This window comes from Frankia gtarii (genome assembly GCF_025403375.1).
Classification (GTDB): Bacteria; Actinomycetota; Actinomycetes; order Frankiales; family Frankiaceae; genus Frankia; species Frankia gtarii.
In genome coordinates, this window is record NZ_JAMPTM010000010.1 from 1 (window position 1) to 57,671 (window position 57,671).

Annotated in this window: 38 protein-coding genes and 3 pseudogenes (1 of these 41 running past the window's edge); 21 read left to right on the forward strand and 20 right to left on the reverse strand. The window is 71.2% G+C overall.

The features are described from left to right. The first annotated feature begins 580 nt into the window (after positions 1-580). Both NBZ83_RS03295 and NBZ83_RS03300 read left to right on the forward strand, forming a co-directional pair. Complete coding sequence (locus NBZ83_RS03295; protein WP_261570908.1) at positions 581-1,435, forward strand: LysR family transcriptional regulator; 855 nt, start codon at positions 581-583, stop codon at positions 1,433-1,435. 144 nt (positions 1,436-1,579) lie between these two features. After that, the gene (locus NBZ83_RS03300) at positions 1,580-2,917 is read left to right on the forward strand and encodes a sensor domain-containing phosphodiesterase (protein WP_261570903.1); all 1,338 of its coding nucleotides are present in this window, start codon (positions 1,580-1,582) and stop codon (positions 2,915-2,917) included. Between the two features lie 590 nt (positions 2,918-3,507). On the opposite strand, the gene NBZ83_RS03305 is transcribed toward NBZ83_RS03300, so the two are convergent. After that, complete coding sequence (locus NBZ83_RS03305) at positions 3,508-4,344, reverse strand: metallophosphoesterase family protein (protein ID WP_261574291.1); 837 nt, start codon at positions 4,342-4,344, stop codon at positions 3,508-3,510. Between the two features lie 533 nt (positions 4,345-4,877). Beyond that, positions 4,878-5,261 (reverse strand): annotated as a pseudogene (locus tag NBZ83_RS03310) (Tn3 family transposase); the annotation flags it as partial. On the opposite strand from NBZ83_RS03310, the gene NBZ83_RS03315 reads away from it, so the two are divergent. Next, positions 5,146-6,018: an ArsB/NhaD family transporter gene (locus NBZ83_RS03315; RefSeq protein WP_261574292.1), complete on the forward strand. Its 873-nt coding sequence runs from the start codon at positions 5,146-5,148 to the stop codon at positions 6,016-6,018. The pseudogene NBZ83_RS03310 and the gene NBZ83_RS03315 sit on opposite strands and share 116 nt — an antisense overlap. A gap of 45 nt (positions 6,019-6,063) precedes the next feature. After that, complete coding sequence (locus NBZ83_RS03320; RefSeq protein WP_261574293.1) at positions 6,064-6,990, forward strand: hypothetical protein; 927 nt, start codon at positions 6,064-6,066, stop codon at positions 6,988-6,990. Here the strand turns inward: NBZ83_RS03320 and NBZ83_RS03325 are convergent. After that, positions 6,959-7,450 (reverse strand): cupredoxin domain-containing protein, encoded by a 492-nt coding sequence (locus tag NBZ83_RS03325; protein WP_261570907.1) that lies wholly within the window; start codon positions 7,448-7,450, stop codon positions 6,959-6,961. The genes NBZ83_RS03320 and NBZ83_RS03325 overlap by 32 nt on opposite strands. Before the next feature lie 449 nt (positions 7,451-7,899). Here NBZ83_RS03325 and NBZ83_RS03330 point away from each other — a divergent pair. Beyond that, a pseudogene (locus NBZ83_RS03330) lies at positions 7,900-9,108 on the forward strand (RNA-guided endonuclease InsQ/TnpB family protein). A gap of 36 nt (positions 9,109-9,144) precedes the next feature. On the opposite strand, the gene NBZ83_RS03335 reads toward NBZ83_RS03330, so the two are convergent. Next, complete coding sequence (locus tag NBZ83_RS03335) at positions 9,145-9,978, reverse strand: Rieske (2Fe-2S) protein (RefSeq protein ID WP_261574294.1); 834 nt, start codon at positions 9,976-9,978, stop codon at positions 9,145-9,147. Beyond that, positions 9,975-10,640, reverse strand: a complete 666-nt coding sequence (locus NBZ83_RS03340) for an RNA polymerase sigma factor (RefSeq protein WP_261574295.1) — start codon at positions 10,638-10,640, stop codon at positions 9,975-9,977. Before NBZ83_RS03340 ends, NBZ83_RS03335 begins: the two co-directional genes overlap by 4 nt. A 242-nt stretch (positions 10,641-10,882) precedes the next feature. Here NBZ83_RS03340 and pglW point away from each other — a divergent pair, with 242 nt between their 5' ends. From pglW to NBZ83_RS03355, 3 genes are all read left to right on the forward strand, one after another. Continuing rightward, positions 10,883-15,694: a BREX system serine/threonine kinase PglW gene (gene pglW / locus NBZ83_RS03345; protein WP_261574296.1), complete on the forward strand. Its 4,812-nt coding sequence runs from the start codon at positions 10,883-10,885 to the stop codon at positions 15,692-15,694. A gap of 129 nt (positions 15,695-15,823) precedes the next feature. Then, the gene (locus NBZ83_RS03350) at positions 15,824-16,018 is read left to right on the forward strand and encodes a type II toxin-antitoxin system HicB family antitoxin (RefSeq protein ID WP_261568354.1); all 195 of its coding nucleotides are present in this window, start codon (positions 15,824-15,826) and stop codon (positions 16,016-16,018) included. Between the two features lie 7 nt (positions 16,019-16,025). Continuing rightward, complete coding sequence (locus NBZ83_RS03355) at positions 16,026-16,256, forward strand: type II toxin-antitoxin system HicA family toxin (protein WP_261574297.1); 231 nt, start codon at positions 16,026-16,028, stop codon at positions 16,254-16,256. 70 nt (positions 16,257-16,326) lie between these two features. Here NBZ83_RS03355 and NBZ83_RS03360 read toward each other — a convergent pair whose 3' ends face one another. After that, complete coding sequence (locus NBZ83_RS03360; RefSeq protein WP_261574298.1) at positions 16,327-16,725, reverse strand: DoxX family protein; 399 nt, start codon at positions 16,723-16,725, stop codon at positions 16,327-16,329. 224 nt (positions 16,726-16,949) lie between these two features. Then, positions 16,950-17,126: a hypothetical protein gene (locus NBZ83_RS03365; protein WP_261574299.1), complete on the reverse strand. Its 177-nt coding sequence runs from the start codon at positions 17,124-17,126 to the stop codon at positions 16,950-16,952. A 294-nt stretch (positions 17,127-17,420) separates the two neighbouring features. On the opposite strand from NBZ83_RS03365, the gene NBZ83_RS03370 reads away from it, so the two are divergent. Beyond that, positions 17,421-17,915, forward strand: a complete 495-nt coding sequence (locus NBZ83_RS03370) for a hypothetical protein (protein WP_261574300.1) — start codon at positions 17,421-17,423, stop codon at positions 17,913-17,915. Between the two features lie 37 nt (positions 17,916-17,952). Here NBZ83_RS03370 and fxsT (NBZ83_RS03375) read toward each other — a convergent pair whose 3' ends face one another. Beyond that, the gene (gene fxsT, locus NBZ83_RS03375) at positions 17,953-21,138 is read right to left on the reverse strand and encodes an FxSxx-COOH system tetratricopeptide repeat protein (RefSeq protein WP_261574301.1); all 3,186 of its coding nucleotides are present in this window, start codon (positions 21,136-21,138) and stop codon (positions 17,953-17,955) included. A gap of 592 nt (positions 21,139-21,730) precedes the next feature. On the opposite strand from fxsT (NBZ83_RS03375), the gene pglX reads away from it, so the two are divergent. From pglX to pglZ, 3 genes are all read left to right on the forward strand, one after another. Then, complete coding sequence (gene pglX, locus NBZ83_RS03380; protein WP_261574302.1) at positions 21,731-25,312, forward strand: BREX-2 system adenine-specific DNA-methyltransferase PglX; 3,582 nt, start codon at positions 21,731-21,733, stop codon at positions 25,310-25,312. Between the two features lie 61 nt (positions 25,313-25,373). Continuing rightward, positions 25,374-29,453: a DUF6079 family protein gene (locus NBZ83_RS03385; RefSeq protein ID WP_261574303.1), complete on the forward strand. Its 4,080-nt coding sequence runs from the start codon at positions 25,374-25,376 to the stop codon at positions 29,451-29,453. After that, the gene (gene pglZ / locus NBZ83_RS03390) at positions 29,450-32,608 is read left to right on the forward strand and encodes a BREX-2 system phosphatase PglZ (RefSeq protein ID WP_261574304.1); all 3,159 of its coding nucleotides are present in this window, start codon (positions 29,450-29,452) and stop codon (positions 32,606-32,608) included. Before NBZ83_RS03385 ends, pglZ begins: the two co-directional genes overlap by 4 nt. A 20-nt stretch (positions 32,609-32,628) precedes the next feature. Here pglZ and NBZ83_RS03395 read toward each other — a convergent pair whose 3' ends face one another. Both NBZ83_RS03395 and NBZ83_RS03400 read right to left on the reverse strand, forming a co-directional pair. Further along, complete coding sequence (locus NBZ83_RS03395; protein WP_261574305.1) at positions 32,629-32,916, reverse strand: hypothetical protein; 288 nt, start codon at positions 32,914-32,916, stop codon at positions 32,629-32,631. Positions 32,917-32,985: 69 nt separating this feature from the next. Further along, positions 32,986-33,171 carry a hypothetical protein gene (locus NBZ83_RS03400; protein WP_261574306.1) on the reverse strand — a complete coding sequence of 62 codons (186 nt, stop codon included), beginning with the start codon at positions 33,169-33,171 and terminating at the stop codon, positions 32,986-32,988. A gap of 361 nt (positions 33,172-33,532) precedes the next feature. Between NBZ83_RS03400 and brxD the strand changes: the two genes are divergently transcribed. From brxD to NBZ83_RS33615, 4 genes and pseudogenes are all read left to right on the forward strand, one after another. Beyond that, entirely contained in the window at positions 33,533-34,903 is a 1,371-nt protein-coding gene (brxD, locus tag NBZ83_RS03405) for a BREX system ATP-binding protein BrxD (protein WP_261574307.1), read from the forward strand. Next, complete coding sequence (locus tag NBZ83_RS03410; protein ID WP_261574308.1) at positions 34,900-37,182, forward strand: DEAD/DEAH box helicase; 2,283 nt, start codon at positions 34,900-34,902, stop codon at positions 37,180-37,182. Before brxD ends, NBZ83_RS03410 begins: the two co-directional genes overlap by 4 nt. Positions 37,183-37,859: 677 nt before the next feature. Then, positions 37,860-40,547 carry an FxSxx-COOH system tetratricopeptide repeat protein gene (gene fxsT, locus NBZ83_RS03415; protein ID WP_261574322.1) on the forward strand — a complete coding sequence of 896 codons (2,688 nt, stop codon included), beginning with the start codon at positions 37,860-37,862 and terminating at the stop codon, positions 40,545-40,547. Between the two features lie 491 nt (positions 40,548-41,038). Then, positions 41,039-41,635: pseudogene (locus NBZ83_RS33615) on the forward strand (aminotransferase class I/II-fold pyridoxal phosphate-dependent enzyme); the annotation flags it as partial. A 64-nt stretch (positions 41,636-41,699) separates the two neighbouring features. Here the strand turns inward: NBZ83_RS33615 and NBZ83_RS03425 are convergent. Genes NBZ83_RS03425 through NBZ83_RS03455 form a run of 7 tightly spaced genes read right to left on the reverse strand, consistent with a single transcriptional unit; the run spans position 41,700 to position 49,352 of the window. Further along, the gene (locus tag NBZ83_RS03425; protein WP_261574310.1) at positions 41,700-41,852 is read right to left on the reverse strand and encodes a hypothetical protein; all 153 of its coding nucleotides are present in this window, start codon (positions 41,850-41,852) and stop codon (positions 41,700-41,702) included. A gap of 14 nt (positions 41,853-41,866) precedes the next feature. Next, positions 41,867-42,847 (reverse strand): hypothetical protein, encoded by a 981-nt coding sequence (locus NBZ83_RS03430; protein WP_261574311.1) that lies wholly within the window; start codon positions 42,845-42,847, stop codon positions 41,867-41,869. A gap of 45 nt (positions 42,848-42,892) precedes the next feature. Further along, positions 42,893-44,194 (reverse strand): ABC transporter substrate-binding protein, encoded by a 1,302-nt coding sequence (locus NBZ83_RS03435; RefSeq protein WP_261574312.1) that lies wholly within the window; start codon positions 44,192-44,194, stop codon positions 42,893-42,895. 51 nt (positions 44,195-44,245) lie between these two features. Further along, the gene (locus tag NBZ83_RS03440; RefSeq protein ID WP_261574313.1) at positions 44,246-45,718 is read right to left on the reverse strand and encodes an aldehyde dehydrogenase family protein; all 1,473 of its coding nucleotides are present in this window, start codon (positions 45,716-45,718) and stop codon (positions 44,246-44,248) included. A 3-nt stretch (positions 45,719-45,721) separates the two neighbouring features. Next, positions 45,722-46,930 carry a cytochrome P450 gene (locus NBZ83_RS03445; RefSeq protein ID WP_261568343.1) on the reverse strand — a complete coding sequence of 403 codons (1,209 nt, stop codon included), beginning with the start codon at positions 46,928-46,930 and terminating at the stop codon, positions 45,722-45,724. Positions 46,931-46,962: 32 nt separating this feature from the next. Further along, positions 46,963-48,369, reverse strand: coding sequence for a phosphotransferase family protein (locus tag NBZ83_RS03450; RefSeq protein ID WP_261574314.1), 1,407 nt, complete (start codon positions 48,367-48,369; stop codon positions 46,963-46,965). Further along, positions 48,366-49,352, reverse strand: coding sequence for a DUF7064 domain-containing protein (locus tag NBZ83_RS03455; RefSeq protein ID WP_261568341.1), 987 nt, complete (start codon positions 49,350-49,352; stop codon positions 48,366-48,368). The genes NBZ83_RS03450 and NBZ83_RS03455 overlap by 4 nt, the downstream gene beginning before the upstream one ends. A gap of 105 nt (positions 49,353-49,457) precedes the next feature. Here NBZ83_RS03455 and NBZ83_RS33240 point away from each other — a divergent pair, with 105 nt between their 5' ends. Continuing rightward, entirely contained in the window at positions 49,458-50,342 is an 885-nt protein-coding gene (locus NBZ83_RS33240) for a LysR family transcriptional regulator (RefSeq protein ID WP_261568340.1), read from the forward strand. Between the two features lie 32 nt (positions 50,343-50,374). On the opposite strand, the gene NBZ83_RS03465 is transcribed toward NBZ83_RS33240, so the two are convergent. Together NBZ83_RS03465 and NBZ83_RS03470 are read right to left on the reverse strand one after the other, a co-directional pair. Continuing rightward, positions 50,375-51,214 carry a mycofactocin-coupled SDR family oxidoreductase gene (locus NBZ83_RS03465; RefSeq protein ID WP_261574315.1) on the reverse strand — a complete coding sequence of 280 codons (840 nt, stop codon included), beginning with the start codon at positions 51,212-51,214 and terminating at the stop codon, positions 50,375-50,377. Then, positions 51,215-52,393 carry a CaiB/BaiF CoA transferase family protein gene (locus tag NBZ83_RS03470; protein ID WP_261568338.1) on the reverse strand — a complete coding sequence of 393 codons (1,179 nt, stop codon included), beginning with the start codon at positions 52,391-52,393 and terminating at the stop codon, positions 51,215-51,217. A gap of 226 nt (positions 52,394-52,619) precedes the next feature. On the opposite strand from NBZ83_RS03470, the gene NBZ83_RS03475 reads away from it, so the two are divergent. The 3 genes from NBZ83_RS03475 to NBZ83_RS03485 are packed head-to-tail and all read left to right on the forward strand — an operon-like array spanning position 52,620 to position 55,740. After that, on the forward strand, positions 52,620-54,074 hold the full coding sequence (locus NBZ83_RS03475) for an aldehyde dehydrogenase family protein (protein WP_308203758.1): 1,455 nt from the start codon (positions 52,620-52,622) through the stop codon (positions 54,072-54,074). After that, positions 54,075-54,698 (forward strand): TetR/AcrR family transcriptional regulator, encoded by a 624-nt coding sequence (locus NBZ83_RS03480; RefSeq protein WP_261574316.1) that lies wholly within the window; start codon positions 54,075-54,077, stop codon positions 54,696-54,698. It abuts the gene before it with no gap. Positions 54,699-54,726: 28 nt separating this feature from the next. Continuing rightward, the gene (locus tag NBZ83_RS03485) at positions 54,727-55,740 is read left to right on the forward strand and encodes an LLM class flavin-dependent oxidoreductase (protein WP_261574317.1); all 1,014 of its coding nucleotides are present in this window, start codon (positions 54,727-54,729) and stop codon (positions 55,738-55,740) included. A 31-nt stretch (positions 55,741-55,771) separates the two neighbouring features. Here NBZ83_RS03485 and NBZ83_RS03490 read toward each other — a convergent pair whose 3' ends face one another. Beyond that, positions 55,772-57,196: a TetR/AcrR family transcriptional regulator gene (locus NBZ83_RS03490; RefSeq protein WP_261574318.1), complete on the reverse strand. Its 1,425-nt coding sequence runs from the start codon at positions 57,194-57,196 to the stop codon at positions 55,772-55,774. A gap of 275 nt (positions 57,197-57,471) precedes the next feature. On the opposite strand from NBZ83_RS03490, the gene NBZ83_RS03495 reads away from it, so the two are divergent. Beyond that, positions 57,472-57,671, forward strand: the beginning of a protein-coding gene (locus NBZ83_RS03495; protein ID WP_261574319.1) for an NAD(P)-dependent oxidoreductase. 718 nt of this gene lie beyond the right edge of the window; the window shows 200 of its 918 coding nt (coding positions 1-200); it begins with the start codon at positions 57,472-57,474; its stop codon lies beyond the right edge, outside the window.

Genomic DNA, 57,671 nt, shown 5'->3' on the forward strand with positions numbered 1-57,671 from the left:
CGGCACGGACGGAAGGCGGGCGGCGGCTGGCGGCTGGCGGCTGGGCGGGAAACGCCTGGGCCTGAAGCGGGTTGGGCTGCGGACCGAGGTGCACCGCACCCCACCAGGGCGGCGCCGCCTGACCCAAGCCCACCACGCTGTCGCGACGTGCGGGGCTCGACCTGCGTCTAGGACGGCGGCGCCGCACGTCGCGGCAGGCCGGGACGACCGGCACGCGGCGGTTGCAGCAGGAGGGGAGGACGCCCGGGCGGCCGCGGCGTTTTCAGGCCGACGCCGTCAGGCGAGGTCGGGGCAGCGCCCGGATCCGGCTGGGGCCGGCGGTGCAAGCCGCGTCAGCGGCAGCGACAACAGGACGACGCGAGGATGCCGAAATCGACGACCCGTCGACGAGTCAACATCCGCCGTGGCAGCGGGACGGCGACGGCACAGCCGGCACGAGGGGCGTTGACCTGCCCGTACCGGATTGCGCGCGACTCGCCGACCATGTCTATGAGAATCGTGGGTTTTCCATCGGTTGTCCAACGCGGATCCGCGATCGCACCGATCAGGATTTGCGATCGGTTGGTGTATCGTGCGCCCTGTGTCCTCCGTGCTCGACATAAACGCTTTGCGCAGCCTCATCACGATCGCCGACAGCGGCGGCTTCCGGCGGGCCGCGGAGACCCTGTGCGTCTCGCAGTCCGCGGTGAGCCAGCACGTCCGGCGGCTGGAGAAGACGGTCGGGCGCCCGCTGGTCGAGCCGGATGGTCGGGCCACCCGCTTCACCCCCGACGGTGAGCTCCTGCTCGCCGCGGCACGACGGATCCTCGCCCTGCACGACGGCACGCTCCAGCAGCTCGGCGTCAACGGCCCGGCCCGACCGTCCACGATCACCGTCGGCGCCACCGAGCACGCCGCGGATCATCTGCTGCCGCTGTGGATGGCGGCGCTGACCACCGGGTTCCCGGATGCGCGGGTGCAGTTCCGGCTCGACCGGGGGGCTCGCCTCACCGAGGCACTCGACCAGGGCGCGGTCGACGTCGCCGTGCTGATCGGCGCGGCCCGCGCCACCATGTCCCGGCCCGCCGGCGCCCTGCCGCTGGCCTGGTACGCCGCGGCCGGCTGGACGCCGCCGCCACCGGACCGCCCGCTGCCCCTGGTGGCCATCAACGATCCGTGCACGATCCGCAGCCAGGCGCTGAGCACGCTGGCGCGCGTCGGGCGCACCGCCTGGGTGGTCGGTGAGGCCGGTCATCTCGCCGGGGTGCTGCAGGCCGCCCGGGCGGGAGTCGGGGTGGCCCTGCTCGCCGATGTCGGCCCGGTCCCGCCCGGCCTGGTCCGGCGCGACGACCTGCCTGCGGTCGCCCCCGAGCCGTTGCACATCCGGACCCGCCGTGGTGCGCCACCCCAGCTCGCCGAACTCATCGGCGACACCGTCATCGCCGCGCTGGCCTGACACCACAGCCCGGATCCCGGATCCCGGCTCCGCCCGCCTGCCCACCCGTCGCCGCCTGCCCACCCGTCGCCGCCTGGCACCCGTCGGGGCCGTCCGGCATGACCGCAGGTCACGGCGGGCATACTCGCCGCGGAGGTGGTCCGGATGGTGCCCGCGTTGGCGATGGCCGCCGCTGGGACGGAACTGTCCCAACCGGACATGGTGATCGCGGATCTCCTGGAGATCCTGCGCCGCCAGCTACGCATGGATCTCGCCGCGCTGGCCAGGGTCGAGGACGAACGCCTGGTCCTGCAGGTGTTGAGCGGGGATGTCGCCGAATTCGGGCTGCACGCGGGCGCGACGGTCGGCCGCCGGGACTCCCTGCTCGGGCTGGCGCTGGCCGGCGAGCTGCCCGAGATCGTCGCGGACACCCGGGCCGATCCGCGCCTCGCCGGCCACCGCGACGTCAGGGAGCGGGGCATCGGCTCCTACGTCTCGGCGCCGATCATCGACGGCGAGGGCAGGGTGTACGGCATCCTCTGCTGCATCGGGCACCAGGCCCGACGGGCCAGGCCCGACCGCGACGGGCGCTTCCTGCGGCTGCTCGCGGCGTTCCTCAGCGACACCGTCCTCGACCTGCATGAGATGTGGGCGCGGCGGCGCCAGATCTGGCAGGAGGTCAGCGACCTCATCGACAGCGGCGGCCCCCAGATCATCTACCAGCCGATCTTCCGGCTCGCCGACCAGCGCATCATCGGAGTGGAGGCGCTGTCCCGGTTCCCGGGCACGCGTGGCGGGGCGCAACGCTGGTATGCCGACGCGGCCACCGTCGGGCTGAGCACCGAGCTGGAACGACTCGCGATCCGCCGGGCGCTCGCCGTCCTGCCCGTGCTTCCCCGCGATCTCACCCTGGCCGTCAACGCCTCCCCCACCACCATCTCCGCCGGCCTGCTGGACCTGCTTCCCGACACGGTGGCCGGCCGGCTCGTCGTCGAGATCACCGAGCACGAGCACATCGGAACCGACAGGCATCTGCTGAGAGCCGTCGAGATGCTGCGCAGCCGGGGTGCGCGGATCGCCATCGACGACATCGGCACCGGCTATGCGGGCCTGGAGCAGCTCCTCCACCTGCGCCCGGACATCATCAAGCTGGACTGCGTCATCACCCGGGGCATCGACGCCGACGCCGCCCGCCGCGCCATCGCGGCCGGCCTGGTCGAGGTCGCCGGCGAGATCGGGGGCAGCGTCGTCGCGGAGGGCATCGAGACTCCGGCGGAGCTGGCCACCACCATGGCCGCGGGCATCCTCTACGGTCAGGGCTACCTGCTGGGCCACCCTGGCCCGCCCGCCGGGGCGGCCTGGCTGCAACCCGACGCGCAGCGCGCGACTGTCCCCGGCGGCGTGCAGACACCGGCGCCGGCCGACGAGGCCGCCCACCGCGACCCGCCGCCGCGCCGGCCGGACCGCCACGGCCCGCTGTCGCCGGCCGATGCCCATCGATGATCCCGACCCCCGGCGTACCCAGCGGCAGCGCCGCGCCAGCAGCCGCGAACTCATCCTCAGCACCACGGATCACCCCACGGGCGTGGAGAGGGCTGTCGGCCTCGGAGCCGAGACGGGGCCCGTGACAAACTGCAGCCGACGGCCACTGACCGCCCGCGCCGCCACCCGAGCACTCTCAACCAGCCCTCAAAAAAATGATCACCAAGCTCGCCGGTCCTCATCCGGTCGCCTCGACTCGCCCTCAAATCACAACAGACCCCGGAAGCCCCAGAAAAGACCCGGTCAGAAAGGTGCTCCCCACGCTCGTGGGGGTGATCCGTCGGCATCATCGTCGTCTTCCAACCGACTGCGGCCTGTCAGGTTCAGAGCACGGTGGAGGACCGCCAGCTTCTCTTGGTCGACCAGACCTTGGAGGGTGACTGACAAGACCATCTGCATGCCGACTCTCCACTCCGACGAACTACGAGACCACTGAAACTCTGCTCACCAGCGCACGGGGTCGAATGCGAGGCGCTCAACTCAACCTGGGTCGAGGGGTCTGCGTCCACGGTCGTCTGTCGGCTCTGCTCGAGCGCACTGGTCGTCGTGCGTCACCTGATACGGACCACTTCCGGAAGCTGGTATACGGCGAACGGGGCGCCGATGACCGGCCCGGCCACGTTACGGACCGCCGTGCCGGCGGGCGTTACGCCGACTTCGGTCCCGTAATGCGCGTGGCCGTGCAGGGCCAGTCTCACCTGGCGCCGCTTGCCTGGGACCAGGTTGTGTGGTTGGCCGCCGTCCATCTCGTCGTCCGGCGTTCCGGTCGTATGGAGGTCTTCTGCCTTGCGCTCTGCGGAGGACACGGGTTCGCCGTCGATCGCCGCGCCGAGCAGGTGGCTGCCCAGGAACGGGTACAGCTCCAACGGCTCACCCACAAGGGTGTCCCGGGTGGGAGCGTAATGCGTGAGGGCCACCTGCAGGCCAACGTCAAGCTGCCCCAGCGCGTCCCGCAACGCCTGCGCGGTCGTCGCGGCATGCCGACCGAACGCCTTCATCTCCTTCTCGCCATGCTCGGCGACCGTGCAGCCAGCGAAACCGCCGCCGAATCCCTTGACGCCGGCAATCCCGACCTGTCCCCCAGCAGTGTCGACGACCGTTGCGGCCCCCTCCAGCACGGTCACGCCCGCATCTGTCAACATCTCGGCCAATACCGCTTCTTCGCCGCGATCGTAGTCGTGATTACCGAGAACGGCGATCACCGGCAAATCCAGGCCCCCGAACAGATCGCACACCTCCGCGGCGGAATCGGTCCCGCCGTCCTGGGTGAGGTCGCCGGCAAGAAGGAGGAGGTCGGCCACCTCGACCGCACGCCGATACACCGGCCGAAGTCGGGCCGCAGCCCCAGGCCTTGCATGCAGATCTCCGACAGCCGCGATTCGAACCATAGCCCGATCATCCTTGAAACTCGCCCACGGAACGCTGGATCGGGGCAGACGTGATGCGGCCGGCGACGCGCCGACGAGCCAGACCCCCGGACCGTCCCGTCGACCGCTTCGCCGAGACGTTCCCGAGCGACGGCACCGATTTCCAGTCCGCGTTGGACGCTGCCGCCCGGCTGCTGGAAGCCGAGTACAACGCCACCGGCCGCACCCGCGCTGACATCGTGATCAGCGCCGATGGTGAGGCCGAGCTGGACGACGCCTGGGTCACGCCTGGCGCGCGCCGCGCCAGGCGTGGGTTCCGGGTCTTCACGGTCACCGACCCCGACGCCGAGGACCCGGCCGACCTGCCCGCGATCTGCGGCGACGCCCGCCGCATCGAGGACCTGACCGACATCGCCACCACCGCCCGCCTGTTCCGCACCACCTGACCGCCTGGTGAGCCCGACAAGCTCCCTAATGCAGCCGGCCAGGGTGACGTCGAGCCGGGTGACGGCCTGCTCGGGCGGGGTGGTGCCGAGCACCCATTCGCCGAAGCGGCGGACGTTCTCGCGCAGGTAGGGGCTGACGGTGGCCAGGTCGTCGGGTTCGACCACCTGGCCGTCGGCGACGAGCTGGTTGACGACGTTGGTGATGTCCAGCGTGTTCTGGTAGATCACGCAGGTCGCGACGAGCTCGTTGAACTTGATGATCTTCTCGTGATGGTCGGAGTCGTTGTGGCCGATCAGGTCCCCGCCGAACATCAGCCAGGCGGCGAAGCCGTGGAAGGCCTCCCACACCCCGCAGAGGAAACGCTCATAGCCATCTGTGGTGCTGCTCACCCTGCTGTATATCCGACTCGCTCGAAGAAACGGCCTCGATGCCGGATTACTCGCCTTCCAGCCGGTCCTGCTGGCCTGCCTCGCATCCAGTGCGCTGCCCATCTCGAACCTGACGAACCTTATTGCCGCGGACACTCTCGACCTCGGGATCGAGGATTTCCTCGTCCACCTCGGCCCGGCGTCACTCGCGGCCGTCGTCGTGGGCTGGCTCGGCTACCGGCGCCTGCCCGCGGCCGCGGCCGCCGCGCCGCCGGTCCACGAGCCGGTGGATCGGCGGACGCTCTACCTGGGCCTTCCTATAGTGATCTTCATTGTCATCGGCTTCACCGTCGGCGACGCGCTCGAGGTCAAGGCGTGGACCGTCGCGCTGATCGCCGACATCGTGCTGGTGGCCATGACGCGCGACCTGCGCCTGGGGGACGTCCCCTGGGGTGCCGCCGGCCTCGCCACCGGGCTCGGGCTGGTGGCCACCGCCGCGGCACCACATTTAGGACTGACAAACATCTTCGACGGCCAGGGCTGGGTCGCCCAGCTGCAAACCGCACTGTTTGCTATCGTGGCGGCAGACACGATCATCAATCTGCCCGCGCTGCTCATCAATCTGCCCGCGCTGCTCATCAGTCTGCCCGGTCTGCATTCCGGGTCGGAGCACATCTGGCCGCTGTTGTTCGGGGTGAACTTCGGCCCGGTACTTGTTCTCCACGGGGCGCTCGCCGGCCTGCTGTGGCGCAGTACCGCGGCCCGTTTGGAGGTTCGAGTGAGTCCCTGGGAGTACACGAAAACAGGTGTCCGGGTCGGAACGCCGGCCCTGCTCGTCGGCCTGGCAATCGTCGTCGTGACCGACGTCCTGGTACATTAGTCCGGCGTGCCGCCCGAGCAGGTTCCGCTGCGACAGGATTCCAGCGTGCCAGCGTCCACTCCGGATCCACTCCACGCACGGTCGAGCCAAGTACTCGACGTCGTGCTTCTTCCGCCGCCGAGCCTTGCCGCACGCACCGTTCGGGAGAGTCGATCCCTCGCCACACGCATGCGGCGGGCCGGCAATCCATCCCATTTCCTCCTGGACGGGCCCGATCCGGACGGCGGCCCCGGCACCTGCGCACCCCATGTCTCGATCTTCATGTTCGCGGCCGTCGTGGCGGACCTGCCCGCGGTGCTGCGCGCCCTGCGCGAGGTGGCCGGTGCCGCCGCGCCGGTGGCCGCCGTCGGCAGCGAGTACGCGCACAATCCGCACGGCGCTCCCGAGCTCTACTTCGAGCGTTCGCCCGCCTGGTTCGATCTGCAGCGCCGGGTCGTGGCGGCGTTCGAGCCGCTGCGGCGCGGCCGGCAGCGCGAGGTCGACCCCGCGGGAACATCCCTCGCCAGGGTGCTCGACGAGCACGGCGCCGCCGGCGCCGCCAGCCGGCGCCAGCTCCTGACCTACGGATACGACGAGATCACCGACGACACGGATGATCGTTTCCGGCCGCACATAACCCTCGCCTGGCCCCAACGCGCCGAACCGGCGGTGGAGCTGGCGTCCCTGCCCGCAGCCAGCACCGCGCACGGCATGTTCGACCAGCTGGCCGTCCACGGCATGAGCGCCTGGGGCGCCTGCACGGCGCCGTACGGTGCCGTGCCCCTCACCGGCCCGCGCGGGGCTCCGCCGCTGTCGCGGAGATCCCCGCGAAGAAACGGCAACCCTGGCCAAGCAGGTGAGCCTGGCCCGCCGCGGCGGGCCAGCTACCGCCGGCTCATGCCACCCGGCCGGTCCCCCGCGCCGGGCCGGGAACCCCGGGGGTCCCGCCCGTCGCCGGCGCTCACGGGGTCACCACCACGGTGCCCAGCATGAACGGGTGGATGGTGCACAGGTAGGCGTACTGACCGGCCTTGGTGAACGTGTACTGGTAGGTCGCCCCCTGGTCGAGGGTCGGCGAGTTCGGACCGGCCCCGCTTTTCGCGGTGACCGTGTGCGGCTCGGAGTCCTGGTTCGTCCAGGTGACCGTCGTGCCGGCCGGCACCGTGACGGTCGCCGGCGAGAACGCGAAGTTCTGGATTGCCACCCTGGTCGTCGACACCGGCTTTCCGGTTGCCGTCGCGCCACCGGTGCCCGGCGCGCCCGTCGCCATCCCGGGCATGCTCGGCATCGGGGTCGGCATCGTGCCACCGCCCGCCCCGGCCGGTGACGTCGCCGTCGAGGCGGGGGCGTACGCAGGCGCCGCGGCGCCGCCCGACCCGCCGCCGCAGGCCGCAAGGCCGAGGAGCGCCACCGCCAGAGCGGCGACCGCGAACAGCCTCCGTGGTCGGCGCATTACGGAAGAACACCACATCGGTTAGCTGCCTTTCCGGCCCGTCGTCCGGGCCAGTGCCCTGGGCCCACCGTGTCGGCGCGTGGACCGCGTCTGTCGTCGCGGTTATCAATAGCCGGGGTGGTTACACGGCCCGGGCGGTCACCCGGTGGCAAGCGGCGCTCCATGGCGGTGTTCACGTGCGGGTGTTCACGTGAGGGTGTTCACCGAGAATTCCGGAGGATGCCCTGGCCGTCAGGCCGGGGAGGAATCCGGCTCCCCGCGGAGCGGGGCAGGGGTAGGTGATTCGCCGTCAGGCGAACCGCCGCGCGAACGCGACGCGTAACAGGTGGATGATTTCCCTGTTTGTGGAATAGTCGTCTTCTTTGATGGTTTCGGCGATCTGGGATCGCGGGTAGTCCGGGAATCTCAGAACCTTCTTCTCCACGGTCCTGGTGGGTTAGGATCGGTTTGTGTCGAGGTTCCGGTTGTATCCAGATGCGGCGCAGGAAGAGGTTCTTCTTGTGCATTGTGGGCATGCGCGGTTCGTGTGGAACCTGTGTGTGGAGCGGCAGTCGTGGTGGAACCCGCGGCGTGGCCCCGCTCCCGGCTATGCCGAGTGGAATCGGCAGTTGACCGCGGCGCGGGGCGCGTGCGACTGGCTGGCGGCGGGCAGTGTGATCGTGCAGCAGCAGGCGTTGTGGGACTTCGCGACCGCGAGGGCGAACTTTTTCGGCGGGTCGCATCGGCGGCCGGGGTGGCGTCGACGCGGGTGGGGTGAGGGTTTCCGGATCGTCGCGGTCAGGTCGGGTGATGTGCGGCAGGTCAACCGCCGCTGGTCGCAGGTGCGGATCCCCAAAGTGGGCTGGGTCAGGTTCCGCCGTAGCCGCAGCGTCCCGGATGCCAGGTCCTACCGGGTGACGCGGGATCGTGCGGGTCGCTGGCATGTCGCGTTCGCCGCTGTCCCCGACCCGATTGGCGCCCCGGGCACCGGTGGGATTGTCGGGGTGGACCGGGGTGTGGCGGTGTCGGCGGCGTTGAGTACCGGGGAGCTGCTGCACTGCCCCGGGCTGCGCCCCGGCGAGGCGACCCGGCTGGTCCGGTTGCAACGCCGCCTCGCTCGAGCGAGGCGGGGGTCGCAGCGGCGGGCCCGGCTGGTCGGGCAGATCGCCCGGGTGAAAGCCAGAGAAGCCGCCCGGCGTAAGGACTGGGTCGAGAAGACCAGTACCGCGCTGGCCCGCCGGTACGACCTGATCCGGGTCGAGGCTTTGCCGGTCGGGGCCATGACCCGCTCGGCGAAAGGTACCGTCGCCGAGCCGGGGCGCAACGTGCGGCAGAAAGCCGGGCTGAATCGGAGCATTCTCGCCCACGGCTGGGGGCTGCTCGTCGCCCGGTTGGAACAGAAGGCTCCCGGCCGGGTCGAGAAGATCAATCCTGCGTGGACGTCGTAGACCTGTAACAGCTGTGGGACCCGGGATCGGGAGGCGCGCGAAAGCCAAGCCGTCTTCCGCTGCCGGGGCTGTGGGCAGCAGGTGCACGCGGACGTGAACGCGGCACGCAACATCGCCCTGGGGCATCAGTGGGCAACCACGTGGGTGACTGCGCGGGGAGGCGACGCCGATGGGCGGCCTGTGAACCGCGAACCTCAACACTGCACACCCCCTCTCCTGGTGGACGTGTAGATGTTGGAATCCCCCGCGTTCACGCGGAGGAGGATGTCAAGTGGGGGTGGGTGGTACGTAGACCTGCACGACGCCGTCGACCTCGCGAACGGTGAGGCTGGGCAGCGAACGCGGCGGGGTCCGCAGCTTGTAGTGCACGACCTCGCCGGTCAGCGAGAAGGCCATGCGGTGGCAGGGGCAGTTCAGCCGCTGCTGCGCCGGGTCCAGGGCCAGCCGGCAGCCCTGATGCGTGCAGATGCCCGACATCGCGCGGACCCGACCGTCGGTCCGTCGCACGAACCCGACCACGGTCCCGGTGTCGAAGGCACGCACCCCGCCTTCCGGCAGGTCCTGCGTGGTGGCGACGGTCCGCCAGATGCCGGCCTCGGGAACCAGGGCGGCACCGGACCCGGCCACCGGCTCCGGTCCGGCCACCGGCGGGTATGCCTCGTCACCGTCGCCCGGGCCGCGCTCGCCGACGGCCCGGTCCACCCCGGCCCCGATCGCCGCCGATCCGGCCGCGAGCGAGGTGGCCTGGACAAACCGGCGCCGCGTCCCGCGCTGCCTCCCCGCGCCGTCCTCACCAGCGGCCGCGCTGTCGGAGGTGGCCCTGTCGGAGGTGGCCCTGTCGGAAGCTGCCTCGCCGGAAACGGCCCCATCGGAGACGGCCCCGCCGGGAACAGCCCTGCCGGAGACGGCCTCGGCGGCGGCGAGATGCCGGTGCAGCCGCTCGACGAACTCCTCGCTCGGCATGTCGCTGCCGGGTCGGGCGGCCCGCAATGTGATCGCCGCGCGCAGGGCGGCGGCGTCCTGCGGGCCCGCGTCGAACGGTCTGGGCCGCCGGTGGCCGATCAGGTCCTCGACGAACCGGCGCAGTCCCCGCCCGCTCATATGGTCATCTCGCCGCCGAGCCGGGCCGCCTGGCGCAGCGCGCGGTGCTGGAGAACCTTCGCGTTCCCGACCGTGATCCCGAGCTCGTCGGCGGCCTCCCGCAGCGTGCACGCCTCCAGGAATCGCAGCCGCAGGATACGGGCGTACCGGTCAGGCAGAGCGGCGAGGATCGCCTCCGCGCGAGCGGGGTTGTCCAGCGCCGGGCCGGCCGGGGCGCCAACGGTGGTGAACATCGTCTGGGCGGAATCCTCGTCGAGCGTGGTGACGGCAACTCCCAGGGTGCGCCGCCAGTACGCGGCAAGCACCGTGCGGGCGGTCACGACCAGGTACGCCCGCACCTCACCGACGCTCGCCGACACCCGCAGGGGACGCAGCGCCGCCATGAACACCTCGGCCGTCAGGTCCTCAGCGTCCGGACGGTTCCCCACCTTCGCAAACATGATCTTATACACCCGCTCCACGTTGTCGCGATAGATCTCCTCCCAACCGGGATAGACGTCATCGGACACCACCCGCAACCGCGGCGGATCGGGACGTTCGAACACCCCGGCGCTGGCGCCGGCTCGACCACCGTCGCCCGACGCGATGCCGCCGGTACCTCCGACCGCCTCCTCGCCCGTCAGGGTGCGTCGTCGGATCCTCGCCCGACCAACCGCCACCACTCCCCACCGCCTCACAACCCGCCATCGTTGCCGATCTGTCGCCTCACCCGTCCAGATAGGCAGGAGGGTTACACCCGCCCCTGCCAGAACCCCAGCTCCATCACGCAGCGGATCCGCCACGATGCGGCTAAAAAATCATGATCCCCCGCCCATTCGTGCAAAGATCAGGGCTAATGTCACGGGTAGCGACATAGCGGGCGCGGCAGCTGGGGGCAGGGCCGCGGACACGACGGGGTGACGGGGTGCGTGATGGGCAGGGCCGGTGGGAGACGGTCACGCCGTCGCAGTTCCCGCATGAGCGGGAGGCGCTGGAGCACGTCCGGTTGCTGCTGCCGGACGCCGAGCCGTACCGGGCCTGGTCGAACTTCACCTTCACCGCGACCACCGGGCACATCCGCGAGGTCGACCTGCTGGTCGTCGCCCGCGGCGGCGTCTACCTCATCGAGATCAAGAGCCTCGTCGGCCGGCTGACCGCGTCCGGGTCGAACTGGACCCAGCACCGCGACTCGGGCAACACCCGGATCTTCGACAACCCGCTGCACCTGGCGAACCAGAAGTCCAAGGAGCTGCGGTCCCTGCTGGAGAACGCCGGCCGCGCGAGCAGGACGAAGATCCCGTTCATCCAGCCCGCGGTCTTCCTGTCGAACCCGACCCTGCGGGTCGAGTTCGACGACCACCAGCTCCACTGGGTCTTCGGCCCCGAGCGCGGCGCCCCGGGCGGCGCCGCCAGCGGGAACACCGGCAAGAGCGGCAGCGGCGGCAGTAGGGGCGGCGTGATGCTGCCGTCGATCTGGTCCGCCCTGCTGGACGCGCCGCTGCGCGACGAACGGCAGCGGGTCACCCCCGGGCTGTCGAAGGCCCTGGCGAAACTGCTGCCGGCGGCCGGGATCGCCCGCAGCCGGCGTCACCAGCGGGTGGGCTCCTGGCAGCTGGAGTTCCCGGCGTTCGACTCCGGTCCGACCTGGCAGGATTACCACGCCGCCCACACCCAGGTCGCCTCCGAGCGGCGACGGGTGCGGATCTACCTCGTCGAGCGGGCCGCCGGGGAGGCCGAGCGGGCGAACCGGGAGGCGGTCGCTCGCCGCGAGTTCCTGGTCCTGCACGGGATCGACCATTCGGGGATCGTCCAGGTCGACGGGTTGGAAAGCCACGAGGCGGGCCCGGCGCTGATCTTCCGCCACCGGCCGGACGAGATGCGCCTGGACCACTATCTCGACCGGTACGGGGACCGCCTCGACGCCGGCACCCGGCTGCTCATGATCCGCCAGCTGGCCGAGGCGGTCGCCTACGCGCACGGCCGGCATCTCTACCACCGGACGCTGGCCGCCCGCAGCGTCCTGGTCGTGCCGTCCGGGAGCCGGGGCGGGCAGGGCTGGCTCGCACCCAGGCTGATGATCAGTGACTGGCAGGCGGCGGCCCGCGACGCCGGCTCGGGCACCGGCACGCTGACGACGACGTCGCGCGAACTGGCGGTGGAGCCCGCGGCCCGCTTCCTGCCCCATCTGGAGCTGGCCGCCGCCGGCTACCTCGCTCCCGAGATCGGCGCCCCCAACCCGGACCCGGTCGGCATCGACGTGTTCGGCCTGGGCGCGCTGGCGTACCTGATCCTGACCGGCCGGCCGCCCGCGGACAGCCCGAACGCGCTGAAGGCGCGGCTGGAGCAGGCAGGTGGCCTGCATCCGGCCGAGGTCGTCGACTCGCTGTCCGAAGCGGCGAACGACGTGGTGGCGCAGGCGACCTGCCCGCTGCCCGACAACCGCTACGCCAGCGTCGGCGAACTGCTCGACTGGCTGCTGCTCGCCGAGAACGAGCTCACCCCGCCGGACGTCCCGGCGGCCACCCCCGGCGACGGCACCGCGGGCGACGGCAGCACCGGGGGCGACGGCAGCGCGGGCGACGGTGCCGTGGGCGGCCCGCCGACGGACCCACCCGCGGCGCAGCGGGACGAGCAGGTTCCCGAGACGGACCCGTTGGAGGCCCAGCGCGGCGACCTGGTCGGCGGCGAGTGGCGGATCCGGGAGCGCCTCGGCACCGGTTCGACGAGCCGCGCCTTCCTGGCCCACAACGACAAGACCAACCGCGACGAGGTCCTCAAGATCGCCCTGTCCGACGAGCGGGCGGCGCGCCTGGAACATGAGGCGTCGGTGCTGGGCCGGTTGAACGACTCGCGGGTGATCCGCCTGGCCCGTCCGGACACGCTGGTCGTCGGCGGGCGCGCGGTACTCGTCCTCGACCACGCCGGCGAGCAGACCGTGGCCCGCAAGCTGCGCGAGGGCCGGCTCTCGGTCGACGAGCTGGAAACCTACAGCGACTACCTGTTCGGCGCGGTCGACTACCTCGACGGCGAAGGCGTCGCCCACCGCGACCTGAAGCCGGACAACATCGTCATCCGCCGCCGGCCGAACCGCACCTACCAGCTGGTCCTCATCGACTTCTCGCTGGCCAACATCTCGGTCCGCGACACCGCCGCCGGCACGCCCCGCTACCTGGACCCGTTCCTCGGCGCCGGCACCCGCACCACCTACGACGACCACGCCGAGCGCTACGCCCTGGCGGTCACCCTGCACGAGATGGCCTCCGGCGAGCTGCCGCTGTGGGGCGACGGGTCTGCCGAGGCCCGGTTCACCGCGGGCCCGCCGACGGTGGCCACCGAGGCGTTCGACCCGGCGATCCGCTCCGGCCTGGCCTCCTTCTTCCCGCGCGCGCTCAACCGGGACGCGGCGCGGCGGTTCGCGTCCCTGAAGGACATGCGCGACGCCTGGCAGGCCGTCTTCCGCGCCGCCGACTCCACCCCGCCGACCCCGAGCATCCACCCGACCCCGAACATCCACCCGGCGGGGACGCGCCCGGCGGGCGCTGCGGGTGCCGCCGCCGACGAGAGGGCCGCCCAGCAGGCCCGCGACCTGGCCGCTGTGGCGGCGGCCGCCGACACACCGTTGGAGGCCGCGGGTCTGTCACCACGGGCGGTCTCCGCCGCGCACCGGCTGAACGTGACGACCGTCGGCGTGCTGCTGACCCTCGGCTCCAAGGAGATCATCAGCCTGCCGGGCACCGGCGCGAAGACCCGCCAGGAGCTGCAGTCCCGGATCCGGCAGTGGCGCCGCGCCCTCGCCGCCGCCTCGGCCGCCGCCGTCCCGGCCGGCACGCCGGCTCAGCCGACGCCAGCCGGGCAGCAGCCGGCCGACGCGCCGTCGGTGATGGCGATGGCGGTGGACTACGCCCGCATGCCGGTCGAGGCCCTCGCCGACCGGCTGCTCCCCCACGCCCTGTCCGGTGGGCGCAACGCCACCGAACGCGAGGCGACCCGCCTGCTGCTCGGCCTGCCCGACGCCGCGGGCGCGCTGCCGGACCTACCCCTGTGGGCGCCGCAGCAGCAGGTCGCCGAGCGGGTCGGGGTGACGTCGGGCCGGATCGCGCAGGTGCTGACCGCGCGGCGCAGGGCCTGGCACGCCGACGACGCGGTCCGCTCGGTGCGCGACGAGCTCGTCGAGATCCTCGGCGACGCCGGCCGGGTGATGGGCTTCGACGAGCTGGCCACCGCCGTGCTCGCCCGCCACGGCAGCCAGCGTTCGCCGGCCGAGCGTCACGCGCTCGCCGCCGCCGTGGTCCGGGCGGCGCTGGAGACCGTCGACCTCGACTCCGAACCGTGCCTGGCCCGCCGCAGGTTCTACGACCGGACGCTGGTCGCGCTGGAGGCCGCCGAGGACGACGGCCCGCTCACCCCGGCCGCGCCCGCGCTGTTCGCGTACGCCATCGCCCTGGGCAAGGCCGCGGACCGGCTCGCGCGGGCCGAGGAGCTGCCCGCCCCGGCGACCGTGCTGCGGGAGCTCGCCGCGGTCCGCACCGGGCCGGCCGCCGGCGACGCCTACGACGAGGGCCTGGCGGACGGCGGCACCGGATCCGCCGGTGTCGGGGCCGCCGACGGGCTGGCCGGCCTGGCCGGCCTGGCCACGCTCGACCAGCAGCGCCTCGTCCGGCTGGCCGCCGCCGCGTCGCGCACCGCCGCCACCAACGCCCGCCTGGAGATCTACCCGCGCGACCTGGATCTCGTCCGGGCGCTGCGCCTGGCCCAGGCCGGCGTGCCGGTCCCGCCGCAGCCCGGCGGGCCGGACGAGCGGCCCGACCGGCCGTTGGCGGACGTCGCGACCATCCGCGAACGGGTGCAGAACCGCTTCCCCGGCCTCGCCACCGAACTGCCGGCGCACCCGGCGCTCGACGCCCCGCTGGCCGCGGCTGGGTTCATCCTCGAGTGGAACGCGGCCCGCGACGGCTACGTGCCGCCGCACGGCCTGCTCTCCTCGACCGGGCTCGGCTCGCGGGCGACGCCGGTCGTCCGCCAGGCCACCGGCCTGGGCAGCCGGCCGGCGCGCACCGTGTTCGACAGCCCCGACCGGGCGGCGGCGGCCCTCGCCGAACAGCGGCTCACCGCCGCCGCCGAAGCCGGCGGCTTCCGGGCGCTCACCGTCCGGCGCAACCACTACCTGGCCGCCCGCGCGGAGCTGACCCGGCCGCACCGGTTCGCCGCCGAGCCGGTCGATGTCGCCGCCGTGTTCCTCGACGCGCTGCACGCCGAAGTCGACCCGCGGCCCAGACCGACCTGGGCGACGATTCTGCGCGCCGACGCCGCGGAGCCCGGCAGCCGCGCGGCCGGCAACCTCGCCGAGTACGTCCGAACGGCCTGGAACCGGGCCGCGCCGCAGCTCACCGCACTGGTCGACGCCCCCGCTGACCGCGACGCTCCCGCCGACCCCGCCGACCGCACTGGGCCCGGCGGTCGACCGGCGCCGCTGTTGCTGCACGACGCCGGCGTGTTCGGCCGCTACGACGGCCGCGGCCTGGACGTGCTGTTCGCCCTGGCCGAACGGGCCCGCGCCGACGGCCGACCGGTCTGGGTCCTGTGCCCGACGACCGAGCCGACCCGCCCACCACGCCTCGACGGCGCCCTCGTCCAACTGATCACCGAAAGCGAATGGGTAACCCTGCCCGATGCCTGGGTCACCAACCGCCACCGCGCCGCGGGCGAGAACACCAGCCTGGCCGGCCTGGCGTCCTAATACTGGAGGGGGGTATCAGTTCCGTAGCGCTCCTCCGGTCGCGGACACCGACCAGACCCGCCAAGCGGGCGATCGCACGGCCACCGTACGGAACCGACGCGCGTTATCCTGACTGGCATGGGTCGGGCGGTGCACATCCCCTACACGGTGGAGCAGGACGAAGACGGTGTCTGGTGCGCCCACGCCTACGTCGGTCGGGTCGGGTGCAACGGCAACGGGGACACGCGCGAGGACGCACTGGCGGATCTGCACGAGGCCGTCCTCATGATCCTCGAAGACGACGGCGCTCCCGACGAGTTCACCATCATGCTCGACGTCGCCTGAGCTGAATGTGCCACCCGTTCCGTCGATCCCCGGTAAGGACGTCGTCAGGGCGTTACAGAAGGCCGGGTTCGAGCTGGTCCGGGTCAAAGGAAGCCATCACCGACTTCGCAACCCCGATCCCCACGGGCATGACGTCACCGTTCCGGTCCACGCGAGACGAGACCTACCCAAAGGAACACTTCGCCAGATACTCACGGACGCGGGCCTGACCGTAGAAGATCTTCAAGCGCTTCTATGACACCGTCAGCAACCGGTGTGCGCCAACTCAACTCACGTACCTGGACCGACGGCGCACCTGTCACCCAGCGTTACGTGGAGCGGCGGGAGGTGGACAGAACGGCGCGGATCATCGGGATCTGGAGCGGCAGGCGGGCCCACAGGACGGCGGCCTGAGCGACGTCGCGGGGCCGGCCGCCGCCCTGGCGGGCCTGGGCCGTGGCGTCCAGGGCCGACTGCAGGTTCCCCGGCCACACCCCGACGAGCACGGCGGTGCTGGCCGGTCCCGCCCACCGGGCTTTCGTCAGCAACCCGGCCGCACAGACCAGTTCGGCGACGCCGCTGGCGTAGACGATCGCCCGGGGACCGGGCAGCGCCCGCGGTATCAGCGGCTCGAAAACGGCGGGACGCACCAGGTGTGTCACCCCGCTGACCAGGAAAGCCCCGGTAACCAGCCATGGGCTGGGCCGGGTGAATCGCGAAAGGGTCACAGGGCCCATCGAACCACCCCGGGAGCCGGGAGGGGCGATGCGCAGGTTGCGCCTGACCGTCGTCGCCACGGCCTGGAGAATGCGCGAAGGTTCATCGACCCCGGCGGGTCCGTCAGGCCCGATCAGTCGTCAGCCTCGGCCACGGCGGCGCCCAGAATGAGACTGGCGGCCAACCCCGAGCCGGAGAATGCGCGGCGGTCATGTCTCAGTGGATAACTCGAGCGTCAGCCCGCATCCGCGAGGTAGGGGGCGCCGGTCAGCAGGCGCTCGAAGGTCTCGGGGTCGCAGACCACGTACCGGCCCGCCTCGTAATCCGCCAACGCGGCGTCCACTGAGGCCAGCACGTCCTCGTCGGAGATCTCGATCTCGGGCAGGGGGGCGTTGCTGTCGTCGTCTTCCACGACTCCCCCTTCCGCCCGTAGATACCCACTGACGGCGTCAACAGGTTTCCTGGAAACCATAGCGGTTAGCAAGGCCCTCTGCCATTCGGCCTTGCATTCAGGAGAGCTCGCCTGCAGGAGCTGCCTGTTGGGCCCCGGTCAGGGGCCCGACCCGGCCGGTCTCCGCAGCCCGCCAGGGCCTCCCCTCCCCTCCCCTCCCCATCTGTCAGGCCGAGGCTGGCTGCCCCTCGGACACCCGGCGGACCGGGCGGAGTGGGATCATTACCGGCGGTGCCAGCCACAGGAAGGACGACCGTGTCCACTGCTCCAAGCGACCCCGGCCCCGACCAGGCCCCCGACGCCGACCGGGATGCAACCCCGCCCCCGCCGGACACCCACGCTGATGCAGGTCCCGAATCGGCCGAGTCGCCACGGGGCGGTTCCGCGAAACCGCCGGATGCGCCGGCCGGGGGCCGTCCGCCGCTGCGCCCGGTTGACTGGGACGGCTCGTTCACCCGCACCTGGCAGTCCCGCGACGACAACGAGTTGACGAACCGCCTCGCTTCGGAGCAGGAGCGGGAGTGGAGCCAGCGAGAGCTTGATCAGATGATGCGGGAGTTTCGGGACAAGGCGAACGCGGCGGCAGACGCGCGTGCCCGTGAGGAGCGGGAGCGTGCCGCCGAGCAGGCGGATGCGCCTGGTGACCCGAGGTCGCGTTTGTTCGACAAGTTGGAGCGGCTCGGCCGCCCGCCCGATGACGCGGACACGTCCTCGAACGGTGACGACGGCGGGTCCCCGGACACACATTGACGGATCATCGTGATTGGCAGGTAACCGGCCCATCCGGCTACGGGCCGACACGGTAATCCCCGGTTTCGGACGTCGGTGGCCGTTCAGGTGGGGGCGGTCTGTCTGCGTCCTGGTGGTGAATGACGTCGGCGAGAGCCCGGCGGGCGTGAATGGTGTCCGGGTGATACGGGCCGTGATCGCGCATCGCGTCAGTGAGGGTGTCGCGGCCGAGAGAAGCGGCATCGGCATGCCGGCCGGCCTGGCGGTAGGTCTCGGCGAGGCTGGTTCGGCTGGCGCGGGTTTCGGGATGGTCCGGGCCGAGGGTGTGGTTCCGGATTGTGTGGACGCGTTCACTGAGATCCACGGCCTGGGGTAGCCGACCAGTGTCGCGGCATACCTCGGCGAGGCCGGTGGCTGTGCGCAGGGTGCGTTCGTCGGCGACGCCGTCGGTCCGGGCGCGTGCGATGAGCTGGCGCTCAAGGTGGTGGCGGGCCGCTTCGGGTTGGCCGGCGTCGCGGTAGTGGGCCGCGAGATCGTCGCGGGCTTCCATGGCGCGTGGATGCGCATGACCGAGGACGCGTTCGTGGCGGTCAAGGACGCGTTCGAAGTGGATGACGGCCTCGTCTGGCCGACCTTCCGCCAGATGGGCGACGGCGAGGCTCTCTCTGGTTTCCGTAGTCTCCGGATGGTCTGGGCCCAGGGCGCGTTCGCGGCCGGCCAGGGCCCGGTCGAACAGGGGGACGGCAGATTCGGGCCGTCCGGCCTTGAGGTGGGTGCGGGCAAGGGCGTGTGCGCTGTCGAGGGTGCGGGAGTGGCTGGGACCGAGGACATGCTCGCGACCGGTGAACGCTTGGTCGAGTTCCTGGGTAGCGTCGGCGAGGCGGCCGGCCTGATGGTAGGTGACACCGAGCTGGTGACGGCTGTCGAAAGTCTGTGGATGTTCAGGGCCGAGGACACGCTCGCGAGCGGCGAGGGTGGGTTCGGCGTGGGCAACGGCGTCGCCGGTGGCGCCGATTCGCCGGTAGGTGGCAGCGAGTTGGTGGCGGGTGTTGAGGGTGTCGGGGTGGTCGGCGCCGAGGAGGCGTTCGCGGTCGGTGAGGGTGGGCCGCAGGATGCGGGTTGCCTCGTCGCCGTGGCCGGCGTCGTCGAGGGCGGCGCCGAGGCGGTGGCGGCTTTCCAGGGTGTCGGGATGGTCTTCGCCGAGGATGCGGCGGCGATCGGCGAGGTTCTGCTGGAACAGGTCGGTGGCGTGGTCGAGGTGGCCGGCTCGCTGGTAGGCGCGGGCGAGGGTTTCGCGGCTGGTGAGGGTGTCGGGGTGGTCGGGGCCGAGGACGCGTTCGCGGTCGGTGGCGTTGCGTTCGGCGAGGGGGCCGGCTTCGGCGAGGTGGTCGGCGTTGAGGGCGGCGCGGATGTGGGTTTCGCGAGCGGTGAGCGTGTCGGGATGGTCGGCGCCGTCGAGACGTTCGCGGGCGGCCACCGCGCGGGCGGCCAGCGGCTCGGCCTGCTCGGGGTGGCCCTGTTCGGTGAGGTAGGCGGCGGAATGCTCGGCGAGCCAGGCGGTGTGGGGTGTGTCGGCGGCGGGGTCGGTGGCCTCGACGGTGGCGAGGGTGTGCGGGAGGAGTTCACGCCAGGCTGGCCAGGCGTCCGGGGTGGCGATGATGTCCTCGGGCAGGGCCGTGTGCAGCATCCGGCCGAGCGTGTCCACCAGCCGATCGGCCTGTTCAGGGCTCGTGTCGGCGCGAACAGCGGCGCGGACCAGGGTGTGCAGGGCCAGCGCGGAACCGTCCCGATGGGCGAGACCGGACCGTTCCAGGTCCGCCACGATGCCGGCCAGCTCAAACGGATCAGCCGCGACCGCACGCAGCTCCCCGCTGTCGATCGCCTCCGGGTCGGCCACAAGCAGCCGCAGCGGCATCGGGACGGAGCCGTCGCCGTGTGCGGCGAGACGCAGCAGTTCACCGGCGGCAGGCGCGTCCGCGTCGAGGCGACGCAGCGGCTCGTCCCACAGCGTCGCGGCGGTGACCCCGGGCCGACCCGGCACCTCACCCTGGCCCAGCACGACAGCCGGCCGCTCGATCAGCGCCGCCAGGTACGTCTCCGCCGGCGCCCGGGCCTGGCGGATGCGGTGCGCCGCCTGATCGAGGGCGAGTGGATGATCTCCGAGCTGGTCCGCGATCTGCCCGGCGACCGCCCGGTCCACCGCCGGTAGCCGATCGGCGAGCAGGGCCACCGACTCCGGCCGTTCCAGCGGGCCGAGCGGCACGACCATCCCGGCGTCCTCCCAGTCGTCGGTGCGCGACGTCACCAGGATCCGACCCGCCCCGGTCGACGTCCGCAGCCAGCCGGGCAGCTCGACGGGGCCAGCCGCGTCGTCGAGGACAAGCAACCAGCGGCCGTCAGCAGCATCGAGACGGGCCAGGACCGCCGCCGGCTCCGCGTGCGCCGGCAGGCCCAGTGCGGGCGCGAGTGCCCGCACCCGCTCACCGACCAGCTCCGGGCGCCCCGCCGGCACCCACCACACCGCGTCGAATTCCATCCGCTGCCGGTGGACGTACTCGACGGCCAGGCTCGTCTTCCCGATCCCCGCCAGGCCCGTCACCGCGACCAGCCCGCCGCCCGACATCGCCTCGTCGAGCCGGCCCAGCGCCCGCGGCCGACCGACGAACCGCGCCGCGACCCGCGGCACGTTCCACACCGCCGGCAACTCCCCGGGGAACACCGCTTCGCCAACGATGCCCTGCTGGGCAGGGAGACTCCGTCCCTCCCCGCCCTCCACCGGACCGCCGGTGGACGGCGTACGACCGGGCGCCGCCTCGACCTGCCCGGCCTCGCCGCGCACCGCCGCGAGCAGCAAGGCCCGCGCGGCCAACGGGCTGCGCCCCACCAGATCGATCGGGACGAGCTGGCCGAGCAGGCCGGGAATCGACCGGTCCGTCACCCGCGCGACCAGCAGCCGCCGCTCCCCATCCATGATCCGCGGGGACCAGGCCGCACCCCACTCCGCCGACGCCGCCGGCGAATCCAGATAGCCGTCCGAGACCACCGCGATGGTGCGCCGCGCCCGCTGTGTCACCCCATCCAGCCAGGAAACCCGATGGGTGCCGGGCACCTCATCCCAGGCACCGAGCGTGACACGATGCCCGGCGCCCTCCAACGCCCCCGCGATCCACTCAGCCCAGCCGAGCCCATCCGCGGCGCAGGACACGAAGACGTCGAGAGCGCGACCATCGCCCCCATCCGTCACCCGAACAGGATGACACAGTCACCCAAACCGCTCGATTGCCGTGCCGACCAACGGCGGCAAGCGACTGCGCACCGCGGCGAGGCGGAGGATAGGGGCCTCAACGGCGTGCTGATCGTCCTCGCAGGCGTCGCGACCTGGCTCGCCACAACGCGGCGACTACCGACCTCCTGGTCGAGGCGCGGAGATCGATCGTCCGGTCGATGGCGTACGGCAATGAACTTCCAGGTCAGGCGGCTGATGAACCGCTCGAGCTCCTGAAGTCCACCTCGAGGCGTTGCGCCATCGAGACCGTGCCGCTTGCAGATTTCTCCTGCCATCAGTTTCCGGAACCATAAATTATCCTTCCGTTCGCCACCCCCGTCGCCGTGTCTTCGGGTATATCGCTGCGTTAGAGCAACCGCCCACTGACGACGCTCCACTGGCACCGCACACCCATCGCCAGCCGCATCGCACCAACGCTGACGGTAATCCCATCAACGGATGATGGGTTCAATCAGTGTGCTACTAGGCTCGCGGGGATATGCCGTCGTCGGATGACCTTGGCCATGAGTTGCCTGGGTCCGGCGGGTTGTTGTCTGGTGGGGGGACATTCTTGATCGACCGGGTGATGCTGCTGAAGGACGCTCAGCGGCAGGTGAAGGCGCTGGAAAAAGACCTGAATGCGCAGGTCAGCGCAGTTGCCGAGGTCGGGACGCGGCTACGGGCCGAGTACGACCGGGCGTTCGAGGTCGGCCGGACGGCGGCGACCTGGTCGGCGTGGCTGGGCGAGCGGGTCACCCAGGCGGCAGCCGCCTGGGTGCTGGGGACGGTGTTCGTCCGGTTCTGCGAGGATAACGGGCTGATCGGCGATCCGTTCCTCACCGGCCCGACGACGACGCGGCTCACCCTGGCCGAGGAACGGACCGAGGAGTTCTACCGGCGCAACCCCGACAAGACGGCGCGCGACTGGCTGCTGGCGGGCTTCGACGAGATCGCGCAGGTGCCGGTCGGCGCCGGGCTGTTCGACCAGCGGCACAACGCCCTGTTCCAGATCCCCCTCTCCCACGACGCGGCCAAGGACCTGATCACCTTCTGGCGCCGCCGCACCGAGGCCGGCACGCTCGTCCACGACTTCACCGATCCGGCGTGGGACACCCGGTTCCTCGGCGACCTGTACCAGGACCTCTCCGAGGACGTCCGCAAGAAGTACGCCCTGTTGCAGACCCCGGAATTCGTCGAGGAGTTCATCCTCGACCTGACGCTGACCCCCGCGATCGACGAGTTCGGCTACGACGTCGTCAAACTGATCGACCCGACCTGCGGCTCCGGCCACTTCCTCCTGGGCGCCTTCCACCGGCTGCTCGCCGAGTGGGAGCGCAACACCCCCGACCGGGACGTCTTCGAGCGGGTCCGGCTGGCCCTCGACGCAGTCCACGGGGTGGACATCAACCCGTACGCGGCCGCGATCGCCAGGTTCCGGCTGGTCATCGCGGCCCTACGCGCGGCCGGGCTGACCACACTGGACGCGGCGGCCGGCTACACGTTCCCGCTGCATGTGGCCGTCGGCGATTCGCTGATCAAGCACCGCCAGCTCGACCTGTTCGGCGGGGAACGCGACGAGCTGGCCGAGTTCGCCTACGCCACCGAGGACCTCGCCGACCACCCCGGCATCCTCGAAGAGGGCCGCTACCACGCCGTCGTCGGCAACCCGCCCTACATCATTGTCAGGGACAAGAAGCTCAACGAGCTGTACCGGGAGATGTACAGTGCCTGCTCAGGCAAGTACGCCTTGTCGGTCCCGTTCGCGCAACGCCTGTTCGAACTAGCCAAGCAGGCGGACCGAGAAGGGCGCGGCGCGGGCCGGGTCGGGCAGATCACCGCGAATTCGTTCATGAAACGTGAATTTGGCAAGAAGCTTATCGAAGAGTTTTTCGCGTCACGCGTCGAGCTCACTCACATAATCGACACCTCCGGCGCCTATATTCCCGGCCACGGAACACCGACGGTGATTCTAGTCGGCCGACACAACCAACGGCATCGTCTCAGCACCATCCGTGCCGTTCTTGGTATTCGAGGAGAACCAGCGCAGCCCGCCAACCCGGCCGAAGGCGTAGTTTGGCGAGCCGTAGTCAGCCAGATCAACCGAACCGAATCAGAAAGCAAGTGGGTCACAGCGACCGACGTCGAACGCAATCAATTTGCGAACTATCCTTGGAGTTTGTCTGGCGGCGGGGCGGTTGATCTATTGGAGCAGCTCAACCGGTCGCCTGCCGGGTTGCTGAGCACAATACTCGACGAAGGAATCGGATTCCTGGCAATCACTGGCGATGATGACTTCTTCATCGCACAGGGTAGAGCTCCCGCCCGCTGGGTAAGAGAAGAGGTCCCACATCGCCCCTTTGTCACAGGCGAGCTGATACGGGACTGGGGTGCGAGCTCAGACCGAACCCTCTGGCCCTACGACGGACAAAAGCCAAACAAAAGCCTCTATTCCTCGCCCATCTACTGGCCGTATCGAACAAACCTGCGTGCCTCCATTTACTTCGGCAGGACCCGCGAGCAGCGCGGGCTCGCATGGCACGAGTTTGCAATCTTGGCGCGACGACGCCTAGCAGCACCCCTTCTCATTTCATTCACATTTGTCGCGACTCACAATAACTTCGTACTCGGTCGAGATGGAATGGCATTCAACAGGTCCGCGCCAGTAATTAAACTGGCCGTAGGCGCGTCAGAGGAGGAGCATCTACGGCTGTTGGGGGTGCTGAACAGCTCGACGGCGTGCTTCTGGCTCAAGCAGTTCAGCCATAACAAGGGCAGCACGGTCGACACCCGGGGCGCCCGACAGACCTCGCTGCCGTGGGAGGACTTCTACGAGTTCACCGGTACCAAGCTGCAGGAGTTCCCGTTGCCGGCGGAGTATCCGTTGGAACTGGCTCGGGAGCTGGATGGGCTGGCGCAGCGGCTGTCGGCGGTGAGCCCGGCGGCGGTGGCCGCAGGCGAGGTGCCGACGCGGGTCCGGCTGGCCGCAGCGCAAGCGGAGTGGACGTCGACCCGGGCGCGGATGGTCGCGTTGCAGGAGGAGTTGGACTGGCAGGTCTACCGGCAGTACGGGCTGCTCGCCGACGAGCTGACCCTGCCGGTGGCCGAGGTTCCCGAGATCAGGCTGGGTGAGCGGGCGTTCGAGATCGTGCTGGCGCGCAAGATCGCGGCCGGCGAGGAGACGTCCGAGTGGTTCACCCGCCACGGCTCCACACCGATTACCGAACTCCCCGCGCACTGGTCGGGCGAGTATCGGACGCTGGTGGAGAAGCGGATTGCCGTCATGGAGGCGGACCGGAACATCGGGCTGATCGAGCGGCCGGAGTACAAGCGGCGGTGGGCGACCGAGGGCTGGGACAAGCTGCAGGACGCCGCGATCAAGGACTGGCTGCTCGACCGGCTGGAGGTCCGCGAGCGGTGGTTCGCCGACGTCGACGGCATGGTCCAGCCCCGGCTGTGGACCACCGGACGGCTCGCCGACGAGCTGGCCGCCGACGCGGACTTCGTCGCCGTCGCCGAGATCTACCGCCCCGGTGAGGACCTCACCAAAATCGTCGCCGCCCTCGTCGAGAACGAGCATGTCCCGTTCCTCGCCGCCCTGCGCTACAAGGATTCCGGCCTGGTGAAGCGGGCTGACTGGGAGTCGGTCTGGGATCAGCAGCGCGCCGAGGACGCCGCCGCCGACCCGGAGGCCGCCAAGAGGATTCGTGACGCGATTCCCGTCCCGCCGAAATACGCCCAGGCCGACTTCCGCAAGGCCAGCTTCTGGAGGGCCCGCGGGAAACTCGACGTCCCCAAGGAACGGTTCATCTCCTACCCGCACGCCGGCCCGGACAACGATCCGACGCTGCTCGTCGGCTGGGCGGGCTGGGACCATCGCGAGCAGGCCCAGGCCCTGGCCACGCTGATCGTCGAGCGGCAGGACAACGACGGCTGGGGCGCCGAGAAGCTCGCCCCGCTGCTCGCCGGCCTGCGCGAGGTGATGCCCTGGGTCCGCCAGTGGCACAACGACGTCGACCCGCTCTACGACGGTTCCCCCGCCGAGGTCTACGACGCCTTCCTCGCCGAGGCCACCGGCCGCCACAATCTCACCGCGGACGCCCTCACCACCTGGCGTCCACCGGCGACCACCCGCGGCCGTAGGGCTATCCGATGACGGATCACATCCGTACGATCCGTATACGAACCGGACTTCGCCTGACCACTCGAGGTGCCGTATGACCAGCCCGTCGTCCCAGCCGTTGCTGCGCGAGGTCATCGACATCCCACCGCGGACGTCCGACGGCGACTTCGTCCTCAAGCTCACCGAGGGTGTCACCGACGCCGCGACCCTGCACAGCTACGTGGTGACCGACCGGCTGGTCGGGAACTTCGACGAGGCCCTCGGCCTGATCGCGCAGGCGGTGAGCACCGGGACGTCGAAGGGCGTCTACCTGCACGGCTCGTTCGGCTCCGGCAAGTCGCACTTCATGGCGGTGCTGCACGCGCTGCTGCGCGGCGAGCCGGCCGCCAGAACGCTCGACGACCGCCTGACGGACGTCATCGGCAAACACGACGCGGAGCTCGGCGGCAAGAGGTTCCTGCTCGTCCCGTTCCACCTGCTGGGGGCCAAGTCGACCGAGCAGCGGGTCCTCGGCGGCTACGCCGACCACCTGCGCGGGCTGCACCCCGACGCCCCGATCCCGGCGGTGCACCGGGCCGAGGCGCTGCTGGACGAGGCCCGCAGCGTGCGGGCCAAGGTCGGCGACGCCACCTTCCTCGCCGAACTGAACCGGGCCGGCTCCGGTGACGGCGGCGAGCCGGACGACTGGGGCAACGACGCCTCCTGGACGCCCGCCAAGCTGGACGCGGCGCTCGCCCCGAACGCCACCCCGGCCGGCGCCCCGGACGGCAAGGCCCGCCGCCAGCTGGTCTCCGACCTGCTCTCGACCTGGTTCGCGAACACCTTCCGCGACCTGCGCGAGGACGCCGAGGGCTTCGTCTCCCTCGACGCCGGCCTCACCGAAATCGCCCAGCACGCGAAGGACCTCGGCTACGACGCGGTCATCCTGTTCCTCGACGAGCTGATCCTGTGGCTGGCGAACAACATGGGCGACCAGGCGTTCGTCTCCCGCGAAGTCCAGAAGGTCACGAACTTCGTCGAGGGCGGCCTGGGCGCCCGGCCGATCCCGATCGTCAGCTTCATCGCCCGCCAGCGGGACCTGCGGGAACTCGTCGGCGAACAGGTCGCCGGCGACGTGCGGCTGTCCTTCCTCGACGTCCTCACCCTCGCCGACGGCCGATTCGACAAGATCGTGCTGGAGGACCGTAACCTTCCGCTGATCGCCAACAGGCGGCTGCTGAAGCCACTGAACGCCGACGCCGCGGCGGCGGTCGCCCGCGCGTTCGAGACGACGGCGAAGGTCCGCGCCGAGGTGTGGGACACGATGCTCGGCGGCGGCGCCCAGCTCGGCGCCGACCGGGACGCGTTCCAGCTGTCCTACCCGTTCAGCCCGGCGTTCATGGACACTCTCGTCCACGTCTCCGCGGCCCTGCAGCGCAACCGGACGGCGCTGAAGCTCATGCGCCAACTGCTCGTCGACCACCGCGACGACCTGCGCCTCGGCCAGGTCGTCCCGCTCGGCGACCTGTGGGACGTCATCACCCGCGGCGCCGACACCCCGTTCACCGACGTCCTGAAGGCCGAGTTCGACGCGGCGCAGAAGCTCTACGCCCGCAAGCTGCGCCCCTACCTGCTCGACGCGGAGGGTCTCGACGAGGACACCCTGGCCCAGGTCCGCCGCGCCCAGGCCACCGGCGTCAGCACCGGCACCGGAGTTGGCGTCGACCCGACGCTGGCGACGAAGGTCCGCCGGTTCACCGCGGACGACCGGCTGGTCAAGACGCTGCTGCTGTCCGCGCTCGCCCCGAGCGTCCCGGCGCTGCGCAACCTGACCCCGCGGCGGCTGTCGGCGCTCAACCACGGCAGCATCACCAGCCCGATCCCGGGCGGTGAGGCCGGGCTCGCCGGCAAGAAGGTCGAACGCTGGGCCGGCCAGTTCGGCGAGATCAAGTATTCCCCGGTCGACGGCGGCGACCCGGGCGTCGGCCTGGAGCTCGTCGACGTCGAGGTCGACAGCATCCTGAACTCGGCCGTCGCCTACGACAGCGCCGGCAACCGGCGCGCGCTGATACGGCGGCTGCTCGTCGAGGACCTCGGCGTCACCGTCACCGGCGACGTCTACGGCGACCGGCTCGACCTCGTCTGGAAGGGCAGCAAACGCTCCGCCGAGGTCATCTTCGGTTCGGTCCGCGGCCGTGAGCTGCGCGACGACCAGCTCGCCCCCATCGACCCGCAGGCGTGGCGGCTCGTCATCGACTACCCGTTCGACGACACCGGCGACGGGCCGGTCTACGCGCGGGCCCGCGTCGAACGGCTGCGCGGCGCGGACGTCCAGCACCGGACGGTCTGCTGGATCCCCGCCGACCTGACCGCCGCGCGGCTGGCCGACCTGGGGATGCTCGTCCGGCTCGACCACCTGCTCGCCGGCGGCGGGCACCGGTTCGACAGCCACGCCCAGCACCTGAGCGCCGACGACCGCCAGCGCGCCCGCGGCGTGCTGAAAAGCCGCTACGACGCGCTGCTGACCAAGACCCGGACCGTGCTGCGTTCGGCCTACGGGCTCACGTCGAAGGACGAGCAGGACGTCACCGCCGACTACAGCGATCACCTGCGCGCGCTGTGGCCGGGGCTGAACCCGACGCTGCCGCTCGGCGCATCGTTCCGCGACGCGGTCCGCCGCCTGGTCGGCGACCTGCTCGCCGACCAGTTCCCCGGCCACCCCGACCTCGACCCCGACCAGAGCGCAACACCCGTCAAGCCCGCGGACCTCAAGCTCGTCCTCGGCTACGTGACCAGGGCCGCGGAGGCCGACGGCGGCTCGGTCGAGGTCGCCCGGGGCGACCGGATTCCGATCCGGCGGATCGCGCCGGCGCTCGGGCTCGGCGTGATGCACGAGGTGCGCTTCGAGCTGGGCCGCGAGTGGGTCGGCCACTTCACCCGCCGGGCCGCCCAGACCGCCGCCGACGGCTCCGGCTCGCCGGGCATCGGCGGCACGGACGGCTCAGGCGATGCGAGCGCGAGCGGCTCGGGGCCGGGTGAGCTGCGGGTCGGCGACCTGCTGCGTTGGATCGACGAGCCGAAACCGCGCGGCCTGGACGACAACGTCGCGCACCTGGTCGTCGCCGCGTTCGCCGAGCAGACCGACCGGGCCTGGTACCGGCACGGCGGCCTGCTGGCGACCCCGCCCGAGCTGAACGCGATCACCAGGGACATGACGCTGCGCGAGCAGCCGCTGCCCGACGCGGCCGACTGGGCGGCCGCCGGCGAGCGCGCCAAGGTCATCTTCGGGGTGCAGCCGCCGGCGCTGCTACGCGGCCGGCTGCTACGCGGCTTCGCCGAGGAGCTGGTCGGGACGGCCCGGCCCCGCCGGGCGACAAGCCAGGAGCTGGTCGACGCCCTGGAGGAACACGCAGGCGAACTCGGGCTCGACCCACGCACCGGCCTCGCCGCAGCCGGCGGCGCTGCAGCCGACAACGCTGCGGCCAGCGGCGCTGCGGCCGACGACGCCGACGGTACGGGCGGTGCGGACGGGAGCCGGCTGCGGACCGCACGGGCCGCCCGCGACCTGCTCCTGGCACTGGACGACCCCAGGGCCGGCGCGGAGATCGTCCGCAGGCTCGCCCGCGCCGAACTCGCCGGCCCGGCCAATCGGCTCGCCGTGAGCATCAGCCGCGGCGGCGACGTCGCCGCCGCGATCAGGTCAGCCCCCTGGGATGAGACCTTCGGCGTCATCGCCGGGTTGGCCGAACCCCACCAGACCGAGGCTCGGGAGATCCTCGGGCGGATTCGCGCCGCCGGCGCCGTCGACGAGTTGACCACGCCGCTCGCCGCGGTGCTCAGCAAAGCCCGCGCCGACGCGACCGCCCTGCTCCGCCGGGCCACCGCGGCCCTCGCCGCCCCCGTCTCCGTCCCCGCCGTGACTGTCGCCCCCGTCGGTCGCACCGAGCCGACGCTGCGGATCGCGGTCCCGTCGCCCCCAGCCGTCCAGGTGAGGCGCGGAGCCGACCAGACCGGCTCCGGACCGGCCGTCGCGATCCCCAGGTTCGACCGGGACACCGCGGCGGAAGACGGCGCCGGAGCCGCGCGGCAGTGGCAGGTCCGGGCCGGGGAGCTGGACCGGGCGCTCGCCGAGCTGCGTTCCCACGTCGGCGACCGACCGGGCGAGATCGAGATCAGCTGGCGGCCGACGCCGTGACCGCTCTGTCGCCCCCAGCCGGCCAGGGCAGCCCGGCCGCCCCGGCCGGCGCGGGCGCTCCTCGGGTGACCGCGGCCGTCGTGCGGGGCCGGGTCGCTCGGCTGCGGCACGCCACGCAGAGCAACCACGGCTGCCAGCCGCGCGTCCTGCTCGTCCGTGCCCAGCCGGACTGGTCGGTGGCGGGCGAGCTGGACGTCGCCGGCCGGCCGGTCCACGTGGTGCCCTGCGTGTCACCGCTCGCCGTGCTGGAGGAGATCACCCGCTGGGCGCGCGACCCGGTCGAGGACGGTTGGCTGGTGCTGCTCACCGATGCCGACGAGGAAACGTTGGGCGACTCCGTCCTGGCCCAGGTCTACCGGCAGCGGGTCGACGTCATCGAGCCGTGGATCGCCGTCCTGGAGGACTTCGGTGCCGCCCAGGCCGACCCGCGGCTACGCGCCCCCGAGCACCGCTGGGTCGCCCAGGCCCTGTTGGAGGCCCGCCCCCCGGCCGGCTGGCCGCGCCGGCCCGGTGGCCTGCTCAGCCGACAGGACGCGCTGGCGGAGCTGGCCGCCGTCCGCCTCGGCCTGACCGAGCTGGGCCTAGGCGCCGCCGACCTGGACATCGCCACCCTGCTGCGTTGGACGACGGCACCCGGGGCGACCGAGGCGCTGCGCCGGCTCGGCGACGACGAACGTGCCGGCCTCACCGCGTACCTGGTCGAGCGGACCGGCCGCGCGGGACGGGCCCTGTTCACCCTGGTTGCCGCCGGCAACGGCGAGCGGACGCTCGCCCTCGGCCTGGTCTGTGACTGCCTGTGGCCCCGACCCGGCCGCGGCGCCGCCGGCACGCCGGTACCGGCCGCGGGGGACGTCGCGGCGGTCGAGCGGGCCAAGGTCCGGGTGGAGCGCTACTTCGGCCACGTTCGCCTCGACGACGCGACCATGCGCGCGTTCGCCGACGCCGTCCGCGAGGTGGTCGCGACGGCGCTGGCGGCGGCCCGCCCAGGAGCCGGCCGGCTCGGCCTCGAGGCGGCCGGTGACCCCTCGGCGACCCTGCACCCGGCCGACGCGCTCCCCGCCCTGCTCGACTCCGCGCAGCGGCTGCTCGACGACCTGGACGCCCGGGCCGCCGGCACCGTGAGTGACATCCTGCGGGCCGGATTCGGCCATCGGCTGGCCACCGTCGCCGCCGCCGTCCGCGACGTCCTCACCGCCGCCGAGTCCGGAGTCGACCGCACACTGCTCGCCCGCGCGGCCCGCGACGTCATGACCGCCGTCGGATCGCTGCGCGAGCACCTGCTGGCCGGCGTCGACCGTCCCGAGGTGGAACGGGCCGCGATGGCCGCCCGGCTCGTCGGCTGGCTCGCCACCCAGCCCACCGGTTCACACGCCACCGCGCACCCCGCGGGCGGGCAGCACCCCGGCCGGAAGCGGACAGGCGAGCCGACGACGCTGGCCGGCGCCCTCGACGCCCACCTCGACGACGGCGCCTGGGCCGACATCGCACTCGGCCACCTGGCCGTCGGCGACCCCGCACCCGCGGTGGGCGCGGCGTACAGCGACCTCTACCGGGTGGCAGCCCGCCGCCGCCGCGCCCTCGACGCCACCTTCGCGCAGCTCCTCGCTGTGTGGACCGCGACCGGCAGGCGGGGCGGGCCGGCGGCGCAGGGCGGGCCGCTGTGTATTGAAGAAGTCCTCGACCGGGTGGTCGCGCCGGTCGTGACCGCCCGCGGCAGCCGGGCGCTGCTGGTCGTGCTCGACGGGATGAGCGCCGCCGTCGCCGCCCAGCTCGCCGCCGAGCTGCGCCGCGAACGCTGGGAGGAATGCGACCCGCTTGGATCCCTTGGCGGTGAGCCGGCCGGTCCCGCCCGGCGGCGGGCGGCCGTCGCCGTGCTGCCGACGGTGACCGCCACCTCGCGGACGTCGCTGCTCGCCGGCCGGCTGCTCACCGGCGACAAGGCGAAGGAGTCCGCCGAGTTCGAGGGCCATCCGCGCTGGGGCAGGCGGGCCGCCCGGCTGTTCCACCACGCCGATCTGGCCGGCGCACCCGGCGCCGCGCTCGACGGGGAGCTCACCGACGCGCTGACGTCGGACACTCCGCTGGTCGCGGTCGTGATCAACACGATCGACGACACGCTCGACAAGGGTCGCCAGGGCGACGACGGCGGCTGGCGCCTGGCCGACGTCGGCCGGCTTCTCGCGGTGCTGGGCTACGCCCGGACCGCCGGGCGGGCAGTCATCCTGACCAGCGACCACGGCCATGTCGTCGACCATCGCGCCGAGGCGCTGGCCGCCGACGACGCCGCCTCCGCCCGGCACCGCATCCCCGGTTCAGGCAACGGCGCAGCCCGCGATAGCGGGGCCGGAAACGGCGGGGCCGGGGATGGCGAGGCCGGGGATGGCGAGGTGACGCTGGCTGGGCCGCGGGTGCTCGCGCCCGGCAGGCGGATCGTCGCGCTCTGGGACCCGACTCTGCACTACCTGGGCCGCAAGGGCGGCTACCACGGCGGCGCGTCGCCGGCCGAGGTGACGGTGCCCGTGCTGGCATTCCTGCCGTTCCGCCTCTCCGCGTCGTCGACGAGCCGCGACCTGCCGCCCGGCTGGCGCCCGCTGCCCGACCAGCGCCCGCGCTGGTGGTCGCTGGAGACGACGGACCGCCTGCGCGGCCTCGGCGGTGGCGACACCGTGCTGGTCGGGCAGCGCGCCGTCAACACCCCGGCGCAGGAGACAGCGCTGCTTCCCCGTAGGCGACGCAGGTCCACGGAGGAACAGAGCGGCCCGGCTCTGTTCGAGCTTCCCGCCGAGGCGACCGCCGGCCCGGCGGCTGCGGCTGCGGCGACGGCCGGCGGCCGTGCGGATCCGGTCGACCTCCTCGTCGCCGGGCTGCTCTCGTCCGAGCTGTTCCGGTTCCAGCTCGACGGGCTGGCCCGCAAGGTGCCGGTGGAAAAGGTCGAGGCGGCGGTACGGGCGCTACTCGGCGCGAACGGAACCCTGGCGACGAGCGTCGTCGCCGAGCGCGCCGGCGAGCGCCCGGCCCGGGCCGGCGGCTTCGCCGTCACCCTGCAACGCCTTTTCAACATCGACAACTACCCTGTGCTGGAGCCGATCGACGACGGCCACACCCTGCGCCTCAACATCGACCTGCTGCGCGCCCAGTTCGAGCTGACCTCCTGAAAGCGGCCGACGGGCATGCCTCAGTCGAAGATCTTGTGCGTACCGACGTGCAGCCACACGATGTGCGGACCAGGCTGCCCCGGAACCGGCTGCCCGTACGCCCACAGCGCCCGCCCGTCCGGCGCCCAGGTCATCTCATACACGCCGGGGAGCGATCGGTAGCGCTTCACCCGCAGCGACGGGTGGAATATTCCCTCGGCGAGGCTCTGGACGAACAGGTCGCGCGCCCGCAGGAAGGCGGCCTTCTGCTCGGGCCGGAGTCGACGCCAGTCGGCCCAGAACGCGGCGACCGGGTCGAAGGTGGGCACGAGATCACATTAGCCGCCCGGCCCACCAAGGTGGTGGACACCCTGGGTGGCCTGTGCCAGCGACGTACGTCAGCTCGCCTCGGGGTGGGCAGCGGCGTCCGTGAGCAGGCGATCAAAGGTCTCAGGGTCGCACGTGACGTACCGGCCGGCCTCGTAGTCCGCCAAGCCTCGCTCGGCAGCCTCGACAAGCCACGCGGGAGGTTCCTCGTCCACGATCTCGACCTCGGGCAGGGGGACGTTGTCAGGAATGCCCATGGCGACCCCCTTTCGGTGTTGCGACCCTTCCAGGGACCACTTGCCAACCATAACTGCAAGATAAACAAACAGTAACGGTCTCCGACCCTACGAATCACACCTCAGACACAACCATATGCGACTCCACTCGCATCTGCCAATGGTCGATCATCATTTGTGCAGGGCGCGATGGCGGTGGCCTCAACCGCCTCGGGACCGGCCTGGCTAGCACGCCGCAAGGCCGACGACCGCTCGTGGGATGCGAGCGGCTCCGGGGGCTGGGCAGGCGGACGGGTCCGAGAGGATAAACAGATCCGGGCAAACGGACGGATGTGGGGAGGCGGGTGTGAGGGGCGAGATAGGTGTGAGGGACGAGGCGGGAGTGAGAGGTGAGGCGGGGCAGGTCGGCGTCAGCGCGGCGCGGCGGCGGGACGTGCTCGACGCACTGCGGCGCGGCGCGGTGCCGGCCGCCGGGCTGGACCTGCTCGCGGTCGGGCTGGACCGGTTCGAGCGGGTCGCCGCCGAGGACCTGTCCACGGTCGCCACCGGCGGGTCGGTGTTCAAGGCGGTCCGCGGCGAGTACGGCTCCGGGAAGACGTTTTTCGCCCGCTGGCTCGCCGAACGGGCGAAGAAGGCCGGCCTCGCCACCGCCGAGGTGCAGATCTCGGAGAACGAGACGCCGCTGCACAAGCTGGAGACCGTCTATCGCCGGCTGACCGAGCGGCTGACCACCGCGACGTTCCCGCCAAGCGCGCTGCGCCACATCGTCGACGGCTGGTTCTACGCGCTGGAAGAGGACGTCCTCGCCGCCGGGGAGACGACAGGCGATGGGGCGACGGACGACGAGGTGGCGGGCGACGACGCCGCGGCGCTCGACCGGGCGGTCGGCGAGCTGGTCGACCGGCGGCTCGCCGACGTCGGCCGCACGGCGCCCGCGTTCGCGGCGGCGCTGCGCGGCTACCGGGCGGCGCTGGCCGCCGGCGACGAGGCGACGGCGGCGGCGGTGCTCGCCTGGCTCGGCGGGCAGCCGCACGTCGCCGCCAGCGCGCGCCGCGCCGCCGGGGTGCGCGGCGATCTGGACCACTTCGGGGCGCTCGGCTTCCTGCAGGGGCTGCTGGTGGTGCTGCGGGACAGCGGCTTTCGCGGCCTGCTCCTCGTCCTCGACGAAGTCGAGACCCTGCAGCGGGTCCGCTCCGACGCGCGGGACAAGGCGCTCAACGCGCTGCGCCAGCTCATCGACGAGGTCCACAGCGGCCGTTTCCCCGGCCTGTTCCTCGTCATCACCGGAACGCCGGCCTTCTACGACGGCCCGCAGGGGGTGGCGCGGCTCGCACCGCTCGCGCAGCGGCTGGCGACCGACTTCACCGCCAACCCGAAGTTCGACAACCCGAGGGCCGTGCAGCTGCGGCTGGCCGGGTTCACCGAGGCGTCGCTGGTCGAGCTCGGCGGGCGGGTCCGGGACCTGTACGCGGCCGGTTCGTCGGACGACGCGGCCGGTCGGATCGACAGGCTCGTCGACGACGCCTATCTCGAGGAGCTGGCCGGGGCGGTCGCCGGGCGGCTCGGTGGGAAGGTCGGCGTCGCGCCCCGGCTGTTCCTGAAGAAACTCGTCGCCGATGTGCTCGACCGGGTCGACCAGTTCGACGACTTCGCCCCCCGGCGCGACTATCCGCTGACCATCGGCGTGGCCGACATGACCGACCTGGAACGCAACGCCGCCCGCGCCGACGACATCGACCTGGACCTGGATTGACCGTCGACCCGGCGGCCGCCGAGGCCGACGCGGCGGATCTGCTGCATCCGGTGGTGGTGCACCACATCGTGAACACACTGCAGTGGCCGGGGCTGCGGCCGTTACAGGAGGAGGCGGTCGCGCCGCTGCTCGCCGGTTCGGACGCGCTGCTGCTCGCCCCGACCGCCGGTGGGAAGACCGAAGCGGCAGTGTTCCCGGTCCTGTCGCGGATGGCGGCCGAGAACTGGCAGGGGACGTCGGTGCTGTACCTGTGTCCGTTGAAGGCGCTGCTGAACAACCTGACGCCCCGGCTGGCGACCTACACCGGCTGGCTCGGACGCCAGGCCTCCGTCTGGCACGGCGACGTGACCGAAGGCCGGCGCAACCGGATCCGCCGCGAACGGCCCGATGTCCTGCTCACCACGCCCGAGTCGCTGGAAGCGATGCTCGTCAGCGTCCGTACCGACCATCGCGGCTTCTTCGCCGACGTCCGCACCGTGATCGTCGACGAGGTCCACGCGTTCGCCGGCGACGACCGCGGCTGGCACCTCCTCGCCGTCCTGGAACGGCTGCGTCGGCTCATCGCCCCCGGCAACGACCCGGCCCCCTCCACCCCGGCCGCCCCGGCTACCACGGCCGCTGCCGGGGAGCTGCAGGTCATCGGCCTGTCGGCGACGGTCGGGAACCCTGCCGAACTGCTGCGCTGGCTGCAGGGTTCGGGCGCGGGCCAGCGCCCGGCCCAGGTCATCGCACCAGACCTGCCGACCACGCCTCCCCGCCAGGCCAAGGTCGAGGCGGGCCCGGCCAACGGCGCGCCGCCGGCACCCGGGCCGTCAACACCGGCATCGGCATCGGCACCGACACCGATGCCGGGCGAGATCGAGCTGGACTACGTCGCCTCGGTGTCGAACGCGGCGAAGGTGCTGGCCACCCTGCACCGTGGCGAGAAGCGGCTCGTGTTCTGCGACTCGAAGAAGACCGTCGAGGAGCTCGGCCAGGCGCTGCGCGCCCTCGGGGTGGCGACGTTCCTCTCGCATGCGTCGCTGTCCGTCGAGGAGCGGCGCCGCTCCGAGGAGGCCTTCGCCCAGGCCCGGGACTGCGTGATCGTCGCCACCAGCACGCTGGAGCTGGGCATCGACGTCGGGGACCTCGACCGGGTCGTCCAGATCAACGCCCCGGCAACCGTGGCCTCGTTCCTGCAGCGGCTCGGTCGCACCGGCCGTCGGGCGGGCACGACCCGCAACTGCCTGTTCCTCGCCCTGACCGACAGTGCACTTCTGCAGGCCGCCGGGCTGCTGTTGCTGTGGGGCCGCGGCTGGGTCGAGCCGGTCGTCGCCCCACCGGAACCCCGGCACATCGTCGCCCAGCAGCTACTCGCGTACTGCCTGCAGGAAAAACGGATCGGCGACCGGACCTGGGTGGACGAGTGGAACGGCCTCGTGCCCTTCGACCGTTCGGCGGAGCCGATCGTGCGCCACCTCGTCCGCCTGGGCTACCTGGACTCCGACGGCGGGATGCTGTTCATCGGCCCCGAGGCGGAACGCCGCTTCGGCCACCGGCACTTCTCCGAGCTGACCGCGGTCTTCACCGCGGCACCCGAGTTCACCGTCCTGGCCGGCCGCGACGAGATAGGCCGCACGGACCCGGTCCTGCTCACCGACCCGGTCGAAGGCCCGCGGCTGCTACTGCTCGCCGGCCGCAGCTGGCGGGTCACCCACATCGACTGGAAACGCCGCCGCTGCTTCGTCGAACCCGCCGAGAGCGGCGGCCGGGCCCGCTGGCTGGGCCTCGCCGACGGCGCCATGTCCTTCGAGCTGGCCAGGGCGATGCGGGAGGTTCTGCTCGGTGCCGACCCGCCGGTTCCGCTTACCCGCCGGGCGACGGGGCGACTCGCGGTCGTCCGCGAGAACCATCTCGACGTCGTCCACCCGGGCGGCACGATGATCGTCCGAACGGATGACCTGACCGATGTTCGCTGGTGGACCTGGGCCGGCGAACGCGCCAACCGCACCCTCATCGCGAGCCTCGGCGACCTCGCCGACCCCCTCCAGGCCCCGACCGCCGCCTACCTGCGCCTGCGCACCGACCTGACCCCGCCCGGATGGAGGGCCGCCACCGCGGACCTGCCGTCCCGCCTCTGCCTCCCCCACGTCAGCGACGAGGCCCTGGCCGGCCTCAAGTTCAACACCGCGCTCCCCCCACGCCTGGCCGAGGCCACCCTCGCCACCCGCCTCGCAGACCTCCCCACCGCCGCCACCGTCCTGCGCGAGCCCGTCCGGTTCACCACTCTGGGAACCTGACGGCGCGGTCCTCGCACGGGTAACCGGGTTCAGGCACCCCACAGCGCGAGCCCGGGCTGGTCAGTCATCCCGAAGTCCACGGCGAAACGCGCTCCGTGTCTCCGCCCAGAAGCCCCGCCGGGGCTGCCTCAGAGCGGGCCGCTGACTCGGGGCTGGCCGAAACCTTGCGGATGACGGGTTGGATTGGCGATACGGGTGGTCGCCGTCGGGCAAGGAATCGTTCATTACGAGCCGCACGGCGGCCGTCCGAGCGCCGGTCGCCTCGGCGATGGTCTCGGCGAGGGCTGCAGGGCTGGGGATCCTCGGGAGCATCGGCGGACTGATCCAGATCTCCGGACCCTGCGCCTCCGCTGCGAGACCAAATAGGTTCACCTCGCTGAGCAGATGTGTGCATATTCTGGCGCAACCGCACGCAGTGTATCGAATGCGCTCTCGCCGGACTGCCCGATGCCGCACCCATGGCAGTCGGCCGGGGCCAAGTCCACACAGATACGCACGCCCGGCTCGGCTCCGGAATGAGTGCAGCACATGCCGCTGGTGTTGCCACAACCGTCTGGGCGCACACACCGACCGGACCCAACCGCCGATGAGCGGTCAGCTTCTGGCTCGGTGGGTGGTAGTGGCATCCTTGACGGGTGACCGACGGGGGCAGCGAGAGTACTGACTCGCACTTTTTCGTGTCGTACGCCCAAGAAGATCGAGTGTGGGCGGAGTGGATCGCCTGGACGCTGGAAGAGGCGCACTACCGAGTGCTGATCCAAGCGTGGGATTTCGCGCCGGGGTCGAACTGGGTGTCAGGGATGCAGGAAGGCGTGACCCGGGCCGCGCGGACGCTCGCAGTCCTCTCCGCGGACTATGCAAGATCGGTGTACGGGGCGGCGGAGTGGCAGGCCGCGTGGGCGGCCGACCCGGCCGGACAGGCTCGGAAACTGCTGACCGTACGAGTGACCGAGTGTGACCGGCCCGGACTGCTCGGCCAGATCGTCCCGGTCGACGTGTTCGGGGTCGACGAGACAGTGGCGCGGGCGGAGCTGCTGCGGGCGGCCCGGCTGGCGGTGTCCGGCAAGCGGGGCAAGCCGGCGTTGGCGCCACCCTTCCCGCCAGTTATGCAGACGATTCCGGCTCCGGCGCCTTTTCCGAACGCGTCACCGGCGGTGTGGTCGGTACCGTGGCCGCGCAATCCGCTGTTCACCGGCCGAGATGGCGAGTTGACCGCTATGGCGAGCCGGTTGTTGAGTGCGGAGGCGTCGGTGGTGGTCCTGCCGCAGACCTTGCACGGCCTGGGCGGGGTTGGGAAGACCCAGCTTGCGGTCGAGTACGCCTACCGACATGCCACCGACTACGACCTGGTGTGGTGGGTGCCGGGTGAGTCGACCGCCTTGGCGATGGGTGCGCTGGTCGACCTGGCCAGCCGAGTCGGGGTGCCAGCCACAGACAGCGCTCAGGAACGGATCACCGGGTTGGTAGAAGTGTTACGCCGCGGGGAGCCGTTCCGGCGGTGGCTGGTGGTGGTCGACAACGCGGAGGCGCCGTCGGGGCTATTCGGGGTACTGGCGGTGGCGGGCCGCAGCGGGCATGTGCTGGTGACCTCGCGGGATCCGGCGTGGGCAAGTTGGGCACAGCCGGTGGAGGTAGATGTGCTGCCCCGCGCGGACGCGATCCGCCTGCTCAGGCGCGGATGCGAACGGCTCACCGACGCCGAGGCAGGCCGGCTGGCAGCGGCGTTGGGGGACTTGCCACTGGCGTTGGAGCAGGCTGGTAGCTGGCTGGCCGTGACCGGGATGCCAGCCGGAACCTACGAGCGGCTACTCACCGACAAAACCGGGGAACTGCTGGCCCGGGGCCGGTCGGCCCACTACCCGCTGCCGGTTGCCGCCGCGTGGACCATTGCTGTGGATGGGTTGGATGATCCGGACGCGGTGGGTCTGCTGCGGCTACTGGCCCGATTTGGACCGGAACCAGTGCCGCTGGACCTGTTCTCCCCCGCGGCCGAAGGGCTTGCAGAGGTACCAGACGTGCTGGCTGACATGGTCCACGATCCGCTGGCGTTCTCGGATCGGGTAGCCACAGTGTGTCGGCTCGGGCTGGTCCGCGCGACCGCCGACGGGCTGGTCATGCACCGGCTCGTCCAAGCCGTCCTACGCGAGCACACCCCCGCCGAACACCGCGAGCAGCTCCGGACTGCGGCGCACGCCCTACTCACCGCCGCTGACCCCGCCGATCCGGCCGACCCGGCGTGTTGGCCCCGGTACACAGTGCTGTACCCGCACGTCCTGGCTGCCGGCATGCTCGACACCACCGATGATGCCGTCCGCCGCCTGGTTCTGCGCCTTGCCGAGGCGTTCCGATCCAGCGGTGACTATCGCACGGCTGCCAGCCTCAGCCGACAGGCGTACACACGGTGGACGGCACAGCTCGGCGAGGACCACCCGGACACGATCACCGCTGCGCACAACCTCGCACGTGTTGTGCGGGAACAGGGAGATTACGCGGCGGCACGGGCGCTATTCGACGACGTCCTCACCCGCCGGCGACGCACACTCGGCGAAGACCACCCCGACACCATCACCACCGCACATAATCTTGCCCGCGTGGTGGGAGATCAAGGTGACTACGCGGCCGCACGATCGATGCTCCATGACGTCCTCACCCGATCCCAGCGCGTCCTCGGCGAAGACCACCCGGACACGGATATCGCCGCGCACGAACTCGCGCGCGTGCTGGGAGAGCAAGGTGATCGCGCGGCGGCACGGGTGCTATTCGACGACGTCCTCACCCGCCGGCGACGCATACTCGGCGAAGACCACCCCGACACCATCACCACCGCACACGAACTCGCGCGCCTGGTGCGTGATCAGGGTGATTACGCGGCGGCACGGGTGCTATTCGACGACGTCCTCACCCGCCGGCGACGCATACTCGGCGAAGACCACCCCGACACGCTGATCGCCGCCGGCAGCCTTGCGGGCATGGCTCGGGATCAGGGTGACTATGCAGCGGCACGAGCGATGCTCGACGATGTCCTCACCCGATCCCGACGCGTCCTCGGCGAAGACCACCCCGACACCATCGGCGCCGCACACGAACTGGCGTTCGCTGTACGGGATCAGGGTGACTACACGGCAGCACGAGCGATGCTCGACGACGTCCTCACCCGATCCCAACGCGTCCTTGGCGACGACCACTCTTCCACGATCGCCGCAGCGCATGGGCTGGCGGGCATGGTGCGGGATCAGGGTGATCACGCCTCGGCGCGAGCGATGCTCGACGACGTCCTCACCCGATCCCAACGCGTTCTCGGCGAGGATCACCCGTTGACCATCTCGGTACGATGCACGCTCGCTGGCATTTCCGATGCCGAGTAGGCCTCCCCGTCCGAGGTCCGGCTATCCCAGCGGCGTGGGCAGCGTTCGCGGCAGGATTCTGCGACGGGTTGCGTTCGCTGTCAACAGATAGCCCGGTAGGGAAATTTTCGCAGGTGATGGCGCCGTTCATCCGGGGTGATGCGGTTGATGGGGGCGGGCAGGCGCGGCGCGCCAGATCGGCGGGGTCAAGGCCCCACAGCCGTGCGATGCGGTCATAGCTGGTGATGGCGAGAGTCTTGCCGTCTGGATCCCGGCTTCGCACATCAAAGGTCAGTAGGCTCGCCCAGTATGAGCGCCGATCCGGTTTCGGGGACCGCACAATGCGACGCGGAGTTGCTCGACTTCCCAGTCGTGACTCGAGCCACGACCGTCGCGGACCGCTCCCGGTGAGCGACCTCCTTCCGGTGCCCCCGCTCGATGTGCTGCGCCAGCGCCGCAGCGCCAAATGGCGTATGCACGCGTCGGATGTGCTGCCGCTGTCGATCGCGGAGATGGACTTTGCCGCGGCGGACCCCATCACGCAGGCGCTGCATGCAGCGGTCGATCGGAGCGACTTCGGTTACGCCGACGAATTCGCCGAGCTCGCGCACGCCTACGCGGACTTCGCCGCCGGGGAGTGGGGTTGGCGCCCGGAGCCCGACCATGTCGTGCCCGTGACCGACGTGGGCGTCGGCGCCGTCGAGGTGCTGCGCGCACTCGGAGTGCGCCGCGTCGTGATCAGCACCCCGGTCTACCCGCCGTTCCACCACTGGATCCCCGAGGCCGACGCCACGCTCGTCGACGTGCCGCTGCGACACGGCCGCCTCGACCTCGAACGCCTCGACGAGGCATTCCGGGGAGGAGGCGCGTATCTGCTGTGCAATCCGCAGAACCCGACGGGCACCGTGCACACCCGTGCGGAGCTGACGACGCTTGTGTCGGCGGCCGCGCGGCACGGTGTCGTCATCATCTCCGACGAGATCCACGCTCCGCTCACCCTGCCTGGTGCCACGACGACGCCGATCCTGTCCGTCGAGGGCGCGCAGGATCTCGCCATCGCGTTGGTCTCAGCGAGCAAGGCGTGGAATCTCGCGGGCCTCAAGTGCGCGCTCGTCATCGCGGGCAGCACCGAGATAAGCGCGGCGGGTCGGCCGCTGGCCTCGACCGGCGGGTTCAGGTCAGTAGGTAGACCAGGACGAAGAGGGCCGCCGTCAGTCCCAGGCACCAGGCGAACACCGCTACGGACTGCCTTATCAGCACGCCCCGGTCCGCCGGCGGCAGCATCTTCGCGTGAAACGGGTCGTCGTCGATCGGGTTCCTACCCATCTGTTCCTCCGGGGCTACGGGACGTAAACGCTGTCATGGCCCGTCAACGCGCGCATCGCGACCAGCGGAATGACCAGCATGACGAAGAAGGTCACCTGGAAGACCACGAACCAGGCTCCGAAGCGGGCGAGCTCGAACTTCCACCTCGGTATGGTGACCTCGTAGTCGAGCCGGTCGTCGTACTCCGCCCGCCGATCGGGCTGCTGCCGATCAGCACGCTGTCGGGGCGGCCTGACGATGACGGCGGTGCCGGTCGAGCCCCCCGGCACCGGCGATGTACCGGGTTCGGACCGTGGTGCGTCGGAGGCATCGGATGCGCCGGAGGCGCCGGGCCTGGGCACGGTGAAGCGTTCGAGTCCGAAGAATCGTTCGAAGTGGTTGAGCATGCGGACCGGTGGCTTGCCCGCCCAGTACGCGATCAGGTTCGGCCAGAACGACATCAGTCCGATCGTCCACAGCACAGTGAACTTTCCGCCGTTGCCGAATTCCACATGCGGGCCGAAACCCGGGTCGTAGACCCACCATCCCATCGCGGCGGCCAGGCTCTCGACGAGGAAGTCCCACGCGTAGTTCACCGGTATCGCGAGCACGGCAACGGCCCGGAGCAGACTCCAGTCGAAACGACGCACGAGGAACTGGCCGATCCTCAGCACGATGAAAGCATGCACCGCCCAGTAGCACGCGTAGGCGAAAGGCATGAACAGCGGATCGTTGGGAGTCTTGATCGGCAGCCAGTCGAGCAGATGGTGCTCGGTGAAGGCCGGGCTGTAGACCAGCTGCTGACCCCAGTCGCCGATGGTCTCCATCCAGTAGACGAGCATGCTGTTCACTATGAACAGAAGACCCCAGGTCAGTCGCCGCCGCCTGATGGTGTCGGCGATCGCCAGCACGATGACCAGACCGCCCAGCAAGGGGATGACCCAGTTGAAGAACCATACTCCGCTGGGGTCGACCAGGGCTGGCGGGACCGGCGGCTCGGCCGCAGGGATCGTCATCTCTTCTCCGTTGGAGAGGTTGTGGATCGAACTCTTCCGGACCGTCTACCGGGCGAAGAGCGGGCTCGCGTCGACGACGGTGAATGTGGTTCCCCGGGTTCCCGCGATCGGTGTGACGAGCGCGCTGGCACCGCACACCGCGGCCAGGATCGGGACGGCCTTTCCGTCGCAGGTGAAGTCGATGCCGTGGCCCGCCGGCAACGGCACGGCCTTCGCCGCCCGCAGCGCGGCGGACGTCGTCTCCGTGGTGACCGTTCCGTGGAGCCCCGAAAGCCCACGAACCAACCCGAGAACGTCCTGATAGCCGGTGACCGCGAAGCCGTCGACCGGGGTTTTCGGCGCGTAGGTCGCCATCACCGTCCGGTAAAGAACACTGTCGGGGTCGTCGGAGTACACGTCGGCGAAGGTGAACAACAGCGCGCCGTCGAGAGTTCCCGGCGCGGCGTCTTCGACGGTCTTACCGACACAGGCCTGGATGATCATGCGCGGCTGCTTCGCCGCGGCCGTCTGGAGCGCCTTGAGAACGGCGATGCAGTGGGTCTCGTCGCCGACGATCGCGAAGGCGCCGGGATGGCTCGCGACCGCGGCGGCGATCGGGGCCGAGGCGTCCGGGGTGCCCGGCGCGATCGCGGTGAGGCGGAGTTCGACGCCCGCCTTGTCGAACACCGGCTGGCCCAGGGCCTTGACCGTCCCGGTCACCGCTCCCGCGTCGATCACGGCCAGATCGACGCTGGCGATGTGGTGCTCGCTCGCGTATTTGGCCATCGCCCCCAGCGCCCCGGGGAAGCTGCCTGACCAGAGAAAGGACCGGTCGCTGGTGAACTCGGCCGCGCTCGCCCCGGACACCGAGACGTAGGGAATGCCCGCGCCCGTGATCACAGGCGCCATCGAGTCCCCGAGGGCGGTCGTGCTCATCACGACGGCCACGACCTTCGCCTCGATCATCTTGGTTGCGCAGGCGCGCGCCGAACCCGGATCCTCCTGCTCCTTGCAGACCACCAACTCGATGGGCCGGCCGGCGATGCCACCGAGGTGGTCGTTGGCGTACTTCGTGGCCGCTTCAGCCCCGAACCGAACGTCCACCTGGGACACCGCGCTGCCGCCCTCGTTGGAGACGAAGCCGATCCGCACCGGCTCTCCGGTGGCAGCGGTGCCCGCGGGTAACCTCGCCGTGCCACCACCGCGCGCAGGCGTGGTCGTGTCGGCGGAACCGCTTCCGCAGGCGGCCAGCGCGCTCAGCGCGATGCCCGCCGCGAGAAGGCCCGCGGTCAGCGTCCGGGCCGAGCCGGCCGGTCCGCCCATTCGGCGGCGCGTGTAGCCGTTGAAAGCCACGTTCTTCGACGTCACGAATTCCTCCGAGTGGTCACGGTTCCTCCTCGGTGCCGGTGGGCCGGCCGGTCAGCCGCGGGCCACACCCCAGACGACCGACTTGGTCTGGAGGAACTCGTCGAGTCCGTGCTCGCCCCATTCACGGCCCAGCCCGCTCTGTTTGTAGCCGCCGAACGCGGTGTGCGGACTGAGGCCGCCGCCACCCCCGTTGATCGTGACGAGTCCGGCGCGGAGCTGCTTCGCGAGGTCGTACGCGCGGACCGGATCGTTCGCCCACGCGGCCGCGGCCAGACCATAGGGACTGTCGTTGGCGATCCGCACGGCGTGGGCGTCGTCGTCAAACGGGATGATCACACCGACCGGGCCGAAGAACTCCGTGCGTGCGATGGTCATCGCGTTTCCGACCCCGGTGAACAGCGTCGGCTCGACGAAATACCCCTTGTCGAGCCCGGTGGGCCGCCCACCGCCGAAGACGATCCGGGCGCCCTCCTCCTCGCCGGTGCGGATGAGCTTCTCCACCTTGTCCCGCTGCGCCTCGCTGATGAGCGGGCCCATGACGGTGTCGGGTTCGGCGGGGTTGCCGACCTTGACCTGGGCCAGCGCCGCGGTGACCTTCTCGACGAGCTCGTCGTGGCGGGAGCGGTGCACGAGGGTGCGGGTCAGCAGGGCGCAGCCCTGCCCGGCGTGGACGGTGATGCCGGCCAGGACGTCGCCCACGGCGAGGTCGAGGTCGGCGTCGTCGCAGAGGATGGTGGCCGACTTGCCGCCGAGCTCCAGCACGACCTTCTTCAGCGTGGGTGCGGCCTGGCCGTAGACCATCCGGCCCACGCTGTCCGAGCCGGTGAAGCTGACGAGGTCGACCATCGGGTGGCTGGTCAGTTCCCGCCCCGCCTCGAGGTCACCGGTGACGACGTTGAGAACGCCGGGGGGAAGTCCGGCCTCGTCGGCGATCTCGGCGATCAGGAAGGATTCGAGTGGTGTCGTGGGGGCGGGTTTCAGCACGGCGGTGCAGCCGGCGGCCAGGGCCGGCGCGAGCTTCATCATGCTGAGGAAGAAGGGGAAGTTGTAGGCCGAGATGAGCCCGACGACGCCGAACGGCTCGCGGCGCAGGACACCCTGGCCGATGCCGGCGCCGACGAACGGCATGAGCGGCTTCTCCCAGGCGAAGGAGGGCATCACCCGCTCGGCCATGTCGCGCAGGTGCGCGATCGGGATGCCGACCTGGATGGATTCGGCCAGCCAGCGGACCGACCCCGCCTCGACGATGTTCAGCTCGACGATCTCGGCCGTCCGCCGTTCCAGGATGGACGCCATGCGCAGCATGATCTCGGCGCGTTCCCGAGGCGCCATCCGCGGCCAGGGTCCGTCGTCGAACGCCCGCCGGGCGGCCTCGATCGCGCGGACCACGTCGGCGCGGGTCGCCTGCGGCACCCGGCCGATGATCTCCTCGGTCGCCGGGTTCCGAACCTCGATCTGCTGCGTGCCCGCACCGTCGGTCCAGGTCCCGTCGATGTAGAGCCGGTAGGAGAAGTTCTCGGTCATGCGTCAGCTCTCCCACCGCAGGGGTAAGGACTCCAGGCCCCACACCCCGCCGCCGTGTTCGAGCGGAACCTGCACGAGCTCGTAGTCGGGAATGAGGCGGTGCCACTCCTGGAGCAGCACGACCAGCTCCTGGCGGGCCAGGTGGGAACCGAGACAACGATGCGGGCCGCCGCCGAAGGAAAGGTGACGGACCATCTCGCGATCGAAATCGACCCGCTTGGCCTCGGGATAGGCTTCGTCGTCCCGGCCGGCCGCGGAGAGCGGGAAGGTCGCCATGTCGCCCTTCTTGATCGGACAGCCGTGGAACTGCGCGTCCCGGGTGGCCTTACGGGCGGTCTGCACGATCGGATAGGCCCGCAGGAGCTCCTCCACGGCGTGCGGGACCAGTTCGGGTTCGGCCACGATCCGGGCCCGGTCCGCCGGGTTCGTGGCCAGGTGCAGAAGGGCATAGGACGACTGGCCGGCGACGGTGTCGAGGCCGGCCATGAACAGCAGCAGAAGGCAGTTCAGCACGTCCGCGTCGGTCACCGGCTCCCCGTCGATCTCCCAGGAGATCGCGGCGCTGACGACGTCCTGAGCCCGCGGGTCGGGGTTCGCCCGGCGCTCGGCGACGAGCCCGGCGAAATAGGTCTGGACGGCCTGCATACCGCCGAGGCGCACCGAGCCGTCCGGGTCGCTGTCGTTGTTCTCATGCAGGATCATGTGTTCCCACTGCATGAACTCGTCGAGCTTCTCCCGCGGCATCCCCATGATCTCCAGGAAGATGATGCTGGGGAACACCTGCGCGAAGTCGCGCACGAAGTCGCACTCGCCTCGGCCGCGCAGGCCCTCGATGAGTTCGGCCGCGAGTCGGTGCTGGTCGGCTTTCATGGCCTTCGTCCGGCCGGGCGAGAAATATGATCCGAGCAGATGCCGCCATTTCGTGTGCTCCGGCGGGTCAAGCATGATCGGGATCCACCGGTAGGGCGGATCGGACTCGGTGGGGACGATCACCGAATTCGACCAGAGGTCCGGGCGCTGGAGGCCGTCGAGGATCACCGACTGATCCGTGAAGATCCAGTAGCCGCCGGCCTCGTCCGTGCGCACGGCGGGACGGCCGATCGCCTGATGACCGTCCATGCGTTGGAACAGGGATAAGGCCGGTGTGGGTGGCGGTGCTAAGACATAGTCGACGACTGGGCAGGCGCGGGCGCCGGCTGCTGTCTCGGTCATCATGAATCCCCTATCGTCACATGGTGACCCGCTCAGGACGGGTCGGTGAGCGGCGGCCAGGTTCGGGAATGCAGTGCGCCGGATGCGTGGCGCATCAGGTGGTCGTCCCGCATCACCCGGTTCCACAGGTAGCGCGTGAAATCATCGTCGCCGACCCGGCCGGCGGCGTTCGCCCGCGCGAGAGCGTCGCGCCCGGCCGGCAGGGACACCGGAACGGACCCGAGAAGCGAAGCGATGTCCGACCGTTCGAGCTCGTTGCCCGCCCGGCCGCAGGCGTCCAGTTCCCGCAGGTACCGGACCAGCCGGGCCACTCCCTTGGACCACTGGGCGGCCAGCGGGTCGCCTATCCGGGGCGTGATCGTGCGCAACATGGCCAGCACGTCCCCGTACAGAGGCTGCCAGTCGGGTGGATCGACCGGCTCGGGCATGGCCGGTTTCCTCAGTCCGAGACCCATCACGGCGTTCAGCGCCTCCAGCCACAGCCGGCGATGCAACTGGGCGTACAGCATGTGGTTGCCGACGTCCTTGTCCACTCCTGGCGATCCGTCTTCCGCCGCCGGGGCCTGGGTCTGGGCGCCCTCGTTCGGGGTGAGGGTCGCCATCGTCGTCTCCGCGAAGACCCGGTAGTAGCGGACCCGGTCCACATCGATCGCGTGGCCGGAGAGCTTCTCGTACTCCGCCAGGCGGTCGGGCAGGTGCGTGAAGGTGTCCTGCACCGTCCGCAGGGACAGCCACGCGATGTCGTCCATGGGGTCGCCGAAATGGCAGAGTTCCCAGTCCAGCACGGCGGTGACCCGACCATCCTGGTACAGGAAGTTCCCGGGCCCGGTATCGCCCTGGACCAGGACCACGGGGCCGTCATAGTCAGGCACATGGGATTCCAGCCAGTCGGCCGAGAGGCGGACCAGGGGATCGATCGATCCGTCCGGGGCCGTGCCGCGCCGGCGGATCTCGGCGATGCGTTCCAGGGCGTGTTCCCGCGCCGATCGGACGGGCCCGAGAGCGGGCACGTTCAGGTCGGCCGGGTCGAGGCGGTGGACCTTGGCCAGGCTCCGGATGAAATCCTGTGCCACCCGCACCTGCTCGGCGGGGTCACGGATGCGGTAGAACCACGTCTCGCCCGGGACCCGCTCGAGCAGGACCGCCTCCTCGACGGGATGGACCGCGCACACCGCCGGGACGGCGATTCCCGCGCCGCGCAGGGCCCGCATCACCTCGGCCTCGGTGGCCAGGCGATGGAAGGCGCCGCGGTCGGGCAGTCGCTCGGGGCTGTACCGCAGGAACAGCTTCCCGGCGCCGTCGCAGGTGTCAGCGCCGACGTCGACGAACCAGCCCTGGCGGGTACCGCCGCCCGGTATCCGTTCGGCTTTCAGAACGGGAAATCCAGCTGCTTTCTCGATCCACTCCAGGATCGCGACAGGAAGTTCGAGAGCGCTCATCCCGCCCTCCCGGCCAGGCTCCGCGTCGCGTTTCGGAGACGCTGCCACTCGTGGATCGGATAGACGTCCTGGTCCTCGCCGTAGACGGTACGGTCATCAAGATTCCAGACCAGCGAGGTGTTGACACACACCGTGGTCCCACCAGGAAGGATCATTCGGCTGGCGGGCTCGGCCCGGCCCGCCAGGGCCCGGCCGTCGTCATCGACGACCTCCAGATCGATTCCGGTTATCCAGCCATGTTTCGGATCACGGTGTACAGTGCGACGGCCACTGACGATCCGGGCCACCTTGCCGTCACGGCGAAGATAGCCGGAATGCACGTTCTCCGGGATCAGGCCGCCCTGCTGGGCTTCCGGCGACGTGTACGTGAGCAGGCTCAGGTCGGGCGACGCGGCCCAGGTGTAGCCGACGCGCCGGTAACCACGCTCCGTCCGGCGCCCCCAGGACCGGTCCCGCATGGCGTAGCAGTCGACGTCGATGCGTTCACCGTCGAGCAGAACATGGCCGGTCACATGCCCGGTCTGGTCGTAATGCGCGGCCTTCGGATACGGCGGGGCGCCACGGCGCAGCGGTACCGGCGATTCGAGGGCGTCGAAGCGCAGCTCGATGCGGCACCGGTTCCGGTCGTCATAGCCGAGTCGATAGGACAGGGCGGGCTCGCGAACCTCGACCGTCAACCCGGTCGGAAACTCCAGCCGGGCCGGTGAGGTCTGTCTCGGGGCCTTCAGATGCTGGAACTGCTCGTAGAAGGGCAGGTCCCACGGGGCGCTGCCGGCGGCGTCCCAGATCCAGCAGCCGCCGCCCGTACCACCGGCGTTGTGCCTGACCGACGCGTAGAGCCAGGCTCCGATCGCCCGGTCCGGAACGAAGAACGAGAACCAGAAGGTCTCGGTCTCGTAATAGTCCACCGAGGAAGTATGCAGGCCGTCGTCGGCGGGCATGAAGCGATCCTGGTCGTCGTCTATTTCCACTCCCCTCGTCACCCGCTTCCTTCCTCGCGGGACCACGAGAGCTTCCACCCCGTCCGGGCCACGGATCAAGAGCCTTTCCGTTGACGCACCGTTTCCCGGTCGTGGACGATCCTCCGGGTGGGAATCGATCAGCTCGAGATGCTCGTCGCTCTCGCCGATGAGCTGCACTTCGGGCGAGCCGCCGCCCGGCTGGGCATGAGCACCTCCAGCGTCAGCAAGCGCCTGCAGGACTTCGAGGCCAGCATCGGCCTGCGGCTGTTCGACCGAACCAGCCGCCGCGTGACCCTCACCCCGCAGGCCCGGCCGCTGCTCGACCAGGCCCGGCTCGTGCTCGCCAGCATCGAGACCTTTCGCGCCGTCGTCGCCGACACGAAGAACGGCGCCACCGGAACCGTCGGACTGCTCCACGCCAGCAACCACTTCGACGTCGTCTCGTTGCTCATACGGTCGTTGCAGTCCCGGCATCCGCAGCTGCGGCTCAACTACCGGGAGAGGCCGAACCGCGAGATCGCGGCGTCGGTTCTGGCTGGGAGGACATCCCTCGGCATGTGCTGGGGAGACGTGCCCGCGGGGCTCGAGCACCACCGCTTCGACGTCCTCATGCTGGACACGATCTTCGTCCCCGCGTCGCACCCGCTCGCCGGCCGAGCCGAGATCGACCTCCCGGACCTGGACGGCGAGACCTTCATTCTGACCGGACCCGATCCCAGCACCGTCTGGCGGACCGCGGGAATCGACATCACCGTTCGCCGCCTGCCGATCTGGGGGCGCGACGAACTCGCCACCCGCGTCGAGGCCGGCGAGGGGATCGTGCTCACCGCCTCACGGGCGGTGCCGAGATACCGGCACCGGACCGTCGTGGCGGTCCCGCTCGCGGACCCCGCCTCGTGGTGTCAGCTGGATCAGCTTCTGGTCTGGCGAACCGACGAGGTCAGTCCCGCCGTCCGCAACGTCGTCGCGACCACGAAAGCCCTCGGTCTGCTGACCACCAGCACGTTCTGACCGGGCCGCCGCTCATGCTGACCGGGCCACCGCTACGGCCGGTTGCGGGTGCCCTGATCGATCGGCAGCGTGATGCCGGTGACGTAGCGTCCCTCGTCGCTGACCAGCCAGAGAAGTGCGTTGGTCACGTCGATCGGCTCGATCCAGGGCCGGCCCAGCGGGGAGACCTTCTTCAGCGCCACCTTGGTGTCCTCCAGGTTCGGGGCCTCGAGGTCGGGTCGGAAGACGCCGTACTGGGCGCGGTTCTGGGTGACCATCGGGGTGCCGACGGTCCCGGGGCACAGGGCGTTGACCCGGATGTCATGGCGGGCCAGCTCGTTGGCCAGCGTCAGCGCTAGGCCGACGACGCCGTGCTTGCTCGCGGTGTAGGCACCGAGATGCGGAATCCCGCCGAGGGCGGCCCCCGAGGCGGTGAGCACGATCGCTCCCCCGCGCCCACCGGCGATCATCGGGGGCACGACGGCGCGGATCGTGTTGAACACGCCGGTCAGGTTGACGGAGATCTGCTCGTCCCACTCCGCCGGGGTGATCTCCCAGAGTTTCGCGAGCCGGGGTGAGATGCCGGCGTTGGCGGCGACGATGTCCAACCGCCCGAGTTCGCCGACCCCGCGGTCCACGAGCTCCTGGAGCGCGTCGGCGTCGCGGACGTCGGCCTGGCCCCACACGACGCGGCGGTCCAGGGCCTCGACGGCCGCCACCGTCTCGGCGAGGTCGTCGGCGGTCCCGAGCCCGTAGTCGAGCGTCGGCAGGTCCTTGAGCACGTCCACGAGGATCAGGTCCGCGCCCTCCTGCGCCAGCCGCACCGCATGTGACCTGCCCTGCCCGCGGGCCGCACCCGTGACCAGCGCGACCTTGCCCCCAAGACGACTCATTCAGAGCACCTTCTCCCGACGCAACGTGGCGATCTCGGACTGGGTGAACCCCGCCCGGGTGAGGACGGCTTCGGTGTCCGCGCCGAAGCCGGGCGCGACGGCGGAGGCGGCGGCGGAGCTGGCGGAGGTGTCGCCGTCCGCCCCGGTCAGCCGCACCGGGCCGCGGAGCACCGTGTTCCCGTCGTCGAGTTTGAGGAGGTTGCCGCGGGCCAGGACATGCGGATCGTGCAGCAGATCGGGCACGGTGCTGACCGGCCCGACCGCGGCCTGCGCGAGGAGGGTGACCCACTCGTCCATCGGCCGGGACGCGAACAGCGCCGCCAGCCGTTCGGTCATCGCCTCCTGCTCGGCGGCCGGGGCGTACAGCCGGTCCACCAGGTCGGGCAGGTCGAGTGCGGCGCACAGCGCCCGCCACGGCCGCGGTTCGGCGGCGGCCAGCGTCAGCAACCGGCCGTCCGCGCAACGGTAGGCCCGCCGGCCGGCGCTCGGACCCCAGCCCGCGGGTTCGCCCGCGTGCACCCGGGCGACGTGTTCGGAGAGCAGCCAGCTCGCCGCGTCGAGGATGCTGGTGTCGACCAGCCGGCCGTGACCGGTGCGGTCCCGCTCGCGCAGCGCCGCCAGAATGCCGATCACGGCGACCATGGCGCCGAGCGGGACGGCGAGCACCAGGTCCGGCGTCGCCGGCACGCCATCCCCGGCGAGCAGGCTCAGCACCCCGGAGTACCCGAGGAAACTCAGATCGTGGGCGGGCCGGTCGGCGTACGGGCTGTCCTGGCCGAAGCCGGTCAGCGAGCACCAGACCAGGCCCGGGTACTCGGCCGCGAGCTGCGCGTAGCCGATGCCCGCCCGGTCCATCGTGCCCGGCCGCGCGGACTCGACGAGCACGTCGGCCTCGGCGGCGAGGCGGCGCAGGACCCCCGGCGCCGCGGCGTGGCGCAGATCGAGGGTGATGGAACGCTTCCCGTGGTTGTACGCCGCGTGCGCGCCCGGGATGGTTCGCAGCAGGTCGCCCGAGCCGGGCTGTTCGACGCGCAGCACCTCGGCCCCGAGATCGGCCAGCAGCCGGGTGCAGAAGGCGCCCGGCTGCAGCCGGCTGAGGTCGAGCACGCGGATGCCGGCCAACGGCCCGCCGACCTCCCCGACCTCCCCGGACGCCCCCGTGGGGTTCTGCGCGTTCATGAACGGCCTCCTCGGCGGTGCCCGGCCTCGCGGTCAGTTCGGGACGCTACCCATCCGTGCCAGTCGGGTCAACAGACGACAAGATCTGTTGATTGCAGTCCACAGTTGACCTTTGGCCACAGCGGTCTACTCTTGCTCTCGTCTCGTCGAGACAACAAACTTTAAGATCTGTCGTGTGTAGGTTCCGGGCGGACTGGTGCCGCCCAGACGGAAGCAGGTGATCGGCGTGAGCGACTCGGCGCACCGGATGCTCATCGACGGCCAGCTCGTCGCGGCGCGGGACAACCGCGAGTTCCCTAACATCAACCCGGCCACCGAGGAGGTCATCGGCACCGCGCCGCAGGCGTCGGCGAGCGACGTCGAGCGGGCGATCGCGGCCGCCCGCCGCGCATTCGACACCACCGGCTGGTCCACCGACGTCGACCAGCGCATCGCCTGCATCGGTCAGTTACAGGCCGCCCTGCGCAAGCAGGTCGACACGCTGCGCCCGACGCTGACCGCGGAGTCCGGCATGCCGCTGGCGATGGCGTTCATGATGGGCGTCGACCCGGCGATCGAGGCGATGTCCTACTACCCGGACCAGCTGCCCTTCCTGGAGCTCACCGAGGAGCTCCCCCCCAAGGAGATCTTCGGGACGCCGGTGCGCCGGGTCGTGCGCCGGGAGGCCGCCGGGGTGGTCGCCGCGATCACCCCGTGGAACGTCCCATTCGAGCTCAACCTGCGCAAGTCCATCGCGGCGCTGGCCGCCGGGTGCACGGTGGTGCTCAAGCCGGCCCCGGAGACCCCGTGGTCGGCGACCCTGATCGCGGCCGCCGCCGCGGAGACGGACCTGCCCCCGGGCGTGCTGAACATCGTCACGACCTCCGACAACAGCGTCGCCGAGATCCTGACCCGCCACCCCGACGTCGACCAGGTCGCCTTCACCGGCTCGACGGCCACCGGCCGGCTGATCATGGCGAACGGCGCGCCGACCGTGAAGCGGGTGTCGCTGGAACTCGGCGGGAAGTCCGCCCTGATCGTGCTCGACGAGGAGTCCCTGCAGGCCGGGGTCCTCACCGCGGCGGGCACCATCTGCGTGCACAGCGGCCAGGGGTGCACGCACTACACCCGGCTGCTCGTCCCCGCCCACCTGGCCGCCGCGGCGACCGAACTGGCCAAGGGCGCGATGGAGGCGACGCCCTATGGGGATCCCCTGGACCCCAACCACATGATGGGCCCGCTGATCAGCCAGCGTCAGCTCGACCGGGTGCTGGGCTACATCGACCTCGGCCGCGCGGAGGCGCGCCTGGTCACCGGCGGCGGTCGCGCCACCCAGTTCGACCGCGGCTACTTCGTGCAGCCGACGGTCTTCACCGACGTCCCGAACTCCGCGCGGATCGCCCGCGAGGAGATCTTCGGCCCGGTGCTGTCGATCATCGCCTTCGACGGCGACGACGACGCCGTGGCAATCGCGAACGACTCGCCCTTCGGGTTGAGCGGGGCGGTCTTCAGCGCCGACACCGCCCGCGCCACCGGCGTGGCGCAACGCCTGCGCACCGGCACCGTGTCGGTCAACGGAGCCCCGTGGTTCGATGTCGACTCGCCGTTCGGCGGCTACAAGCAGAGCGGACTGGGCCGGGAGTTCGGCCGCGAGGGCCTGGAGGACTTCATGGAGATCAAGACAGTGAGCTTCCCCGCCTAAATGGCCCGAACCCAGCCGGCCCGGTGGGGCACCCACGCCCCGACCACCGAGGACGAGGCCCGCGAACGCATCCTGCTCGCGGCGATGCGCTGCTACCTGCGCCACGGCGTTCCCCGCACGACCGTCGAGGACATCGCCCGCGAGGCGATGATCCACCGGACCACCGTCTACACCTACTTCAAGACCCGCGACGACGTCCTCGCCGGCGTGGTGCTCATCGAGGCCCGCAGCCTCATGGCCGCCTCCGACCGGATCATGGGCGGCGCCGGCCGGTTCGAGGACAGGCTGGTCGACGCGTTCCTCGCCGCCCGCCGCGCGGTCGCGCAGTCGCCGTTCCTGTCCCTGCTGTTCGACCGGGACAACGCCGCCCAGACGGTCGGCGCCGCCTACGCCTCGAACCTGATCCAGCAGCGGACCCTGCCCACGCTCACCGGCTACATCGCCACCGCCCAGGAGAACGGCGAGCTACGCGGCGATGTCGGCGCCCCCGCGATGGCCCGCTGGCTGCTGCGCGTCCAGAACATGCTCATGACCGACCCGCCCGACGACAACGACGCCATCGAGGCGACCCTGCGGGTCTTCGTCGTCGCCTCCATCGCGCCCCGGCCGGGCGCCGCGCAGTAAGCCGCCGCACAGTAAGGAGCGAGCGAACATGACTGTTGCCGCCCTCCGCTACGACTTCCGACATCCACAGTCCGCGCCGTCGTCCCCGGCGGCGCGCTATCGGACCTGCCTCGAGCAGTGCGCCTGGGCCGAGCAGCATGGGTTCGGCCGCGTGGTGCTCTCCGAACACCACGCCCTCGACGACGGCTACCTGCCCTCGCCCCTGGTCGTCGCCGCCGCGGTGGCGGGCGCGACGAGAAAGCTGACGGTGCAGGTGGCCGCCGCGCTCCTGCCGCTCTACGACACGGTCCGGCTCGCCGAGGATCTCGCCGTGCTCGATCTCGCCAGCGGCGGGCGCGTCGAGGTGGTGGCCGGCATCGGCTACCGCGACGTCGAGTTCGCCATGTTCGGCGTCGACCGCTCCGGACGCGGCACGTACATGGAACGCCAGCTGCACGACCTGCTCGACGCCTGGGCGGGCCGGCCGGTCACCGCGCACGGCCGGGAGGTCGTCATCACCCCCCGGCCGGCGAGCGATCCGCGTTCGCTGATCTACGTGGGCGGCGCCAGCGAGATCGGGGCCCGCCGGGCGGCAGCCCTCGACCTGGGTTTCGCCCCGGCGCTGCCCGACCCCGCCCTGTACACGGCCTACACCGACGAGTGCGCCCGACTCGGCCGGGCCCCGCGTCGCATCATCCCCGGCTCCACGCACGGCTTTCTCTTCGTGGCCGAGGATCCCGAGAAGGCCTGGGACGACTTGGCCCGCTTCGCCGTGTACGAGGCGGTCGCGTACTCCGCCGCGAAACCGGAGTCGGAGCGCTCCAGCGCGACCGTGGTGGGGGCGGACCTGGCCGCGGTGCGGGCGTCCGGCGTCTACCAGGTCGTCACGCCCGACGAGTGCGTCGCGCTCGCGCAGGCGCTGGAACCCGACCAGCCGCTCGTGTTCCACCCATTGATGGGCGGGATGCCACCGGAGCTCGGCTGGGCCAGCCTGGAGCTGTTCGCGGCGAAGGTGCTCCCCCGGCTGGCCACCCAGCTGACCACCCGGCCGACCACTCGGTAGGGCGTCCGATGCCGCCGCGTCCCTGCCGGGCTCACCCGTGCAGGGAGTCGCCCAGGATTCCCCTGCCGAGGAACAGCCGCTGGCAGGACAGGATCTCGTCGCGGGTCAGGACGCTGTGACGCAGCCAGCCGTTGTAGGGCAGCTCGGTGAGCAGGGTCCACAGGATGATCGTGCCGGTCCGGGCCTCGAGCGGGGTCGCCGCCGGCCAGCGTCGTGCCAGCTGCGCGGTGATGGCGTCCAGATAGGCGCGCAGCGCCCGCGCCGCGGGCCACAACGGCGGGGTTTCGACCATCTCGACGGTCCAGACATGGAAGACGGTCCCGTGCTGCTCGACGATCCGCAGCCACTCGTCGAGCCATCCGTCCAGCTCTGGCCCGGTGCCCACGTCAGCGAGCCGCTCGAAGTGGTCACGGGTCCGGACGGCGGCCCGGTGCGTCAGGGTGGTGAACAGGGCGGTGCGGTCCGTCCAGTACTGGTAGAAGCTGCCGTGCGCGACGCCGGCGCGGGCGATGATGTCGTTCACGCTGGTTCCGGCGAGTCCCCGCTGTTCGAAGGCGGTGACCGCGGCCACCAGGACCTTCTCGACGGTCGATCGCCCCCGGGCCGTGACGACCTTGCGCAGGCCCGGCTCGGGGGCGGCCTGATCGTCAACGGCCGGCCGCCCCGGACGGGCAACGGCCGGCCGCGCGGCGGGGGTCGCACCGGGTCCGGAGGCGTGGGCGTGGGCGGCCGGGAACACCGCCCGATGGATGATGCGGGCGAGCGTGTCGTGCAGCGCCTTCTCCTGGGCGGCACGCCCGGAGCCGCCGGCGTCGGCGTCGAGGACGATGTGGGCCCATTCGACGACGCAGATGATGGCGATGGACAGGACCCTCGTGTCGACGTCGCGGGTGTCGGCGAACGCCAGGCGCCCGTGGATGAGGGCGCCGAGCTGGCGCAGGTACTCCTCGGACGGGTTGTCCACCGCGGGTTCGTCCTCGAGCGGCCAGTCCGCGAACACCGAGGAGTGGCGGCGCAGCACGGCGCCGAGCTCCTCCAGCCAGCGCTGGAAGGCCGCCAGGCCGGCGCGGTCCGCCGTGAGCGTCGGCATCGCCGCGAACAGCGCGATCAGATCCGCGCCCAGCTCCTCGAACAGGATCCGGAAGATCTCCTGCTTGCCGCGGAAGTACTGGTAGACGGCGGTGTCGGAGCGGCCGGCCACCTCGGCGACGGCCTGGATGCTCGTCGCGTGGTAACCACGCTCGACGAACAGCAGGCGGGCGGCGTCGAGGATCTCCCGGCAGGCGCGCATCCCGTCCGGGCCGATGGTCGGGCTCACCGGGTAGGGGGCGCGGCGCGTGCGGGGCAGCAGCCGCAGGCCGGCGACCGGGCTCTCCTCCCCGAAGGGCCGCCCCCGGTCCGGCGGGCGGGTGCGCGGTTCGCCGTCAGTTCGCGTGGCGGGAACCGACTCGGACATCGATCACCGCTCCCTCTCAGACCCGGCCGGCGGGAGCCGAGGCGGCGGCCGGGACGTCCCCCCGAAGTCTATGCGGGACCGATTCCCCACAGCCCGATGATCGTTTCATGTCGGCATTTCGGAGGAAAGTTCACCCAGAGGGTTCCAATGTGACAGGCGTCTTAGTAGTGTCTGACGTCACAGATCGACCGGGCTACACCGCCCAGCCCGCCACCGGCGGCATCAAGCCCGCCCGTTTTCCGGCCTGCTTCACTGCAACCGGGAGGAGCCGTCTCATGTCCGTCGCGCAGCCTCGAGCCGACAGCACCGATGCCTCACCCTCCGGCGCCTCACCCGCTGACGCCTCACCCGCCGACGGATCGCCCGCCGACAGGTCGCCCCTCACGGTGGGATTCATCGGCGCGGGATCGATGGGGGCGCCCATGGTCGAACGCCTGCTCGCCGCCGGCCACGCCGTCCACCTGTACGCCCGCCG

Coding starts and splice junctions, on each gene's coding strand:
- NBZ83_RS03485 (WP_261574317.1), top strand. CDS start 54,727: ATGACTGTTGCCGCCCTCCGCTACGACTTCCGACATCCACAGTCCGCG.
- NBZ83_RS03450 (WP_261574314.1), bottom strand. CDS start 48,369: ATGAGCGCTCTCGAACTTCCTGTCGCGATCCTGGAGTGGATCGAGAAA.
- NBZ83_RS03300 (WP_261570903.1), top strand. CDS start 1,580: ATGGTGCCCGCGTTGGCGATGGCCGCCGCTGGGACGGAACTGTCCCAA.
- NBZ83_RS03490 (WP_261574318.1), bottom strand. CDS start 57,196: ATGTCCGAGTCGGTTCCCGCCACGCGAACTGACGGCGAACCGCGCACC.
- NBZ83_RS03325 (WP_261570907.1), bottom strand. CDS start 7,450: ATGCGCCGACCACGGAGGCTGTTCGCGGTCGCCGCTCTGGCGGTGGCG.
- NBZ83_RS03305 (WP_261574291.1), bottom strand. CDS start 4,344: ATGGTTCGAATCGCGGCTGTCGGAGATCTGCATGCAAGGCCTGGGGCT.
- NBZ83_RS03465 (WP_261574315.1), bottom strand. CDS start 51,214: ATGAGTCGTCTTGGGGGCAAGGTCGCGCTGGTCACGGGTGCGGCCCGC.
- NBZ83_RS03430 (WP_261574311.1), bottom strand. CDS start 42,847: ATGACGATCCCTGCGGCCGAGCCGCCGGTCCCGCCAGCCCTGGTCGAC.
- NBZ83_RS03480 (WP_261574316.1), top strand. CDS start 54,075: ATGGCCCGAACCCAGCCGGCCCGGTGGGGCACCCACGCCCCGACCACC.
- NBZ83_RS03400 (WP_261574306.1), bottom strand. CDS start 33,171: ATGGGCATTCCTGACAACGTCCCCCTGCCCGAGGTCGAGATCGTGGAC.
- NBZ83_RS03335 (WP_261574294.1), bottom strand. CDS start 9,978: ATGAGCGGGCGGGGACTGCGCCGGTTCGTCGAGGACCTGATCGGCCAC.
- NBZ83_RS03470 (WP_261568338.1), bottom strand. CDS start 52,393: ATGAACGCGCAGAACCCCACGGGGGCGTCCGGGGAGGTCGGGGAGGTC.
- NBZ83_RS03385 (WP_261574303.1), top strand. CDS start 25,374: ATGACCAGCCCGTCGTCCCAGCCGTTGCTGCGCGAGGTCATCGACATC.
- NBZ83_RS03425 (WP_261574310.1), bottom strand. CDS start 41,852: ATGGGTAGGAACCCGATCGACGACGACCCGTTTCACGCGAAGATGCTG.
- NBZ83_RS03445 (WP_261568343.1), bottom strand. CDS start 46,930: ATGACCGAGACAGCAGCCGGCGCCCGCGCCTGCCCAGTCGTCGACTAT.
- NBZ83_RS03440 (WP_261574313.1), bottom strand. CDS start 45,718: ATGACCGAGAACTTCTCCTACCGGCTCTACATCGACGGGACCTGGACC.